General features: G+C 42.3%; 53 protein-coding genes, 6 tRNA genes, 1 pseudogene and 1 riboswitch (2 of these 61 cut by a window edge). Of the genes and pseudogenes, 27 read left to right on the top strand and 33 right to left on the bottom strand.

The genetic code is table 11. The annotated features are described in order from the left end of the window. From dksA to FTU77_RS07650, 5 genes are all read right to left on the bottom strand, one after another. Positions 1 to 3, bottom strand: the 5' end (the start) of a protein-coding gene (gene dksA / locus FTU77_RS07670) for an RNA polymerase-binding protein DksA (protein ID WP_078189438.1). 525 nt of this gene lie to the left of the window's left edge; the window shows 3 of its 528 coding nt (coding positions 1-3); the start codon lies at positions 1 to 3; its stop codon lies off the left edge, out of view. A gap of 209 nt (positions 4 to 212) precedes the next feature. Further along, on the bottom strand, positions 213 to 1016 hold the full coding sequence (gene cpdA, locus FTU77_RS07665; protein ID WP_180055462.1) for a 3',5'-cyclic-AMP phosphodiesterase: 804 nt from the start codon (positions 1014 to 1016) through the stop codon (positions 213 to 215). 10 nt (positions 1017 to 1026) lie between these two features. After that, the gene (locus tag FTU77_RS07660) at positions 1027 to 1647 is read right to left on the bottom strand and encodes an NUDIX domain-containing protein (protein WP_180055461.1); all 621 of its coding nucleotides are present in this window, start codon (positions 1645 to 1647) and stop codon (positions 1027 to 1029) included. A 76-nt stretch (positions 1648 to 1723) separates the two neighbouring features. Then, positions 1724 to 3619, bottom strand: coding sequence for a phosphomethylpyrimidine synthase ThiC (thiC, locus tag FTU77_RS07655; RefSeq protein WP_180039954.1), 1896 nt, complete (start codon positions 3617 to 3619; stop codon positions 1724 to 1726). Positions 3620 to 3735: 116 nt separating this feature from the next. Beyond that, positions 3736 to 3862: riboswitch (TPP riboswitch) on the bottom strand. A gap of 102 nt (positions 3863 to 3964) precedes the next feature. Beyond that, positions 3965 to 4951 carry a hypothetical protein gene (locus tag FTU77_RS07650; RefSeq protein ID WP_180004716.1) on the bottom strand — a complete coding sequence of 329 codons (987 nt, stop codon included), beginning with the start codon at positions 4949 to 4951 and terminating at the stop codon, positions 3965 to 3967. Positions 4952 to 5265: 314 nt separating this feature from the next. On the opposite strand from FTU77_RS07650, the gene FTU77_RS07645 reads away from it, so the two are divergent. Next, entirely contained in the window at positions 5266 to 6621 is a 1356-nt protein-coding gene (locus FTU77_RS07645) for a TolC family outer membrane protein (protein ID WP_168378215.1), read from the top strand. Positions 6622 to 6704: 83 nt separating this feature from the next. Beyond that, a complete protein-coding gene (gene phoU, locus FTU77_RS07640) occupies positions 6705 to 7421 on the top strand; it encodes a phosphate signaling complex protein PhoU (protein ID WP_078189433.1) in 717 nt (238 codons plus the stop codon). A gap of 58 nt (positions 7422 to 7479) precedes the next feature. On the opposite strand, the gene FTU77_RS07635 is transcribed toward phoU, so the two are convergent. Beyond that, positions 7480 to 9276 carry an ABC transporter ATP-binding protein gene (locus FTU77_RS07635; RefSeq protein WP_078189432.1) on the bottom strand — a complete coding sequence of 599 codons (1797 nt, stop codon included), beginning with the start codon at positions 9274 to 9276 and terminating at the stop codon, positions 7480 to 7482. Between the two features lie 171 nt (positions 9277 to 9447). On the opposite strand from FTU77_RS07635, the gene FTU77_RS07630 reads away from it, so the two are divergent. Next, a complete protein-coding gene (locus tag FTU77_RS07630; RefSeq protein ID WP_180055460.1) occupies positions 9448 to 10074 on the top strand; it encodes an alpha-ketoglutarate-dependent dioxygenase AlkB in 627 nt (208 codons plus the stop codon). A gap of 230 nt (positions 10075 to 10304) precedes the next feature. On the opposite strand, the gene FTU77_RS07625 is transcribed toward FTU77_RS07630, so the two are convergent. Beyond that, positions 10305 to 11081, bottom strand: coding sequence for an IclR family transcriptional regulator (locus tag FTU77_RS07625; RefSeq protein WP_168378212.1), 777 nt, complete (start codon positions 11079 to 11081; stop codon positions 10305 to 10307). Between the two features lie 464 nt (positions 11082 to 11545). On the opposite strand from FTU77_RS07625, the gene FTU77_RS07620 reads away from it, so the two are divergent. Genes FTU77_RS07620 through FTU77_RS07610 form a run of 3 tightly spaced genes read left to right on the top strand, consistent with a single transcriptional unit; the run spans position 11546 to position 14882 of the window. Next, on the top strand, positions 11546 to 13645 hold the full coding sequence (locus FTU77_RS07620; protein ID WP_180055459.1) for an FUSC family protein: 2100 nt from the start codon (positions 11546 to 11548) through the stop codon (positions 13643 to 13645). Beyond that, the gene (locus FTU77_RS07615; protein ID WP_180022052.1) at positions 13638 to 13844 is read left to right on the top strand and encodes a DUF1656 domain-containing protein; all 207 of its coding nucleotides are present in this window, start codon (positions 13638 to 13640) and stop codon (positions 13842 to 13844) included. The genes FTU77_RS07620 and FTU77_RS07615 overlap by 8 nt, the downstream gene beginning before the upstream one ends. A gap of 33 nt (positions 13845 to 13877) precedes the next feature. Next, the gene (locus tag FTU77_RS07610) at positions 13878 to 14882 is read left to right on the top strand and encodes an HlyD family secretion protein (protein WP_180055458.1); all 1005 of its coding nucleotides are present in this window, start codon (positions 13878 to 13880) and stop codon (positions 14880 to 14882) included. Between the two features lie 105 nt (positions 14883 to 14987). Here the strand turns inward: FTU77_RS07610 and ruvX are convergent, their stop codons facing one another. Beyond that, positions 14988 to 15431, bottom strand: a complete 444-nt coding sequence (gene ruvX, locus FTU77_RS07605) for a Holliday junction resolvase RuvX (RefSeq protein WP_078192570.1) — start codon at positions 15429 to 15431, stop codon at positions 14988 to 14990. Then, entirely contained in the window at positions 15424 to 15978 is a 555-nt protein-coding gene (locus FTU77_RS07600) for a YqgE/AlgH family protein (protein WP_078189425.1), read from the bottom strand. Before FTU77_RS07600 ends, ruvX begins: the two co-directional genes overlap by 8 nt. 308 nt (positions 15979 to 16286) lie before the next feature. Here FTU77_RS07600 and FTU77_RS07595 point away from each other — a divergent pair, with 308 nt between their 5' ends. Continuing rightward, a complete protein-coding gene (locus FTU77_RS07595) occupies positions 16287 to 17012 on the top strand; it encodes a hypothetical protein (RefSeq protein WP_180055457.1) in 726 nt (241 codons plus the stop codon). A gap of 61 nt (positions 17013 to 17073) precedes the next feature. Here FTU77_RS07595 and recN read toward each other — a convergent pair whose 3' ends face one another. Beyond that, positions 17074 to 18735: a DNA repair protein RecN gene (gene recN / locus FTU77_RS07590; protein ID WP_078192568.1), complete on the bottom strand. Its 1662-nt coding sequence runs from the start codon at positions 18733 to 18735 to the stop codon at positions 17074 to 17076. Between the two features lie 597 nt (positions 18736 to 19332). Here recN and FTU77_RS07585 point away from each other — a divergent pair. From FTU77_RS07585 to FTU77_RS07575, 3 genes are all read left to right on the top strand, one after another. After that, the gene (locus FTU77_RS07585; protein ID WP_067763086.1) at positions 19333 to 19656 is read left to right on the top strand and encodes a pyrimidine/purine nucleoside phosphorylase; all 324 of its coding nucleotides are present in this window, start codon (positions 19333 to 19335) and stop codon (positions 19654 to 19656) included. Between the two features lie 177 nt (positions 19657 to 19833). Next, the gene (rlmB, locus tag FTU77_RS07580) at positions 19834 to 20592 is read left to right on the top strand and encodes a 23S rRNA (guanosine(2251)-2'-O)-methyltransferase RlmB (protein ID WP_168378207.1); all 759 of its coding nucleotides are present in this window, start codon (positions 19834 to 19836) and stop codon (positions 20590 to 20592) included. 8 nt (positions 20593 to 20600) lie between these two features. After that, positions 20601 to 21521 (top strand): DMT family transporter, encoded by a 921-nt coding sequence (locus tag FTU77_RS07575; RefSeq protein ID WP_373685817.1) that lies wholly within the window; start codon positions 20601 to 20603, stop codon positions 21519 to 21521. Between the two features lie 14 nt (positions 21522 to 21535). On the opposite strand, the gene coaE is transcribed toward FTU77_RS07575, so the two are convergent. From coaE to pilB, 4 genes are all read right to left on the bottom strand, one after another. Next, positions 21536 to 22138: a dephospho-CoA kinase gene (coaE, locus tag FTU77_RS07570; RefSeq protein WP_168378206.1), complete on the bottom strand. Its 603-nt coding sequence runs from the start codon at positions 22136 to 22138 to the stop codon at positions 21536 to 21538. A gap of 9 nt (positions 22139 to 22147) precedes the next feature. Then, on the bottom strand, positions 22148 to 22966 hold the full coding sequence (locus FTU77_RS07565; RefSeq protein ID WP_180055490.1) for an A24 family peptidase: 819 nt from the start codon (positions 22964 to 22966) through the stop codon (positions 22148 to 22150). Positions 22967 to 23031: 65 nt separating this feature from the next. After that, complete coding sequence (locus tag FTU77_RS07560; protein ID WP_180055455.1) at positions 23032 to 24261, bottom strand: type II secretion system F family protein; 1230 nt, start codon at positions 24259 to 24261, stop codon at positions 23032 to 23034. Between the two features lie 32 nt (positions 24262 to 24293). Continuing rightward, positions 24294 to 26003 (bottom strand): type IV-A pilus assembly ATPase PilB, encoded by a 1710-nt coding sequence (gene pilB / locus FTU77_RS07555; RefSeq protein ID WP_180055454.1) that lies wholly within the window; start codon positions 26001 to 26003, stop codon positions 24294 to 24296. Between the two features lie 275 nt (positions 26004 to 26278). Here pilB and tpiA point away from each other — a divergent pair, with 275 nt between their 5' ends. The 13 genes from tpiA to FTU77_RS07490 all read left to right on the top strand — a co-directional run bounded on the left by tpiA (position 26279) and on the right by FTU77_RS07490 (position 34505). Next, positions 26279 to 27070 (top strand): triose-phosphate isomerase, encoded by a 792-nt coding sequence (gene tpiA / locus FTU77_RS07550; protein ID WP_180004673.1) that lies wholly within the window; start codon positions 26279 to 26281, stop codon positions 27068 to 27070. A gap of 13 nt (positions 27071 to 27083) precedes the next feature. Beyond that, entirely contained in the window at positions 27084 to 27413 is a 330-nt protein-coding gene (gene secG / locus FTU77_RS07545; protein ID WP_078189417.1) for a preprotein translocase subunit SecG, read from the top strand. A gap of 52 nt (positions 27414 to 27465) precedes the next feature. After that, a tRNA-Leu gene (locus tag FTU77_RS07540) sits at positions 27466 to 27550 on the top strand. A gap of 48 nt (positions 27551 to 27598) precedes the next feature. Beyond that, positions 27599 to 27675, top strand: a tRNA-Met gene (locus tag FTU77_RS07535). 73 nt (positions 27676 to 27748) lie between these two features. Next, positions 27749 to 27825 (top strand) — tRNA-Met (locus FTU77_RS07530). A 58-nt stretch (positions 27826 to 27883) separates the two neighbouring features. Further along, positions 27884 to 27960 (top strand) — tRNA-Met (locus tag FTU77_RS07525). A 90-nt stretch (positions 27961 to 28050) separates the two neighbouring features. Next, positions 28051 to 28127, top strand: a tRNA-Met gene (locus FTU77_RS07520). Positions 28128 to 28343: 216 nt separating this feature from the next. Next, positions 28344 to 28868: a ribosome maturation factor RimP gene (rimP, locus tag FTU77_RS07515; RefSeq protein ID WP_078189416.1), complete on the top strand. Its 525-nt coding sequence runs from the start codon at positions 28344 to 28346 to the stop codon at positions 28866 to 28868. 35 nt (positions 28869 to 28903) lie between these two features. Further along, complete coding sequence (nusA, locus tag FTU77_RS07510) at positions 28904 to 30388, top strand: transcription termination factor NusA (protein WP_078192558.1); 1485 nt, start codon at positions 28904 to 28906, stop codon at positions 30386 to 30388. Positions 30389 to 30398: 10 nt separating this feature from the next. Continuing rightward, positions 30399 to 33092 carry a translation initiation factor IF-2 gene (gene infB, locus FTU77_RS07505; protein ID WP_180004671.1) on the top strand — a complete coding sequence of 898 codons (2694 nt, stop codon included), beginning with the start codon at positions 30399 to 30401 and terminating at the stop codon, positions 33090 to 33092. Beyond that, positions 33092 to 33499: a ribosome-binding factor A gene (locus tag FTU77_RS07500; RefSeq protein WP_078189413.1), complete on the top strand. Its 408-nt coding sequence runs from the start codon at positions 33092 to 33094 to the stop codon at positions 33497 to 33499. The genes infB and FTU77_RS07500 overlap by 1 nt, the downstream gene beginning before the upstream one ends. Before the next feature lie 169 nt (positions 33500 to 33668). Continuing rightward, positions 33669 to 34055, top strand: coding sequence for a type IV pilus biogenesis/stability protein PilW (locus FTU77_RS07495; RefSeq protein ID WP_180055453.1), 387 nt, complete (start codon positions 33669 to 33671; stop codon positions 34053 to 34055). Between the two features lie 66 nt (positions 34056 to 34121). Beyond that, positions 34122 to 34505: a hypothetical protein gene (locus FTU77_RS07490; protein WP_180055452.1), complete on the top strand. Its 384-nt coding sequence runs from the start codon at positions 34122 to 34124 to the stop codon at positions 34503 to 34505. An 18-nt stretch (positions 34506 to 34523) separates the two neighbouring features. Here FTU77_RS07490 and FTU77_RS07485 read toward each other — a convergent pair whose 3' ends face one another. The 11 genes from FTU77_RS07485 to tnpA form a co-directional block, all read right to left on the bottom strand. Further along, entirely contained in the window at positions 34524 to 34925 is a 402-nt protein-coding gene (locus FTU77_RS07485) for a Na+/H+ antiporter subunit G (RefSeq protein ID WP_168378199.1), read from the bottom strand. Positions 34926 to 34937: 12 nt separating this feature from the next. Further along, entirely contained in the window at positions 34938 to 35213 is a 276-nt protein-coding gene (locus FTU77_RS07480) for a monovalent cation/H+ antiporter subunit F (protein WP_078189410.1), read from the bottom strand. Next, positions 35210 to 35731 carry a Na+/H+ antiporter subunit E gene (locus FTU77_RS07475; protein WP_168378198.1) on the bottom strand — a complete coding sequence of 174 codons (522 nt, stop codon included), beginning with the start codon at positions 35729 to 35731 and terminating at the stop codon, positions 35210 to 35212. The genes FTU77_RS07480 and FTU77_RS07475 overlap by 4 nt, the downstream gene beginning before the upstream one ends. Position 35732: 1 nt before the next feature. Then, the gene (locus FTU77_RS07470) at positions 35733 to 37541 is read right to left on the bottom strand and encodes a monovalent cation/H+ antiporter subunit D (protein WP_180055451.1); all 1809 of its coding nucleotides are present in this window, start codon (positions 37539 to 37541) and stop codon (positions 35733 to 35735) included. Next, entirely contained in the window at positions 37541 to 37906 is a 366-nt protein-coding gene (locus FTU77_RS07465; protein ID WP_078189407.1) for a Na+/H+ antiporter subunit C, read from the bottom strand. The genes FTU77_RS07470 and FTU77_RS07465 overlap by 1 nt, the downstream gene beginning before the upstream one ends. A 1-nt stretch (position 37907) precedes the next feature. Next, positions 37908 to 40748 (bottom strand): monovalent cation/H+ antiporter subunit A, encoded by a 2841-nt coding sequence (locus tag FTU77_RS07460; protein WP_180055489.1) that lies wholly within the window; start codon positions 40746 to 40748, stop codon positions 37908 to 37910. A 342-nt stretch (positions 40749 to 41090) separates the two neighbouring features. After that, entirely contained in the window at positions 41091 to 42494 is a 1404-nt protein-coding gene (locus FTU77_RS07455; RefSeq protein ID WP_180055450.1) for an AAA family ATPase, read from the bottom strand. Positions 42495 to 42540: 46 nt separating this feature from the next. After that, positions 42541 to 44043, bottom strand: coding sequence for a UvrD-helicase domain-containing protein (locus FTU77_RS07450; protein WP_180055449.1), 1503 nt, complete (start codon positions 44041 to 44043; stop codon positions 42541 to 42543). 11 nt (positions 44044 to 44054) lie between these two features. Beyond that, a complete protein-coding gene (gene hisIE, locus FTU77_RS07445) occupies positions 44055 to 44837 on the bottom strand; it encodes a bifunctional phosphoribosyl-AMP cyclohydrolase/phosphoribosyl-ATP diphosphatase HisIE (RefSeq protein ID WP_180055448.1) in 783 nt (260 codons plus the stop codon). Between the two features lie 96 nt (positions 44838 to 44933). Beyond that, on the bottom strand, positions 44934 to 45482 hold the full coding sequence (locus FTU77_RS07440; protein ID WP_180055447.1) for an FAD-dependent monooxygenase: 549 nt from the start codon (positions 45480 to 45482) through the stop codon (positions 44934 to 44936). Positions 45483 to 45575: 93 nt separating this feature from the next. Next, complete coding sequence (gene tnpA, locus FTU77_RS16155) at positions 45576 to 45974, bottom strand: IS200/IS605 family transposase (RefSeq protein ID WP_152873595.1); 399 nt, start codon at positions 45972 to 45974, stop codon at positions 45576 to 45578. A 39-nt stretch (positions 45975 to 46013) separates the two neighbouring features. Between tnpA and FTU77_RS07430 the strand changes: the two genes are divergently transcribed. Further along, complete coding sequence (locus FTU77_RS07430) at positions 46014 to 47231, top strand: RNA-guided endonuclease TnpB family protein (RefSeq protein ID WP_180055446.1); 1218 nt, start codon at positions 46014 to 46016, stop codon at positions 47229 to 47231. Positions 47232 to 47350: 119 nt separating this feature from the next. Here FTU77_RS07430 and FTU77_RS07425 read toward each other — a convergent pair. The 3 genes and pseudogenes from FTU77_RS07425 to FTU77_RS07415 all read right to left on the bottom strand — a co-directional run. Next, positions 47351 to 48076, bottom strand: a pseudogene (locus FTU77_RS07425) (FAD-dependent oxidoreductase); the annotation flags it as partial. A 102-nt stretch (positions 48077 to 48178) separates the two neighbouring features. Beyond that, positions 48179 to 49066 (bottom strand): SDR family NAD(P)-dependent oxidoreductase, encoded by an 888-nt coding sequence (locus FTU77_RS07420; RefSeq protein WP_078189400.1) that lies wholly within the window; start codon positions 49064 to 49066, stop codon positions 48179 to 48181. A 401-nt stretch (positions 49067 to 49467) separates the two neighbouring features. After that, the gene (locus FTU77_RS07415; RefSeq protein ID WP_180055444.1) at positions 49468 to 50745 is read right to left on the bottom strand and encodes an O-acetylhomoserine aminocarboxypropyltransferase/cysteine synthase family protein; all 1278 of its coding nucleotides are present in this window, start codon (positions 50743 to 50745) and stop codon (positions 49468 to 49470) included. Positions 50746 to 51064: 319 nt separating this feature from the next. Between FTU77_RS07415 and ettA the strand changes: the two genes are divergently transcribed. Beyond that, complete coding sequence (gene ettA, locus FTU77_RS07410) at positions 51065 to 52726, top strand: energy-dependent translational throttle protein EttA (protein WP_180055443.1); 1662 nt, start codon at positions 51065 to 51067, stop codon at positions 52724 to 52726. 63 nt (positions 52727 to 52789) lie between these two features. Here the strand turns inward: ettA and FTU77_RS07405 are convergent, their stop codons facing one another. Beyond that, a complete protein-coding gene (locus tag FTU77_RS07405) occupies positions 52790 to 53200 on the bottom strand; it encodes an SEL1-like repeat protein (RefSeq protein ID WP_180055442.1) in 411 nt (136 codons plus the stop codon). 354 nt (positions 53201 to 53554) lie between these two features. On the opposite strand from FTU77_RS07405, the gene FTU77_RS07400 reads away from it, so the two are divergent. Further along, entirely contained in the window at positions 53555 to 54526 is a 972-nt protein-coding gene (locus tag FTU77_RS07400) for a zinc transporter (protein WP_180042170.1), read from the top strand. A 25-nt stretch (positions 54527 to 54551) separates the two neighbouring features. Here FTU77_RS07400 and FTU77_RS07395 read toward each other — a convergent pair whose 3' ends face one another. The 4 genes from FTU77_RS07395 to FTU77_RS07380 form a co-directional block, all read right to left on the bottom strand. After that, a complete protein-coding gene (locus FTU77_RS07395) occupies positions 54552 to 54893 on the bottom strand; it encodes a hypothetical protein (RefSeq protein ID WP_180042168.1) in 342 nt (113 codons plus the stop codon). Positions 54894 to 55047: 154 nt separating this feature from the next. Next, positions 55048 to 55123: transfer RNA gene (locus FTU77_RS07390), tRNA-Glu, on the bottom strand. A 91-nt stretch (positions 55124 to 55214) separates the two neighbouring features. Next, positions 55215 to 56723 (bottom strand): glutamate--tRNA ligase, encoded by a 1509-nt coding sequence (gene gltX / locus FTU77_RS07385; protein ID WP_168378189.1) that lies wholly within the window; start codon positions 56721 to 56723, stop codon positions 55215 to 55217. Positions 56724 to 56892: 169 nt separating this feature from the next. Next, entirely contained in the window at positions 56893 to 57186 is a 294-nt protein-coding gene (locus FTU77_RS07380; RefSeq protein WP_078192541.1) for a hypothetical protein, read from the bottom strand. 381 nt (positions 57187 to 57567) lie between these two features. Here FTU77_RS07380 and FTU77_RS07375 point away from each other — a divergent pair, with 381 nt between their 5' ends. Continuing rightward, positions 57568 to 57671, top strand: partial view of a sulfate ABC transporter substrate-binding protein gene (locus FTU77_RS07375; RefSeq protein ID WP_078189392.1) — the 5' end (the start) only. It continues 904 nt past the right edge of the window; 104 of the gene's 1008 nt are visible here — the first part of the coding sequence; the start codon lies at positions 57568 to 57570; its stop codon lies off the right edge, out of view.

Below are 57671 nucleotides of genomic sequence, written 5' to 3'. Positions count from 1 at the left end.
CATGTAGGGCATTCCTCATCATATGCATATATCTATACGCAAAAAATATGGTGATATGCAAGTTTTTTATCCACCCAACACAGAGTTTCCTTCTGTGGGGGTCGTCATCATATAGACTTTTTCTGCTTATTGATAGTCTTTGATGTTTGGATTCTAACTATCACTTTTCCTTTAGAAGCCATAAAGTAAAGCAAAAAAATCAAATTGAAAAGTTAATAACCTGAAATTTCAACATTAATTTGAGGTTGTTTCAATTTGACCCGAACAACTTCAGTTTTAAATTCACCATTATCATTCAGATAGAGTGCACGATACCCTGGTAAAGCCTCATCTAAGGCAAAATTTTCACTATGCGGTTTGAACTGAACACTGGTCGAAGGCGTCGATAAAAACTGAATATTGCGCCATTGATTAGACGAGTCTTGATGTACGTGTCCGCATAGTACAATTTTGACATTGTCATGGCGTGAAAGCACATCTATGAGATGTTCAGCGTTCTTTAGTTTATGCTGATCTATCCAATGCGATTGCATGGCAAAAGGGTGGTGGTGGCATGCCACAATGATGTGTTGCTGTGAGTGTGCTGTGAGTAACTGATCTAATTGTTCCAACTGCTGTTGTGATACCCAACCATCCACTTTTCCTTTAACCGCACTGTTCAGTAAAATCAGACACCAATTGCCTAATGCGATGCAGTGAGCACGATCTTCCTGTTGATGAAATGGGAAGCAAGACGCTTCGTCATGGTTCCCTGGAATCTGATAAAACGGAAACGGCTGCTGTTGCATATATTCGAGATAACGCGCATAGGTACGCTCTACCGGCACTTGTGCAAGATCGCCAGTATGGACAAGCGTATCGATGTGATGATGGTTCAACTGAATTTGTTGAATCACATCGTGAAAACTCTGCTCTGGATTCATGCGGACAAATTCAAGATCTTCCTGATCCATTAAATGTGTGTCCGAGATCTGGATCAGTGTCCAGTCGTATTGTGGTGTATCCCTTAAAGTCATGTCCTTCCCCTTAGACATTCCTTGTAGTATGTATTTGTTGTTGTAACCATTGCAAGGCCATAATGACAGGTGCGTTTTTTAGCCGACCATTGGTTAATAATTCAGGAATATCAGCATAGTTTAAGATATGCAATTGAATATTTTCTCCTTCATCAGGCATGCCAAAGACTCCTCCATGTTCGGGAAGTTCAGATTCAGCACTATAAAGGTGGAATAATTCCGCGCAGGCACCCGCAGAGGGATAAAAACTAAATAAATGCTGTAGTGCATCTAATTCACAGCCTGATTCTTCCAAACTTTCACGGCGGATGCAGCTTTCAGCAGATTCATCACCATCGAGCACGCCGGCAATAATCTCTAGTTGCCATGGCGAAGTTTCATCATCAATCGCCCCAATGCGGAATTGTTCAATTAAGGCAAATTTTTGTTGTTGATGACTATAGATCAGCACACCTGCTGCTTCAGGACGATGAATCAATTCACGCTGAATGGTTGGAATCATGCTGTCTTGATGGAATAAGCGGTGTCGAAGCTGAACTTTTTCAACTTGAATAAAGCCTTTATAAAGATGTTCACGCCCTTCAATGCTGTAATCTTTTTTGTTATATGTGGCCTGTTTAATAATATTCATAAGCGCTAATTAGGATGAAATCTTCCATTTCATCCTAACCGAGATTTTGTTGAATACAAAAGATTTTTTTTAAGCTTTACACTTTATGGTACAACTTTTGACCATGTTCATGATAGGCCGCTTTCATGCTTTGTAAACCTGTCTCAATTTCAGGATTAGATTCTGAAGAAAGCTGCATATCTTGCTGATTTTTTGCATAATCTCTCACATTTTGTGTGATTTTCATCGAGCAAAATTTAGGTCCACACATGGAACAAAAATGGGCCGATTTATGTGCTTCTCTCGGCATAGTTTCATCATGCATGCTGCGTGCTGTATCAGGGTCTAAGCTCAGATTAAATTGGTCTTCCCAGCGGAATTCAAAGCGTGCTTTGGATAATGCATTATCACGGGCCTGCGCACCGGGATGACCTTTGGCAAGGTCTGCGGCATGGGCTGCAATTTTGTAGGTGATAATGCCATCTTTGACGTCTTTTTTATCTGGTAGACCAAGGTGCTCTTTCGGGGTCACATAACACAGCATCGCGGTGCCGTACCAACCAATCATTGCCGCACCAATCGCAGAGGTAATGTGGTCATAGCCCGGGGCAATATCGGTGGTGAGCGGCCCAAGGGTATAAAAAGGTGCTTCTTTGCAAACCTCGAGTTGTAGATCCATATTTTCTTTGATCATGTGCATTGGGACATGGCCTGGGCCTTCAATCATGACTTGTACATCATGCTCCCATGCACGGTGAGTCAATTCACCTAAGGTGCGTAATTCACTAAATTGGGCTTCATCGTTGGCATCTTGAATACACCCCGGACGTAAACCATCACCTAAACTAAATGACACGTCATAGGCTTTCATGATTTCGCAGATTTCATCAAAATGCGTATACAGGAAGTTTTCTTCATGATGCGCTAAGCACCACTGCGCCATGATGGATCCGCCACGTGACACAATCCCTGTTAAACGGTTGGCTGTGAGTGGGACATAACGAAGCAGCACACCTGCATGGATGGTAAAGTAATCGACACCTTGTTCGGCTTGTTCAATCAGTGTGTCTTTGAAAATTTCCCAGGTTAAGTCTTCTGCGACACCGTCAACTTTTTCTAAAGCTTGGTAAATCGGTACGGTGCCAATCGGTACAGGTGAGTTGCGAATAATCCATTCGCGGGTCTCATGGATATTTTTACCTGTCGATAAATCCATAATGGTGTCAGCGCCCCAACGAGTTGCCCAAGTCATTTTTGCCACTTCTTCATCAATGCTTGAGCCGAGCGCTGAGTTACCAATGTTGGCATTGATTTTCACCAAGAAGTTACGTCCAATAATCATCGGTTCACATTCAGGGTGGTTAATGTTGGCAGGGATAATCGCACGACCTTCAGCCACTTCTTGACGTACAAATTCTGGGGTGATTTCAGTTAAATTACGTGCGCCAAAATTTTGACCGGCATGTTGGCGCATATCGACACCTTCACGCTGCCGCTGATTTTCACGAATCGCAATGTATTCCATTTCAGGGGTGATGATGCCTTGTTTGGCATAGTGCATTTGAGAGACATTGTGTCCACGACGAGCGCGACGCGGTTTTGAAATATGTGCAAAACGAATCTCTGCAGTACGGATGTCTCGAAGACGCTCTTGCCCAAATTTTGAAGTTAGGGTATCGAGTATTTCCGTATCATTTCGTGACTCAATCCAAGATTCACGGACATTGGGTAGACCTTGATTTAGGTCAATTTGAATATTGGGGTCAGTATAAGCACCAGAGGTGTCATAGACCATGATCGGCAGATTTTTTTCTCCACCCAGACCTGTAGGCGTATCTGTAAGGCTGATCTCACGCATTGGTACGCGAATATCTGGACGTGAGCCTTGGATATAGACTTTCTTTGACGCGGGGAGAATACGAGTGAGATCTTTAGCATCTTGTTCATGTTGAGCAGCGCGATCTGAAGCGGTGAGATTCGTTAATTGGTTCATTGCGATGATCCTTATGAATGACATCAACGAATCAAGCACGACCAAAAACGTGGCAGTTTATCTGATGGATTCACCTGAAAATAAAGGCGTAAAACCAAGAGATAAGAAGGGCTTAAGTTTTTAGATGGCTTGATTCCTACGCAGGTATTAACCTGATCAGGTTCAACGGTACTCATCCTTAAATTTAGCGAACTAAATTTAGATGATCTCAGCAGGAAATTACCTGCGCTCCGTCAAGCTTTGTGCGGATATTAGCATGAAGGCTGTTTTAAAACAGTGTTATTTTTCATCGATTTTGCAGTGCAGAATTTTGGCTAGGCACATGTGCAATTGAACTTGCATTGGCTAAGTAGAGGACTGATTTACACAGATGGCGTCACTAAAACAGTCTTTCTTATAATGCGGATCAGGATTGCGGACACCAATTAAATTCAACAGCTGCGCTTCTGATCGCTGATTAGATGCAGCAGTATTTTGATCTAATAATTTTAAAAATAAACGCGCCTGATCTGCCAATTTGGAGTTTTTTAATTGAGCCAAGCGTTCAATTTCTTCTAAAGAACTGGCTTGAATACTGAGGCGGTCTGAAAAGTCATTGGAAACTGGACTATGTGCCGAACCAATAAATAACAACTGGCTATATTGATATAGTAATTGTTGTGCATCTTTTTTGTAGGGGCTATCTGGATATTGTTTGAGATAGTCTTCCCAAAAAATTGCACGTGTCGCAATCTCTTGTGGCTCAATGGCTAAACTTTGTTGCAGCAAGGCAGGTTGTGCATTTTGTTCAGCCAGTTTTTCAATAAAGACTTGCTCAGATTCTTCCATATAAGGCGCAAAAATTTTGGCTAAATATTCAGGACTGCGGCGATAGCGTAATTGTCCTTCACCTGCATCGAACAACTCCACATAAGCTTGGCCTTTATGTTTCAGTAAATACTGATCTCGGGCAGTGAGCTGCTCATAATGATTTTGTTGAATGGTGGGATGCTGAGCCATATCAAAGGCAAATTGTTCGAACGCCATTTGCTGTTGAGCCGTACGTTCAACATGTAAAAAGTTGCGATACATTTGATTGGACAAGCGCAGTAATTTTTTTTGTTCGTCCGCTTTTAACAGCGGTAAGCAGACTTTGAGATCTTGGTTGATTTGTTCTAAAGCGAAAGTTGTGCGTTGATCATCAATTTCCAGCATGTTTTTTTCCAGTTTTTTGCACAGCAAAGACAAATCGACTGCTTCTTTTTGAACAGTCTTATTGTTGGGAAACTCTGGTGCAGGTTGTGGTTCAGGCTGTTGTTGGCATCCATTCAACATACTGAAACATAAAAACATTGCACTAAACTTTGCAGGCAGCTGAAAAAATTTTGACACAGGAACTCGATGCGCTATAGAAGTGGTATTGTCCGATGGAATGTTGACTATTTTATAGATGAAACACGTGCAATATGTGTACTATTGTACAGTTCTTTGTTATAGCGTTGTGAGTAGTGTCTGAAAACGACTGAAATTATCCGGTTTTGTCGCATTTGATATAAAAAATTAATAAAAATCATACGGAAATTTGCAAGGATATGATTAGTATCTGCTTAGTTTTAGGCTTGAATATTCAATCTCGGGTATTTGAATATTAGGAATTTACAAAAAAAATGAACAAAAAAGTTGTGGTGGGTCTTTGTTTGCTTTTCACGAGTCAATGGGCGTGTGCGCTAGATCTTGTGCAAGCTTATGAACGTGCAAAACAAGAAGACCCCAATTGGCAAGCCAATAAACTACAATATGAAGCGGATAAATTGAATTTGGGGATTGCCAATGGGAACTTACTCCCGACGGTAACAATCTCCGGAAATGTGACCCGAAAAAATCAAAATTCCAACCAAAGCGGCGCTCAAGCCGGGCTGATCATGCCAGACAGCACCACAACAAGACAAATTGCGCTCACTGCCCGTCAGCCCATTTTTCGTTGGGATGCATGGGAAGGGCTGAAGCAAGTCAAGACCTCAATTAACTTAAGTGAAATCAATCTGCGGATTCAAAAACAAGATCATATTTTAAATGTCTCTGAAGCTTATTTTAATGTCCTACGTCAGCAAGCATTGACGGTTGCCAACTTACAAGAAGAACAGGCGCTATCTGAACAGCTGCGCATGATGAATGCTAAATTAAAAGAAGGCTTGGTGGCAAAAAGTGACGTCAGCGAAGCCAATGCTCAATATCAAAATGCGCGGGCCAACCGTATGGCGACCAATGTTCAATTGGTTTTGGCGCAGGAACAATTACAGCAATTGATTGGGCCATATCGAGAAAATCTGGCGGTGTTACGTGAAGATTTTCAGTTTGAAAAACCGATTCCAAACAATGTGCAAGCGTGGGAAGAACTGGCTCAGGGGCAGAATCTAGGTATTTTACAAGCGCGTATGCAACAACGTTATGCGGAAGATGGTAAACGCGTTGAAAAGGCCGCCTTATATCCTCAGATTGAAGCGGTAGGGACCTATGGGTATAACAAGCAAAGTCCACAATCCATCATGTCGCAAGATGGTCAATTTGATCAGGTGGGGATTGAAATGAACTGGAATGTGTTTAATGGTGGACGGACACAGAAATCCATTAAGCAAGCAGCGATCAATGTTGAAAAAAGCCAAGCACAGGTGGATGCAGCGATTCGAAAAGCACAAACCGATGTAAAAAAATCTTATATGCAAGTCGAAACGGATCAAAGTAAATTACAGGCACGTAAAGCCGCAATGGATTCTTCCGCGCAAGTGTCTTTGGCTTCACAAGCCCAGTACCAAGAAGGTCTGAAAACTATGGTTGATGTGCTACTGGCACAGCGTAATGCTTTTTCAGCCCGTCAAGATTATTTAAATTCCAAGTACGATTATTTAATTCATGTTCTACAACTTAAAGCCTCCGTTGGGAAATTAACGGAAGCTGATTTAGTGGAAATGAATGCGTGGTTGGTCGATCAGAAAAATCAGCCATCGATCCTATTAAAGAAATAAGCCATGGTCATAAAAGTTTCACAATCAATATGCTTTAATATGGCACTAAAATCTGCCGATTCACGTTGTAGTGGAGACTCGCTTTGCCTAATAATCCTGTTTTAAACCATCATATTTCTTCGCAATTCAATGAAGAGTTGCAGGATGTGCATACCAAATTTATGACCATGGGTGGTTTGGTGGAGCAGCAGGTTGCAAATGCCATTCATGCCTTATTGGATACGGATGCAACGATGGCGATAGATGTTCAATTTCAAGACAATACGGTGAACCGTATGGAAACTGAAATTGATGAAGCGCTTACTCTGATTTTGGCGCGTCGTCATCCTGCTGCAATTGATCTACGCATGGTGATTGCGATGTCGAAAGCCAACACTGATTTAGAACGGATTGGTGATGAAGCGGCAAAAATTGCTCGTATTGCACAAAGCTTGTGTGAAGAGGGTGGTTCACCGCGTGGCTATATGGAAACACGTCATATTGGCAACCAAGTCCGCGTGATGATTCATGATGCGCTCGATGCCTTTGCACGTTTGGATGTAGATCAGGCTTTACGTGTCCTTTTGGCCGATGCCGATATTGACCGTGAGTACCAATCGGCAACCCGTACCCTCATGACGTATATGATAGAAGATCCACGCCACATTACTCGGGTGATGAATGTACTTTGGGTACTGCGTTCACTTGAACGTATTGGTGACCATGCTCGAAATATCTCTGAACAAGTGATTTATATGGTGAAAGGTCTAGATGTCCGTCACACCAGTGTTGAAGAAATTGAGCAAAAAGTTCAGCGTTAATTGATTAACATCAAGAGGAACGAAGCCCATCAAACGATGGGCTTTTTTCGGTCTAAAATTAACTATGTGTTTCTTCGTCTTCCTCAAAAGTCCGGGCAATTTTGTCAATATTTAAACTTTTCGCCATCGCATCGAAGATTTGCTTATAGGCACCTTCTTGATGGTACAAATCATGATGCTCCCCGTGTTCTACGATTTGTCCATCTTTCATGACGTAGGTGTAATCGGCATCGATAATTTGCGACAAACTATGCGAAATCATGATGACGGTACGACCTTGCTTAATTTGATCCAAACTATTTTTAATTTGTTCAGCAGCGATAGCATCTAAACTTGCAGTCGGTTCATCCAAGAAAATAATCGGCGGATTTTTCAAGAACATGCGTGCCAAGGCAATGCGCTGTTGCTGTCCACCTGAGAGCAGTAAAGCATCGGCTTCATAGGCATGCGGAAGTTTTAAGATCTGATCATGGATCGAGGCTTTCCGTGCTGCATCGAAGACTTCTTGCTCTGTAGCTGTACTTTTGCCATAGCGAATATTTTCAAAAATTGAACCTGGGAAAATATGATTTTTTTGCAATACCAAACCAATATTTTCACGTAAATACTGTGTATCAATCTGTTCTAAATCGATGCCATCGAGTTTGATATTGCCCGCTTGAGGATGATAAAACTTATCCAGTAAGCTAATTAATGTCGATTTACCAGCGCCAGATAAACCAACCAAGGCGGTAATTTTATTTGGTTGGATGGTCATATTGATACGGTGTAATGCCTGAAAACCATTGGGATAACTAAAGTCGACATTGCTCAATTCAAATTGACCTTGAATCGGAGGTTGGGCAGTACCACTGGTTTCAATTTCATGATCCGCTTCTAAGATGTTAAAGAAGCTTTCTGAATAAATCATCGCAGAGTTAATTTCATCATAGATACGATGTAACGAGCGAATCGGGGCAGAGACATTATTAAATAACAACACGTGATACATAATCATCCCGATACTCATTTGCCCATCCAAAACAAAATAGGCCGTCAGAATGATGATCAGCACTACACCGACCTGTTCAATAAAGGTTTTGAGTCCGTCAAAGATATAACTGGTTTGCCGTGTCTGCATCTGGTTTTCAGTCAGTGACTTTTGCAGATTTAATTGCTTTTTCGATTCGACGGCTTCTTTGTTAAAAGATTTAATGACCGTTATCGAGTTGATAATACTCAGAATACCCTGATTTTTCTTTTCAAAATTATCGCGTAGGGCACGGCGTTTGCCTGCCAGTTTTTGTGATTGTTTAAAGGTCAGCCAAAAATAAATCGGCACAATAATTGTGGCCACCACACCTACCCAAACATTGGCATAATACATTAAGCCCAGTGCAATAATCGCACTGGTAAAAAGCGGTAAAATATCAATAAAAAAGATTTGAACCAATCGTGTGAGCGAGCTGACACCCCGATCAATTCGAGTTTGGAGCTTACCTGCTTGGTTGTCTTGTTGATCGAAGAATGCCAATCGATAGGTGATAAATTTTTCAATAATGCCTTGGGACAAATCCTGAGAAATTAAAATACGTAATTTTTCACCAAACGATTTTTGTCCAAATTGCACGATGGCATTGATGACTTCTTTTCCCAGTAAGACTACGGTGATGGTGATTAATATATGCCAACCATTGGCTAGACCGAGACCTTGTTGCAAAAGCTGATTGATGCTGTCTACGGCATATTTGAGTGTCAGGGCATTCACCTGTGCCGTGAGTGAGCCAATTAAGGTCAAGATCAGCGTCACGACCACCAGCCAGCGGTATGGCTGTACGAATGGGCGTAATTTTTGGAAAAGTTGCCACAGATTCATAAGCAATTATTTTTATTGTGAATATGAGCTTTAGTCTAAGACTGAAAATTCAATGCGACAAGCGATGACAATGTTTTGATTTGTGACGAGAGTTTTTCAGCTAAGATATTTTTAAATGTGCTCACGACCTCAGCATCACGGTGCTGCGCCTAACAGTGTTGAGTTGAACCGATGAATTTTGAATTATTTGCGCCTGAACCGCATGCAAACCTGCTGCCCTATGATGGTGAAGTTGAAGATTATGGACTGATCTTCAATGCTGAAGACAGTGAAAAATATTTACGCTATTTCCTCACGCAGTTGGCTTGGCAGCATGATGAAGTCATTTTGCATGGACAGTATTATCAAACGGAGCGAAAAGTGGTTTGGTATGGAGATGCCCATTATGAGTATCACTATTCAGGCATGCAAAAGCAGGCATTGATCTGGAATCCAGCTTTACTACGCTTAAAGCAACATATTGAGCAACGGGTGGGTCAGGCGTTTAATTCCTGTTTGGCCAATTTATACGAAAATGGTACGCAAGCGGTAGGGTGGCATAGTGATGATGAGCCGTCTTTACTTTCACCCACACAGCAGGTGGTGATCGCATCTTTAAGTTTTGGCGCAAGCCGAAAGTTTTGCTTTAAACATAAAAGCACCCAAGAGAAAGTACAGCTTTTACTGCAAAGTGGACAGTTGATCGTGATGCGTGGGCAAACCCAACGGTATTGGAAGCATGCCCTAATGAAGTCGATGAACGTGACCGAGCCGAGGGTGAATTTAACCTTTCGTTATTTCTATGATCAACAGCCATAAAAAAAGCCCATATCTAGATGAGCTTTTTTCTTTCTCTGAGGAAGAGTATAGCGACAATCAACTGAAATCATGGAACACATGATTGAGATGACTGCTAAAGAACAATAATCATATTATGATAATATATCTGGAATTTATAATTAATAAATTCAATTAACAACATGGATTTATCAGATTAATTAAATAGCATCTTTACAATATTGCATCAGTTATGCGCAAACAGATCAGGCTTAAATGGCGTCCGATTCTTCCATCATACTGCTGTATTTTTTCTCAATACGCGCTGTACAGTCTTGCAGCATTTCTACAACTTTCTGAAAATTCATAAAATCAAAACGATTTTTAGACGCCAATAGGGTCAAAGCAAGTGGGGGTTCTTTACTGGAGAATTTAATCGGAATCGATAGGCTCGACATATTCGGGTCAACTTCACCATTGGAAAAATAATAACCCTGCTTTTTAATCTTTTTCATTTGCAGCATAAATTCTTCTTCATTATGCGCAAAACCAACTTGAGATAATTCATCTGCAAAACGGTGGTAATAATCTAAAATCCGTTGCTTGGGTAACTGGGACAAAATCACTTTAGATGATGAGCCTTTATACATCGGACGCGGGCTACCTCGACCATAAGCCAAGGCAGTATAGTCTTTGTAAAGTTCATGATGCACATCAATACAAGAGTCGATATTCAGATGCGTCAATAAGCAACAAGACTCTGTGCGTTCCACAATTTCTTTCATGAAGGGAATGCTAATTTGCACCAATGGATCGGTGGTGCGAGAAATAAAATCAAGCACAGCAATTTTTGAACCCAGTGTGTAATCGCCAGAAGTCCCACTGAGGCGCTGCAATAATTCAGCAGAAACCAGTTCTTTTAAATAGCGATAGCTCGTTGGTTTAGATAAGCCTAATTCTTCACTAATAATGTCGACATTGATGATGGGACGAGCAACTGAAAATAAGTCGAGTACGGTGAGAATTTTACCAAAACTGGAAAGCGCCATAAGAACCTGCTTGGTCACAATAAAAAATGAATCGTTAAGTTACTTTATAACAAATTGCTCGGCCTGATGTTGCGATTTTCTACACTGGAAATGAAACAAATCTGAAATATCACAGGGTTTCTTGGGTCATCCTGATAAAAGCATAGTAAAAACCTGAAATACTCATTTAAAACATAGTTGAATTATCAAAATAAGATATTTTTATTGACTTTGGTTTGTTTTTTTAGCAAAATTTCTATGAAAATATCCTATATTGAATAAATATTGCCCATCTGTTCGATGCGCAGGCAATGTTGCACATTACTTTTTGTATTCAAATGGTTTGAAATACGATTTGAATCGCTTCTTTACTTATTGAAATTTCTAGTCATTCCTGTGCCGTGATACAGGTTGTGCTGTCGAATGTTTAAGCATTCGATACGAGGTCGTTTTCACTAAAAAAAAGCAAACCACCGAGATCCATCATGCTGCTGACGAAACAAATACTCGCTTTTCGGCCCAATAAAATGGACTGGATTTTTGCGACCAAAACGTTCATCGCGGGCATGTTGGCATTGTATGTGGCCTTTGTACTGAATTTGGCTTATCCGATTTGGGCGATTGGCACCGTTTTCGTGATCGCGAATCCATATTCAGGGATGACGTCTTCAAAAAGTTTGTATCGTGTATTAGGGACGTTCTTAGGGGCGGCCGTGTCGGTGGTGGCACTGCCACATCTCATTCACATGCCTGTACTGTTTACGGTGTTTTTAGCGGTTTGGGTTGGGTTTTGCCTGTATTTGTCACTGCTAGACCGTACGCCTCGTAGTTATGTTTCCATGTTGGCGGGTTATACCACGGTCATTATCTGTTTTAACGTCGTGTATTTTATTGATACCGCTTCGATCTTCGATATGGCCTTGGGGCGTTTTCTCGAAATTACGGTGGGTGTGGTATGTAGTGCCATCGTGACCACGACATTATTTCCAATGCATATTGGCCCTGCAGTCGAAACACGCGTGAGCAAAACCTTTGCCGATACCAAAGAAATATTTGATCAGATTTTATTAGAGCCTGCCGAACTAGAAAATTATTCAAAAAACCTCGGCAATATTGCGCGAGATATCGCGGATATACATGTCATGGCGGTGCATTTGTCATATGAAAAATCCACCTTAAAAGGCATGACACGTCCATTGCAGGAAATCTTGCATCAGTTGAGTTTGTTGGTCAGTAACTTGGTGGCCATGTCTGAACGGATGAAACAATTAGATGGTCTGGACACACATTATCGGACGGCACTCAAGCAAGCCCATGAACATATTGCCGCGTTTTTATTAGATCAACATCAGATTGAGGAAAGTGAACTTAATCAATTGCCTGAACAGTTTGAGCAAGATTTTCAACACATTCAGGCACAGGCATTGCCATCACAACAGGTGATTTTAGGTAGTCTAAAAATGGATATTCGGCATTTTATTCAGAATATTCATGCGATTCGCTTGCTTTGGCAGCGGGTACAGCAAGGCGACTCCACTTTACCTGCCACACTGACCGCCTTGGGCAATAGTCATTATCCGACTTTGCACCGAGATGCGGGGGTTGCTATTCGTGGCGGGGTGTCTGCATGTTTGATTATTTTAATTTCTACGGGTTTTTGGATCGTTAGTGGTTGGAAAGCTGGATTTATGATGGCCGAAATGGCTGCAATCAGTGCTTGTATTTTAACTGCAATGGATAACCCTGTTCCTGCATTGAAAATGTTTATTCGCGCCAATATGTATGCGGCTTTCATGGTGTTCATCTACGCCAATGGCATTTTCCCGCATGTGACCGCTTTTTGGCAGTTGATCGTGGTGTTAGCACCGTTTGTGATGTTCTGTCTGATGCTATTTTTACATCCGCCTTTGGTCGGGATCAGCTTGCCGCTTTTGATGGGCACCATCATGGGACTGAATTTTCAAAACCGCTTTAGCCTCGATCAGGTGTTTTTCTTTGATGCATCGATTGGGACGGTTTTGGGACCCATTATCTCGGTATTTATTATTCATTTAGTACGAGCAATGTCACCGGATATGACGGCCCAACGCATACTTTCACAGCACTACAAAGCACTGCGTCAGGCTTTATATCTGCCGTACGGCTTACCGTTTCGGGTGCATTTACGCAGTATGTTGGACCGAATCGGCATACTAAACAGCAAAATGGTGCAATCAGGGAATTTGAAACAACAGATCGAGTGGGCTTTGGTGGAAGCCAGTGCCGTGATTGATTTGACCCGCTTGCAAGAACTCATGAATAAACTCGATCCGAATGATGCACTGGTCAGTGAACTTGAAGAGTTACAACAAGATTTAGATGACTATTTTCGTGCCATGGAACAAGGGCAAAAGAATGTGTATATGAGTTTGAAACAGCAAATTGTAGAGCGAATTCAACGATTGAATCAGGCCGTTCAGGGTCTTGAAAACGACGATGTTATGCATCGAATTCAGTATTCACTGAACAATATTCAAAGCAGTTTGTGTCATGTCCTAACACAGCAAACACCAGATAATTTACAGGTCGAGGCACAACATGGGTGAGCTAAATGTGTATGGCGTCTATGTGCCCATTCTATTGATTCAAGCGGTATTGGCCTATCTGTTATTGCGGGTCATCATGAGTTTGCTTGACCGATGGATGGCGCCAGATTGGGTGCCGATGCCCAATATTTTTTATTTGGGTGTATTTGTGATGTTGCTTTGGCTGGTGCATGAAATCTTTATTTTCTGCCAGTTCTAAGCCCCTAAAAAATGAAATGATTGAGGTAATCGTATGACCAATTTGAATGTCCGAAAATATGTTCGGCCTGTATTGTTGATAATCGTGCTATGTGGCGCATTAATTGCGCTGAAACATATTTGGGACTACTACAATTCGGAACCATGGACGCGTGATGGACGGGTACGTGGTGACGTGATTCAAGTGTCATCGGATGTTTCAGGTTTGGTCACAGACGTTTTAGTTCAAGACAACCAACAAGTGAAAAAAGGCCAAGTGCTGTTTCGTATAGATGTGGCACGTCAAGCTTTGGATGTTGAGCAAGCCAAATCTGACCTGGCGAAAGCCAAAGCAGGACTGGCAGGGGCTGAAGCGCAGCTTGCTGAAGCCAAAGCCAATCTAGTGAAGTCACAAGCCAATATTAATCTTGCAGATAAAAATGCAAATCGTTATGCAAGTTTGATGGACGGTGCGATTTCAAAACAAGAACAAGATCAAATGTTTGCAGTACGTGATCAATCACATGCAGAGCATGAACAAACTCAGGCAGCGATTGAACAAGCCAAAGCCAGTGTGGTGCAGCAAAAAGCCCTGATTGAAGCGGCCAATAGCAGTTTGCATTTGGCAGAATTGAATTTAAAACGTTCGGAAGTGGTTGCACCAACAGATGGAACATTGTCTAACTTTGAACTCAAAGCAGGGAATTACGTCAAAGTCGGACAAGCCGTAGCGGCCTTAATTGACCGTCAACAGTTATATGTTGTGGGATATTTTGAAGAAACCAAACTGGATAAAATCTATGTTGGCGCTCCAGCAACAATCCAACTGATGGGAAGTTCTGAAGTTTATAAAGGCCATGTACAAGGCGTTGCAACAGGGATTGAAGACCGTGAACGTACCTCGACTGATGGTTTACTGGCTAATGTCAATCCAACCTTTAGTTGGGTCCGTTTGGCACAGCGTGTACCAGTGAAAATTGTACTGGATGAAGTGCCGCATGATCAGTTGGCTTTTGTCGCGGGTCGAACCACCACGATTCATATTGTGGATAAAAACTAAGTTATCCCCAATCATTTCATTTGCGTAGCATTGAGTGATCAATTTTACGCATAAAAAAGCATCCTTTTTCGGATGCTTTTTTATTTGCCTGTTTGTTGAAAGCGCTTAAGGCTTTAGTCCCACTGGGTTTCGATACCAACTTTCAATAAACAATGCTGCAGCAAGGCTGTCGGCAGAAAGATTCTTCGCACGGCCTTGGGCTTGATAATGATCTAATTCATCGCGCGCTTCACGTGTCGTTAAGCGTTCATCGACCATCAAGGTTTCAATATTGGTTTGGTGGCGAAGACGTCGTGCAAATTTACGCGCACGTGTGGAGAGTTCAGATTCGCTATCATCCATATTGAGCGGTAGACCCACGATAAACAAATCCGGCTGATACTGTTTCACAATCTTGAGTAGATTATCCCAATTGGGAATGCCATCTTTCATGGGAAAGAGTGGTAGGGGATTTGCACTTTCAATCAGGGCTTGTCCCACAGCCATTCCTGTTTTTTGTGTGCCAAAGTCAAAGGCCATAATCATTTGATATTGTGGTAAATCAGGCATGTCCAATCTCAGATGATAACCACATGCGGTCTACGCCCATTTTTTTATAGGCAGCGTCCCAGCGGTCGTCATAAGGTAAGTTAAATATTAAATCCATGTCTGAGTCACAAATGAGCCAATCACCCCGAGCAATTTCTTCTTCTAATTGGCTTTTACCCCAACTGGCATATCCTAGAGCCACCTGATAACGACCCACACCTTCATTGTGCGCAATCGCATCTAAAATATCTTTAGACGTGGTAATACAGACATTTTCACCTACAGCAATAGACGAATGCCATGTTGGTTGACCGGTATGAAGAACAAAACCTGCCTCTGGGCGCAAAGGTCCACCTTGCAACACTTCGTGAGGATGCACATTATCTGCCTCAATTTCCAAATCATTCAAGAGTTCTTTGATCTGTAAACCTGAAGGACGATTAATAATGATGCCTTGAGCGCCATCTTCATCATGTCGAGCCAAATAAATCACCGTATTGGCAAAGAATTCATCGTTCATTTCGGGTGGAGCAATCAGGCAGCGGTGTGTGAGGTATTGTTTAGTCACCTAATGGCTTCTCCTTATTGGGGTAAGTTTCATTCTTGGGGTGAATTGCATTCGAATAACGTTGTATTTATCAACATACTAGACTCACAAGTTTTCAACAATGAGTTTTTCTGCAAATTCAATATTTGTCATGCTCGACCTGTGAGGGACATGATAACAATCTTCATCGTGCAGGCAGGTCTATAATACGGTGAATCGTGAAGAAATTAATTAAGATTTGAACAACAGCACTACAAAAGCGAGGAGAAGTTATACGTGCTTGATGACCGAGATTGCTTAAAATAGCAGGATAAACTGAGGGTAAAACAATGACACATTTTTCAAAAATAATAGGGATGGCACTCTGTGCAAGCCTGCCTATTTCGGGCTTTGCAGGAAGCGCTGACTTACAAAAACATGAATCTCAGGTGATTAAAAAATATAAAAACTTAAATTTTTATGAGGTTAATCAAGCGATTGAACGTGAAATTGTGGATGTCATTGCGGCAGATCCGAGTAGTTTTCACTACGGATTTACGCAACTGGAAAAGCAAGGTTTTGTTCATGTTCAATATTCACCAGATAAAAAACTTAAATTTTATAGTTTTGATGTGTCTGGCGGAGGCACCATGGGGGAGTGGAGCAGCTATGTGCAATATGCAACGGGAAAAACGCAACATTTAGATCAATTTGACTCAGGCTATATCAATCAAATTTTGCCGGTCAACATCCAAAATAAAACCGTATATTTGGTGAAGAGTTATTATAAAGGTGATAATTGCAGTGGATTACATCATCTAAGGGCCGTTGAAGTTGGGCCAAAACAGTTACTTAAATCTTATGTATTTCAAACTAAGCAAAAGAAACTAGATCAAATCTCGGTAGATTATGACTGCCATTATGAAACCGATCGTCGTAGCGGTAATGAATATCTGAAAATCAGTCCGAAACACGTGGATGTAATGTTACTCAATCAACAACATCAGCCGCAGTATAAATATTTACGCTATAGCTTAGGCTCGAAAGCCTTTGTGTATCAGGGGATTGTCAAATAGTATGCTTTAAAAAAAGCCTGTGTAGTTTTTAATCCACAGGCTTTTTTGAAAGCATCAAAAATTAACTATGTTGAAATTTTAATTGTCGCAACTGTTTTGCGTGTTGTAAGGTCGTTTGACTAATCTCCACACCACCGGTCATTCGAGCCAGCTCTTGAATCCGATCATCTTCTTCTAATTCGATAATGGTACTGCTTGCAGGATCCGTTTGACGTTTTTTCACCAACAAGTGCTGATCGGATTGTGCTGCAACTTGCGCTTGATGCGTGATACATAAAATTTGAACATGCTGCGCCAAATCAGCCAACAAACGTCCGACAATTTCTGCCGTTCCGCCACTGATCCCGACATCAATTTCATCAAAGACTAACACTTCGGATTCGGTTTTTTCAGCATTCATCACTTGCATGACTAATGCAATACGTGACAATTCACCCCCCGATGCCACGCGTGCTAAAGGCTGAGCAGGAATCCCTTTGTTTGCGGTGAACAGAAGTTGAATAAAGCTTAAACCTTCACTTGAAGCTTGTTCTAGAGGCTCAAATTTAAATTCAAAATGAGCCTCTGGGAGCGCGAGCTGCTTGACTTGTTCAGTCAACTGCTTCGCCAATGGGGTAGACGCTTCACGACGAATATCATCCAAATGCTGTGCTTTGGTTAAAAAGTCTTGATGAGACACTTCCACTTGTTCTGCCAACGTTTCAGGATCTTCCAGCTGATGCAGTTGCTCTAACTCAAGTTGCCATGCTTCGTATTCTTGTTTTAAATCTTCAGGCTGAGTACGATATTTACGCGCTAAGCGATGAAAAACTTCCAGTTTGGTATTTAATTCGTCCATACGTTCAGGATCAAAACTTTGACGATCAATAAACTGACGTAAATTTGCGGTGGCATCTTCAATTTCACTTTGAGCGTTCAGTAGCGACGTATAAATTTCAGAAAGTTGTTCACTACGTCCTGCATGCGATTCAATCCGACGAATGATCGCGCCCATTTCTTGATTGATATTTTGCTCGGCGTCATCGAGGGCATTTAGACCATAGCTACAATCCTGCATGATATGTTCATGATGACTGAGACGGTCAAATTCTTGCTCGATTTCTTTGTAGTCCGTTTGCACAAGGTCTTCAAGTTCTTCTAATTGAAGTTCAAGCGTTTCTATCCGTTGCTTACGTGTTGCTTGGGCGTCGAGTGCTGCTTGGTGCTGACGAATGTCCTTTTGCCATTTGCTATAGGCATCACGCACGGCTTGAGCAGGCTGATAAAAATTGTAATAGCGATCTAGCCAATGTTTTGGGTAGGGCGGTTCTAAGAGTTGTTGTTGGCTGTGTTGGCTATAGAGTTGTACCAATAAGCGGCCAATTTCTTTTAACTCGGACAAGCTGCTCGGACGTCCATTTATCCATGCCTTGCTGCGACCTGTTGCAAAAATCACGCGACGTAAATGGATTTCGCCAGACTCATCATCTAGTTCGTGTTCTTTGAGCCAAAGCGCTTCAGGGCTGTGCTCTTGATAGCTAAAGGTCGCTGTCACATCGGCTTTGTCTGATCCATAGCGCACGTAGTTGGTGTCTGTACGTTCACCTAAGCAAGCTGATAATGCGTCTAGAAGTAAAGATTTACCTGCACCCGTTTCACCCGTCAGGACATTAAAGCCTTGTTCAATGTCGATGGCTAAATGGTCGGCTAATGCAAAATTGATCAGAGTTAAATGTGTCAGCATAAACGCATCCGAGCTGCGAAAAGTTCTAGTTAAAGATAATTAAGTTTTGTTTTGGTCACAAGACAAGTTTTATTTTAAGATGACGAAAAACCTCATAATTCTATCCTAAATTTCAGTTTAATAAGAAATTAGTTTCGTATCTGCCGTAAGCACGCAGTGTAGTGATGCAAAGAGTAAATGATCTTGCATAACGTGAGCTTAAACCACCAACGTCCTGCCAAGTCCTCACAAAACACGTTTGTGTATGTATTCTTGTATTTAATCTAGCGTGTTATTGCCATAAAACGTCATGATTTGGTCATTCAAATCCACCAATATGATTCATCACGCTGCTATTTTTTTGAAATGAGTTTGCAGCGTTTCGATCAACCCTAACTAGGACTTTAGTGGATGAAACAAAAAAGTATTTTGTACAACGGCACAGCTTGTTTTAGACTCTAAATGTTGAGGTGGTGGGATGAAATAGGGGCACATCCAGTACTCAGATTTTTGTAATTATCTATCGCACAGTTTTCAACACAGATTGATTAGTTTTTGCAGCACAATTAAACTACATCGATCAAAATATTATAAATATGCTTTATCTGGAGAAAACGCATGTCAGCACAGTTTGATCATGTATCGGTAATCAAAAAATCAAATGTTTATTTTGGCGGTCTATGCATCAGCCATACTGTGCAATTTGAAGATGGAACAAAGAAAACACTGGGTGTGTTGCTTCCAACTGAACAAGCGCTGACTTTTGAAACTCATGTACCTGAACGTATGGAAATTATTTCAGGTGAATGTCGTGTTCAAATTGCAGATAGCGAAGAAAGCGAATTATTCCGTGCGGGCCAATCGTTCTACGTGCCAGGTAATAGCCGTTTTAAAATTGAAACAGACGAAGTCTTGGATTATGTGTGCCACTTAGAAGGCTAACGATTCAATCAATTTAGGCACAGTTTTTTAACCTCAAATCGGTTAAACTATGTGTCATAGCATAAATCCTGTAAAGCTTGCTTTGCAGGATTTTTCTTTTTGGCAGCCTAAGCTGTGCTCTAGGGGTGTCATACCCTGTTCAAAAGTTTATCGAAGTTTGCAAATTAGAGGTCGTTCATGGCGAAACCGGAATATTATTATGGCGTTCATTCAGTGGAGTCATTACTGGAACTTGAGCCAGAACGCGTTTTAACTTTATTTGCGTTAAAAGGACGTGATGATCAGCGTTTAAAACGTATTTTTGAGTTGGCAGAACCGTTTGGTGTCAGCATTCAAAAAGCTAGCCGTGATAGTTTGGAAAAACTTGCGGGACAACCGTTCCATCAAGGTGTGGTCGCAGCTGTACGCCCACATCCAGTCTTGAACGAAAAAGATTTAGAGGCTTTATTACAAGCCAATCCAAATGCGTTGCTATTGGCATTAGATCATATTACAGATCCACATAACCTTGGTGCATGCATTCGTACAGCGGCAGCCATGGGTGTTGAAGCCGTGATTGCACCGCGTGATCGTTCAGCGACACTTACCCCAACAGCCCGTAAAGTTGCTGCTGGTGGTGCTGAAAAAGTGAAGTTTATTCAGGTGACCAACTTGGCACGTACATTGGCTCAAATCAAAGAAGATTTTAACGTGCGTGTGGTCGGCACCATGCTAGATGAAAAAGCGTTGCCGATTCAAAATTTTGACTTCACAGGTACGGGTGTATGTGTGGTGATGGGCGCTGAAGATACAGGTTTACGTCCTATTACGCAGGCGCAATGTGATCAAACTGTTTACATTCCAATGGCTGGTAATTTGCAAAGCTTAAATGTCAGTGTCGCGACAGGTATGGCATTGTATGAAGCATGCCGTCAACGTAATAATGAATTGAAATAGCAGTGATGATGTCTCCTCAAAAGCAAGGTTATTTATATGTGTTCATTACCATGTGTATTTGGGGTGGATTTACCTTAACGGCGCGTTTAAGCGCCAATTGGGGAATCAGTGCTTGGGATATCACGGCGCTCAGGTTTGCTTTGGCATTTTGCATCTTAATGCCAATTTTGATTTATAAAAAAGATACGGCTTTTTTATGGAAAAAAGAGCCTTTTATCCTTGCTATGCTCGGTGGGGTGACCTATTGTTTAACGGCCTATAGCGCATTTCATTATGCTCCTGCGGCCCATGCTGCAATTTTCCTCAATGGTTGTATTCCCTTATGTACGGCCATAGCCGCATTTCTGATCTTCAAACAGCCGCTCGATAAGCATACCTGGATCAGTGTGGTCATTATGGTTTCTGCTATTAGCTTAATGAGCTATCTGATGTATGTGGAAACCGGTGTAGCGTTTGGTTTGGGTGATTTGCTGTTTTTTATCAGTGCCATTTGGTGGGGGATATTTACGGTATTGCTTAAGCAATGGAAGCTCTCTGCTTGGCATGCCATGGCGGGGGTTGCGATTTGGTCTGCCGTGGTATTTGTACCAATTTACCTACTATTTTTCCCTAAACATTGGTCCGATCCTGAGCCGCTGCAGCTCATTGGGCAAGTCATCTTTCACGGTATTTTTGTGGTGATTATTGCGACTTTAACGTATGTAGAGGCGATCAAGCGCTTAGGTACATTTAAAGCCGGAAGTATCGTAACTTTGGCACCTTTTATTGCTGCGATTTTAGCGGTGCCGCTGCTAAATGAACCCTTAAGTTTTGCAATTGTGTGCGGATTGGTCGGGATGGGGATTGGAGCGATTCAACCGTGGAAATGGTTGGGACGAAAGGATAGTCTAGAGCAGCAACTCGAACAACAAAAAAAGCAGTCTGAGTAAGACTGCTTTTTTCTTTAGCTTTTTTCAGCGTGCGCTAAGTACTTGAGATGTAAGGGTCGAAGCTGCGCATAAAGATGATCTAAATGACCATCATTCAGCACGATATCATCTGCAATTTTTTGCTTTTCCTGACGTGACATTTGAACTTGAATAATTTTTTGGATTTGCTCGATATTTTGACCATCACGCTGTGATGCACGCTGAATTTGCAATTGTTCTGTGGCATCAATCAGCAAGGTGTGATTGGCCAATTCATGTTGATTGGTTTCAAATAATAACGGCGAAACCAAGATGACATAGGGGCTAGTGGCTTCGTTTAATTGTTGGATAATGGACTGGCGTATTGCTGGATGGGTAATGGCTTCAAGTGCTTGACGTGCTGTAGGATCTTTAAAGATATGCTCGCGTAATGCACGCCGATTTAACTCACCATTTGCAAGTAAAACCCAATCACCAAATTGTTGCTGAATTTGATTCAGTGCGGGTTGACCAGGTTCGACAACTTCCCGTGCAACGATATCAGCATCGACGACTTGAATGCCTTGGAGTTCAAACCAATTGCTTGCAGCAGATTTACCGCTACCAATACCACCTGTTAAACCCAAGACAAATGTCATACAACGACCTTACTGACCCAAATAAATTTTCATAATTTGATCACCCCATAAAAAGGCGATCCATCCGGCGATGGCAATATAGGGACCAAATGCAAAAGGTTGGTTATCTTTACGAACTTTGAGCAAAATAATGCCAATGATTGCACCCACTAGTGAAGAGAGTAATACAATCAGTGGAAGCAGGAAAGGGCCCATCCATGCACCCAAGGCAGCTAAAAGCTTAAAGTCACCATAGCCCATGCCTTCTTTGCCAGTGATAATTTTAAATAAATAGTAAACGATCCATAGGCATAAGAAGCCGATGATATATCCCCAAATGGCTGAGGTTGCAGAGGTATAAATGGCATAGCTATTCACGCCAAGTCCGAGTGCAGCCAAAGGAAGGGTATAACGGTCAGGTAAAAGTTGGGTGTCAAAGTCAATAAATGTTAAGGCAATCAATACATAAGTCAGCACCAAACCAAACAGCATCTGGATGGTTGGACCAAAAACTGCAACAACAATCAGCGCACAGACCATGGTGAGTAGCTCGATCAGTGGATAACGGCTACTGATCGGGTTTTGGCAACTTCCACATTTTCCACGTAACACAATCCAACTGATGACAGGAATGTTTTGATACCAACGAATGGGCGTTTTACATTTTGGACAGGTTGAAGCAGGGGTACTCAGGGTAATCTTGGTTTCATCAATAATCGGTTGGTCTGGATGCAAAAATAGTTGGCAATCTGTGCGCCATTCTTGTTCCATCATCTTCGGCGTGCGGTAAATCACCACATTCAAAAAACTACCGATGCAAAGACTAAAAATCCCAACTGCGATATACATCGCAGTTAGGTTGTTGATTAAGTAGCTAAAATAATCAGTAAACAAAATATTTCCTTTTCTTGGTTTTAACCAACCACTGAACCCATTTGGAAGATTGGAAGGTACATTGCGACAACAAGCCCCCCTACTAAAATCCCGAGAATAGCCATAATTAAGGGTTCCATCATAGAGGTTAAACCATCTACAGCATTATCTACTTCATTCTCATAATGTGTCGCCACTTTATCTAGCATGGCATCTAAAGCACCAGACTCTTCACCAATAGCGACCATTTGGACTGCCATAGGTGGAAATTTATCGGTAACACGCATGGCGAATTGCAATTGCTGGCCGGTCGCCACATCTTCACGAATTTTTAACACAGCTGTTTCATATACCACGTTGTTGGTTGCACCTGCAGTTGATTCTAGCGCATCGATTAAAGGTACACCTGCGGCAAAGGTGGTTGCCAAGGTACGGCTATAGCGGGCAATAATCGCTTTATAAACCAAATCACCAAAAATTGGTGCTTTTAGTGCAGCTTTGTCTAAGAAGTCTCGGAAAGCTTTGCTACGTTTTTTTGCTTCTAGAAACCCACCAATTAATATTGCAATAACCACGAGCATGATAAACCAATAATCTTTAGTCCAATTTGACATATTGACAACCATCTTAGTAAAAGCTGGCAGTTCTGCACCAAATGAACTGAAAAGGCCTTCAAATACGGGTACAACTTTCACCATCAAAATAATGGTCACAATTATCGCGACCACAATAACTGTGGCTGGGTATTTCATGGCCTTTTTGATTTTTTGCTTAAGCAATTCACTTTTTTCTTTGTAAATGGCAACACGGTCTAGCATGGTTTCCAATGCACCCGACTGTTCACCTGATTCAACCAAGGAGCAAAATAGGTTATCGAAATACTGCGGATATTTGCGCAGCGCACCAGCAAAGGTATTACCGCCTTCAACTTCACCTTTGATCCCCAAGACCACTTCACGCATGGCTGGGTTTTCTAGGCCTTCCGCCACGATTTCAAAACCCTGAACGAGCGGTACACCGGCTTTCATCATGGTTGCAAGTTGGCGCGTGAATACCGTGATATCCAAAGTGGATACTTTCTTTTTCATCAAGCCTTCGAGAATATTTTTGCGTTTTTCTCGAATGGTTTTAATGGTGATGCCTTGCTTACGTAAAGTGACTTTGGCTAAAGCCATATTACGCGAAGGCATTTCCCCTTTGATTTTCGCCCCTTTGCGATCCACGCCTTCATAACTGAAGGTTGGCATCATCTGCGCTTTTTTTACAGCCATGAATTTATCCTTATTTTTAAATACTAATTCACTTACTCACTGGTCACACGATTGACTTCTTGAAGTGAAGTCACCCCCTGCATGACCTTAATTAAGCCTGAACGGCGTAAATTGTTAAAACCTGCTTGATTTGAAGCTTCGGCAATTTGTAAGGCATTGCCATCTTCCATAATAATTCTTGAAATTTCAGGTGTCACTTTCATGACTTCATATATACCGACACGACCTTTATAGCCTTCACGGCATTCGGCACAACCAACAGGTTGGTATATTTGAAATTCTGGTGTATTTAAATCGTCTTCAGTAAAACCAAGTTCCAGTAGACTTTGTTTTGGTACCTCTACTGTTTCTTTACATTGTGAACATAGGCGACGCGCAAGTCGCTGCGCAATGACAAGGTTCACGGATGTCGCAATGTTAAATGAGGGCACGCCCATATTGCGTAAGCGTGTCAATGTTTCAGGTGCACTATTGGTATGTAGTGTAGACATCACCATATGACCCGTTTGAGCTGCTTTAATGGCAATTTCAGCCGTTTCTAAATCTCGAATCTCACCGACCATCACAATATCAGGGTCTTGACGTAAGAATGACTTCAATGCTGCAGAGAAGGTGAGGCCGACTTTATTATTTACGTTGACCTGATTGATCCCTTCTAAGTTAATTTCCACAGGGTCTTCGGCCGTTGAAATGTTGGTATCTTCACGGTTAAGAATGTTTAGACCTGTATATAAAGATACGGTTTTACCGGAACCCGTTGGACCGGTAATGAGCAACATGCCTTGCGGTTTTTCTAAAGCCTGCATGAACAGTTCTTTTTGATCCGGTTCATAACCCAACGCATCAATCCCTAACATCGCACTAGAAGGGTCAAGGATACGCAGTACAAGTTTTTCACCAAACAAGGTCGGCAAAGAGTTCACACGGAAGTCGATGGCTTTGTTCTTTGACAGCTTTAACTTAATACGACCGTCTTGAGGTATACGTTTTTCAGAGATGTCCATTTGTGACATGACTTTTAAACGCGAAGCAAGTCGAGTAGCGAGCTGCAAGGGCGGATTGGTAATTGTTCTTAATACGCCATCGACACGGTAGCGGACGCGGTAAGACTTTTCATAGGGTTCGAAATGTAAGTCGGATGCACCCATGCGAATGGCGTCGACTAGTAGTTTATTGATGTACTTAACAATCGGTGCTTCATCACCCGTTGCTTCATCTTCATCTTCTTGAGATGGATCGGGTGTTTCACTATCTAAATCAAGATCAAAGTCATCATCAAAGTCAAAAGTACTTTCTTCAGCGAAGTTCTGTTCAATTAACTTTTCAAGTTTGTCATGTTCAACAATAATGGTTTCGGTATTGAGCTTACTACCAAATCGGATAGCATCTACAGCTTCAATATTGGTGGGATTACTGATCGCAACGAATAACAAATTGCCATGTTTAAAAATGGGCAAAATACGATGCTTGGTAATTAACTTATCTTCAAACTCATCACGAATGATTAAAGACGTGTCATAAGTTGAAATATCAAAAACCGGTTCACCGAACTCTATCGAGATGGTTTCTGCAATCAGGCGTGCTGAAAGTTGATATTCCTGAATCAAATGCGGCACGATATCTTGATGAGCCTTTTTTGAATTTTGCAGCGCTGTTTGCATTTTTTCGGCAGACAGATGCCCTTCGTCAACTAAGCGACGAATAAACCCCGTAAATCTTGAAGAACCTTGAACTGCTGTCATGCTTTTACTTGCCTATGCTTCAGTCTGTTTATAATTGGTATAGCAAAATTATACTTTTGTTGCACAAAAATACCATATCTTAAAGTGTTGTCACTAGCTAAGAATTGGTAAAAAGCATGAACCAGTCCTTAAATCTGCTTAATTTTTTTACAGAAAAGTGAAGATCTTGGAATGACTAGAGTCATTCGAACACGCAAATGTGTTGAAATTTATCTTCAAAATTATGAATTACGTGTAGAATGTGCCCGATTTCATCTTTGTCATGTGGGATAAATATGTCGGGTTCGACGATTACGCCTTGGGTAGTGGGTAACTGGAAAATGAACCCATTGCAAGCCGATGCTGGCGCACTTCTTAAGAATTTTAAGCAATTATTAGATGAACAAAATATTGCTGAAGCGGCATGCCATATTGGGGTTGCACCAACAGCTATTGCTCTGACCACGGTGCAAAATGAATTAGCACAGGCTAGCCGTCATATTATGACTGTTGCACAAGATGTTTCTCGCGTCGCAGGTACAGGTGCATATACGGGTGAGCTCAGTGCTGAGCTATTAAAAGATTATGGTGTTGAATTTGTACTGATTGGTCATTCAGAACGCCGTGAAATTTTTGCTGATCAACCGCATATCATTAATGAAAAAGTAAAAAATGCATTAAACGCGGGTTTGACTGTGATTTATTGCGTGGGTGAAAGCTTAGAACAACGTGAAAGCGGCCAAGCAGAACAAGTTGTGTTACAACAAATATGTGATATTGCTGCTGTCGTACAAGCAGAGCAGTGGAAACAAATTGTGGTGGCTTATGAGCCAATTTGGGCCATTGGCACAGGGAAAACAGCGTCACCTGAAGATGCACAAGCGATGCATGCTAAAATTCGTGAAGGTTTAAGCCAAATCACCCCAATGGGACTTCATACTGCAATTCTTTATGGTGGTAGTGTAAAACCTGAAAATGCAGTAGAGTTGGCAGCCTGTCCAGATATCAATGGTGCGCTCGTCGGTGGTGCATCATTAAATGCAGAGTCGTTTTATAAAATTGCTCAAGCATTTGCAAATACAAAATAATTAGGAGTTCAGCATGCATACGTTTGTGCTGGTGGTACATATTATCTTAGCGATTTTAATGATCGTGCTGATTTTAGTTCAGCATGGTAAAGGCGCAGATGCGGGTGCATCTTTTGGTGGCGGCGGTGCTGCAACTGTATTTGGTGCATCTGGTTCGGGTAACTTTATGACCCGTTTGACTGCGATTTTAACGGCTTTGTTCTTTGTTACGAGCTTGACACTTGCTGTGTTTGCAAAGAAACAAACGACAGATGCTTATAGTCTGAATGCGATTTCTTCAGTACCGACTGCGCCAGCAAAATCGGCTGAAACTTCGCCAACTGCACCAAAAAGCTCTGAATAATTTATTTAACGCTTTCTTTTTTGATGTGTTGCGACTAGAATGCGTCACAGCTGCGGTGGTGGTGGAATTGGTAGACACGCTACCTTGAGGTGGTAGTGCTTTCGGGCGTGGGGGTTCAAGTCCCCCCTTCCGCACCAACTTATAATCCAGAACATAAGTTGGTGTATGCAGCAAAACTCTGTTGATGCGGGATGGAGCAGTCTGGTAGCTCGTCGGGCTCATAACCCGAAGGTCGTTGGTTCAAATCCAGCTCCCGCTACCAATCAATTCTATTTTTAAGATGCAAACTTTTAAATGGACAGCTTTTAAAGCTGAGAGAACTATTTGCATATTGATGCGGGGTGGAGCAGTCTGGTAGCTCGTCGGGCTCATAACCCGAAGGTCGTTGGTTCAAATCCAGCCCCCGCTACCAATCTTATATAGCACACAATCTATATAAGCAGTTTATCTGAAAGCCATTGTGATGTTGATGCGGGATGGAGCAGTCTGGTAGCTCGTCGGGCTCATAACCCGAAGGTCGTTGGTTCAAATCCAGCTCCCGCTACCAATCCTCTGAGATGCAACTCAGTAGGGCAATTCTTCAGGTTGTTTTAGATTGAAAATGACCAAGAAATTGTATATAATTTTTGCATGTTGATGCGGGATGGAGCAGTCTGGTAGCTCGTCGGGCTCATAACCCGAAGGTCGTTGGTTCAAATCCAGCTCCCGCTACCAAGTTTCTAAAAGAGGCTCACAACTAGGTGGGCCTTTTTGCACAGTGGACTATGGTTTTCTGTGTAATAATGGGGCGATTTACGCCCTTTTTTATTGGCTATCGTGTAGTGTCGACAGTATTTTGGTCAAACCGTCATGTTTCACTACTACTATAGTTTTGCATTGGTCTGTAGTGGTCATTTCGACCATCGAATCGCACAAATTTGACGAGAGTAAATGAAGCTATCAAATAAAACTCAAGCACTTCAGGACTTAATTGCCCCAGCGGTGCAAGCATGTGATGTAGAACTTTGGGGGATTGATTTCCAACCTCAAGGAAAACGTTCACTGTTACGTATTTATATCGACCGTGAAGTTGATGAAAATGCAGAACCTGTCATCAATGAAGATGGTGAAGTTGAGCAAGGCCGTGGTATCGGCGTGCAGGACTGTGTTCGTGTCACTCAGCAAGTGGGTGCGATGTTGGATGTACATGATCCAATTTCAGGCGAATATGCATTGGAAGTGTCATCTCCAGGTTGGGATCGTCAGTTCTTTAAATTGGAACAAATGACGGCATACATTGGTCAGCAAGTCGCTTTGCGTTTGATCAGTGCTGTGGATAATCGTCGTAAATTCCAAGCCAAACTTGTAAGCGTAGACCTTGAAAGCGAAATGATTCAGGTTGAAGTTGAAAAGCAACAAGTGTTGGATATTGACAGCCACAATATTGATAAAGCAAATCTGGTTTTCCAAGATTAATTTAATAAATAAGAATCTGAACGAATAGGTGACTTATGGCTCGTGAAATTCTTACCGTAGTAGAAACGGTTAGTAACGAAAAAGGTGTAAGTCGTGATGCAATTTTTGAAGCGCTTGAACAAGCTTTAGTTGCAGCGACTAAGAAGAAATTCTACGAGGGAACTCACTCGGAAGAAGCTCGTCTACGTGTAGAAATCGACCGTCGTACTGGTGATTACCGTACTTTCCGTCAATGGGAAGTGGTTGCCGACGAAGATCACGAAATGCCAGCATGCCAAGATGCGATCTCTGATGTAGATCCTGCAAAATGGGCAATTGGTGATATTCGTGAACTTGAAGTTGAATCGATTGATTTCGGTCGTATTGCGGCACAAATTGCGAAACAAGTGATTGTTCAAAAAATTCGTGAAGCAGAACGTGCATTAATTGCAGATGCTTACGAGTCTAAAGTTGGTGAACTCATCTACGGTGAAGTGAAAAAACAAACCAAAGATGGCTTTATCATTGATTTAGGTGACAATGCAGAAGCATATCTTGCGCGTGAAGAAATGATCGCTAAAGAAATTCTACGTCCTAAACAACGTGTAAACGCGATTTTGTTTAACGTAAACCGTGAAGGCCGTGGTGCTCAGTTATTACTTTCTCGTTCTAAACCAGAAATGCTCATCGCATTGATGAAGAAAGAAATTCCTGAAATTGCTGAAGAAATCATTGAGATTAAGGCAGCTGCACGCCAACCTGGCGTTCGTGCTAAAATCGCTGTGAAAACAAACGATCACCGTATTGATCCTGTAGGTGCATGTATTGGTATGCGTGGTACACGTATCCAAGCGGTTCAGTCAGAGTTAAATGGTGAGCGTATTGATGTAGTCGTTTGGTCGGATGACGCGGCACAGTACATTGCAAGTGCTTTAGAGCCTGCTGATGTATCAGGTATCGTGATTGATGAAGAAGAACGTACTGCAGATATTATTTTTGCAACGAGTGATCAGTTAGCGCGTGCAATTGGCTCTCAAGGTCAAAACGTACGCTTAGCATCTGAATTGACTGGTTACAAGCTCAATATGATGCTTGAAGAAGAATATCACGCACGCCAACAAAACGAAGCGCAACAATATTTAGATATGTTTGTTACACGTCTAGATATTGATGAAGACTTAGCGATGGCGTTAGTTGAAATGGGTTTCACATCATTAGAAGAAATCGCGTATGTTCCTGCGGAAACATTCGATGAGATCGAACTTGATGCTGAAACTGTTGAAATGCTGCAAGGTCGTGCAAAAGAAATTGCATTGGCTGATGCATTGAAGCAACAAGAAAACATCCAAGAGCCAAGCGAAGAGCTTGCTGCAATGGAAGGCGTGACTAAAGAAATCGCATATGCGCTTGCCGCTCGCGGTGTGGTAACTGTAGATGATCTTGCAGATCAAGCCACTGACGATATCTCTGATATCGAAGGTTTAGGTGCTGAAAAAGCAGGTCAACTTATTATGAAAGCGCGCGAATCATGGTTTAACTAGGAGGTAATATATGACGGACAAGTCGATTAAGGAGTTAGCTCTCAACGTGGGTCGTCCAGTTGAGAAGCTACTGGAACAGGTTCGTGATGCGGGTTTACCACAAACTAAACCTGACGATATTATCTCCACTGAACAACAAAATGCCCTCGTTAACCATTTGAAAAAAGTTCATGGTCAGGATGCGGGCAATGCAGGACAAATCACGTTGAAACGTAAAACTACCAGTACTGCTAAAGTGGCGAGTACATCGGGCAAGGCAAAAACGATTAATGTAGAAGTTCGTAAGAAACATACATTTGTTAAACCGGATCCTGAGCAAATTAAAGCTGAAGCATTAGCGAAAGCACAAGCTGACCAACAAGCACGTAAACAGGAACCTAAGGTTGAAGCGAAAGCTGAAGAACCGAAGCAACAACCAGTATCTAAAGCGAAACAAGCTTTAGAAGCAATGCGCGCTGCTGCGAAGCAAGAACATGCGAAGCAAGAAACACCGAAAGCTGCGGTTGTTGTAAAACGTAAGTCAAACAACAAGCCAATTACAAAACCTGTTGAAACTCTAGAACAGAAAAAAGCACGTGAAGCTCAAGCAGCACAATTGAAAGCTGTAGAAGAAGCGGCGCGTCGTAAAGCCGCTGAAGAAGCGCAACAACGTACGCTTGAGCAAATGCGTCAAATGGCGTCTAAGTATTCTAACGAAGACACTACTGCGACCATTCGTGTTGTAGATGATTCTCCGCTTGCTGCCGGCCTTGTAGGTCAGGCATATGAAGATTCATTTGCGAAAGAAGACCGTGAAATTAAACGTGGTACCAATACCAACAATTCACGTTCACCTAAAAAAGGTGGTCGTCGTGGCGAAGAGCAATCTTTCCGTGATAACTCACATAAACGTGGTTTAAAAACAAGTCAAGCGAACAAGCATGGCTTTGAAAAACCAGTTAAAAAACAAGTTTATGATGTTGAAATTGGTGAAACAATTGTTGTTGCTGACTTGGCTGCGAAAATGGCGGTTAAAGTTCGCGAAGTTATCAAATCACTCATGAAAATGGGCGAATTGGTTACTCAAAACCAAGCGATTGATCAAGAAATTGCAGCACTTGTTGTTGAAGAAATGGGTCATAACCCAGTATTGGTTTCTGATACTCAAGCAGAAGACAACTTACTTGAAGCAGCTGAAGAAGCGCGTGGTGTCCAAACCACTCGTCCGCCAGTTGTGACAATTATGGGTCACGTTGACCATGGTAAAACATCACTTCTTGACCGTATTCGTCGCTCTAAAGTGGCTGCAGGTGAAGCAGGTGGTATCACACAGCATATTGGTGCTTACCATGTGAAAACTGAAAAAGGTATTATTACTTTCTTAGATACACCGGGACACGCAGCATTTACTGCAATGCGTTCACGTGGTGCGAAATCTACAGATATCGTAGTGTTGGTTGTTGCAGCAGATGATGGTGTTATGCCACAAACTGCGGAAGCGATTGACCATGCACGTGCAGCAGGTACGCCAATTATTGTTGCTATCAACAAAATGGATAAAGAGTCTGCTGATCCAGATCGCGTATTGAATGAGTTGACGACGAAAGAAATCGTACCTGAGCAATGGGGCGGTGACGTTCCAGTGGCAATGGTTTCTGCGCACAGCGGTGCAGGTATCGACGAACTTCTTGACTTGATCTCAATTCAAGCCGAACTTCTTGAGCTTAAAGCATCTGAAGAGGGTGCAGCACAAGGTGTTGTAATTGAAGCACGTGTAGACAAAGGGCGTGGTGCGGTAACATCGATTCTTGTTCAAAACGGTACATTGAAAGTGGGTGACCTTGTTCTTGCAGGTTCGTCATACGGTCGTGTACGTGCGATGACAGATGAAAATGGTCAACGTATTAAATCTGCTGGTCCTTCGATTCCTGTGGAAATCTTGGGTCTACCAGAAGCGCCAATGGCAGGTGATGAAGTTCTTGTTGTAAATGACGAGAAAAAAGCACGTGAAGTTGCTGATGCGCGTATGGATCGTGAACGTCAAAAACGTCTTGAACGTCAATCTGCGATGCGTCTTGAAAATATCATGGCGTCTATGGGTAAGAAAGATGTGCCTATTGTCAACGTGGTATTGAAAACAGACGTACGTGGTACTTTAGAAGCATTACACGTTGCACTTGCTGAACTTGCAACTGATGAAGTGAAAGTACGTATTATTGGTTCAGGTGTTGGTGCGATCACTGAGTCTGACGTAACACTTGCTGAATCTTCAGAAGCGGTTCTTCTCGGCTTTAACGTACGTGCTGATAATACTGCACGTCAAAAAGCTGATGCTGATGGTATCGACATTCGTTACTACTCGATCATCTATCAATTAATTGATGATGTGAAAGATGCGATGAGCGGTAAATTGGCGCCTGAACACCGTGAAACAATTCTGGGTGTGGCTGAAGTACGTGAAGTGTTCCACTCAAGTAAATTCGGTGCTGCTGCAGGTTGTATGGTACTTGAAGGTACATTACACCGTAATAAACCGATTCGCGTATTACGTGATGACGTGGTGGTATTCCAAGGTGAGCTTGAATCTCTTCGTCGCTACAAAGATGTGGTTGAAGAAGTTCGTGCCGGTATGGAATGTGGTCTTGCGGTGAAAGGCTATAAAGACATCAAAGCACAAGATAAGATTGAAGTGTACGATGTTCAATTAATTAAACGGAGTCTTTAATGGCGGGTAGTCAACGTCTGAAGCGTATGGCGGATACAGTACAACGTGAGTTGTCAGAACTGATCCGTCAGGAGCTGAAAGATCCACGCTTAGGTGGTCTCGTGACCATCTCTGCCGTGAAGGTGAGCCCAGACTTAGGATATGCCGAAGTTTATGTGACTGTAATGGGTCGTGAGCTAGGCGATGAGCAAAGTGAAGCTGCAAATAAAGAAACTTTAGATGTTTTAAATAAAGCATCTGGCTTCTTGCGTCATGAACTGAGTCGTCGTATCAAAACACGTATTACGCCACGTTTGCGTTTCCATTACGACAAAACAAATGCTTATGGCAACTATATGTTTGGTCTAATTGCGGAAGCGGTCAAGGACTTACCTCCTACTGACGAAGCAAAAAAAGATGATGAATAATTCAGTTCGCTGAATGAAAAAAGCCACCTTCGGGTGGCTTTTTTATGTTTGAATAGTCATCACGTTAAAAATACCCAATAACACACATAATTATAACTAGATGATAAAACTCAGGTTGAAAATGACATTGGATAGTCCAGTCTGTACAAACAATATAATGAAAAAAATCATGTTATTGAGCAGCATATTACTCATCACTATGCCAAGTTGGGCATGTCTAAATACCTATGTAGAAGATTTTTATACATTTGATTCAGAAAAAGAAAATCAACGCGAAGAACATCATGACGAAAATTTGAAGAACTTTGTCTCAAGGCATCCTAGCCCAATAGACTATCAGGCAGAAAATGATTATGCCGTACATCAGATCTACGCAGGCCGTTATGATTTAGCCATTAAGGTTTTACGTGCAATTGAAAATGAGCATCCAGGTTTACCGAAGACGGCAGTGAATTTAGGCACCGCTTATGAGTTGATCGGCAATATTTCACAGGCCAAAAAATGGATTGCTGAAGGTATGAAGCGTGATCCATCGATACATCTTGGCAGTGAATAGATTCATCTGAATATTTTAACAGTCAAAGAAAAACGTGCGACGGCAAAATATTTTCATGAATATCTATTGTTGAATGTACATTATGGAACAGGTTATGTACCTGATGCGCACTGGAAGAATGAGCAAAAACTCACAACAGCAGAATATGATGCTATACGAGAGCAGGCCAGTTTACAGATTAATGAGCGGAAAAATTTTGTTTCAAGACAGGATGCCGTGATGGCGCAGTTGTTTTATGAATTGGCGAATCTTGAGATGAGTCAATATCAGCCTAATTGGTCTGATCATTTTCAAAGTCGTTATGAAACAAATATACTGATTGATTTAGCAGAAAAATATGGATTAAAGACGACGCCATATAACCAAAAGCGTTTGCAATATATGGCTCAAAGCAGCGTATTTGAAAAAATGTGGATGCGAATCAAAGATTTTTTTAGCTCGAAGGCATAATCAAAACTAGATCTGGATTTAATCCAGATCTTCCGGTTTTGAATGGACTTTAGAGTGAAAGGCACGGCGGCGAGTTCGTTGCCAAGGAAGAGGGCGATTGAGCGCTTCTGGTGCATCACCACTCATCGAGCGAAGTCTTAAATGTAAGGCTGCTTGCGCCATAAGGTTTGCAGAAACCGGTGCTGTAATAAAGGCAAAGAGCGTGATCAAGATCTCTGCAAAACCAAAACGGCCTTGAAATGCCGCATAAATAATTGCAGCGATTAGAAAACTTCCTAATCCTAAGGTGCTCGATTTGGTCGGTGCGTGCAGACGCATAAATAAGTCGGGTAGGCGAACCATGCCAATACCGCCGACCAACATGAAAAAAGCGCCAATAACCAAAAAAATCGAGACCAAAATTTCCATGACTAATTGCATATTAATGGACTCCTAGTCGATCACGTGGCCAGTGGTGAAATAGCGTGCTAAAGCGGCTGTAGACACAAACCCAAGCATGGCAACCAATAATGCCCCTTCAAACATTGATGTACTTGCCCAATAAATACCTAAAATGACAATTAAACAGGTAGCATTTAAGAATAAGGTATCTAAAGCAAGTAGCCGGTCTACGATTGAGGGTCCCATCACCAAGCGGATGAGGCACAGTAACATCGAGATCGTCACAGCAACTAAACAGATGCCAAGCGCATACGGTAAAATTGTCATGCGGATTCTCCTGTATCAGCGCCAAAAATGAGGATGAGAGGGCGTTCATAGCGCTCTTTAATGGTTTGAATTTCCGCTTCAGGATCATCCGTGCTCAGCGCATGGACCAAAATATCACCACGATCTTGGTCAATCCCGGCAGACACCGTACCGGGTGTGGTGGTGATGATCATCGCAAGTAAAGAATTGACTTCCTCATGCTGTGTATCGAGAGGGACACGGAACCATTTCGGGTGCAGTTTATGTGTCGGACCAAGGACGAGTTTTGCAACATGGATATTACTGACAATAATATCCCATAACACCACAAAGAATAATTTACATGCTGCCAGCCAGTTGATATTCGGCGTTCGGTCAATAAAAGGGCGAACCAATCGCGGAATAACAATGGCTAAAACCAAGGCCATGCAGAGTGTGGCCGCATCTAGACTGTGCGCTAACATGACCCAGCTCAGGCCAACCATGACTGAAACCAATGGATGCGGAAACCAGCGATTTAATACAGATGTTTTCGCCATGTTAAGGTGCCTCCATCGGTTTTAGTTGGGTCTCTTCAGGTAGTTTTTCTTCTTGTTGCTGTCCCTGAATTTGGCGTTGCTTGTACTCAGAAATATGCTCGCCATGTAGAGTTTCAGGTGCGATCAATGCAGGAATGAGGTGTGCATTTGGATCGGCTGATTCACCACCATATTTGGTTTCAGGTAAATTTTCAGGATCATAAGGTTGAACACTGATGATTTGGCCTTCTTCATCCTTTTTCAGTAGCAACGATTCATATAATGGATTGTCTTGAATTTGCTGTGCAGTTTTGTAGGTATAGTCATAGATCGGCGCAGCAAAAACCATATATCCCACAAGCGCTGTTAACAGCAGATAAATGGTTTTGTCATTACGAAGCGGTGCCTTATTCGGCAAAGCCTGATAACGCTGATATTCTTCAGTATCAATATCATCTTCTGGGCGAGATGAACGCCAGAAAAACACAAAACCAACTCGGGTGAATGCGATAATACTGAGTAAACTCACCAACAATACAATCAAAATAATCATGATTTGGTAAGGTGAGTTGGCCGTTGCTTGTAAGAGAAATACTTTACCTAAAAAGCCGCTAAAGGGCGGTAGACCAGCCATCATCAACGCAATGATGAAATAGCAAACAGCAACGGTATTATGCTGTTTCATACGGGGCGCAATTTTAAAATGATCTTTAAATTCGCCACGTTGTGAGGTAATCCAACCCGAGAGAATATAAAAAGCTGCACCAATGATGGTACTGTGAATCAGGTAATAAAGTCCCGCAGCCCATGCATCCGTATTAAAGAGTGAAATCGCAACCAATATTGTCCCGATAGAAGACAAAATCATAAAACCGACAAAACGACGTAAACGATCCGTTCCGATTGCGCCATAAGCACCATAGAGCGAGGTTACTAAGCCAATCGGTAACAGCCACTGTTGTAAGATTTCACGGCTAATCCCATCGTCAAACACAGTGCCATTGACACGGAGAATGGCATAGATGCCGACCTTGGTCATGATGGTGAATAAGGCTGCGACAGGCGTGGTTGCCACAGCATAGGTCTTCGGTAACCAGAACCCTACAGGCAGCATTGCAGCTTTGATGCCAAAGACAGTGAATAGTAACAATGCACCAGCCACAGCAATACGATGTTGATCCGCTTCAAGCAAAGGCATAAGTCGTGCAACATCTGCCATATTTAAGCTACCTACACTGCCATAAATCATCCCGAGTCCAATCAGGAAGAGGGCAGAGGCAAATAGGTTAATGGTGACGTAATGAATACCCAATTGAAAACGTGCTTTGCCTTGGCCGTGTAAGAGCAAAACGTACGATGCCATCAACAGGATTTCAAAGAAGACAAATAGGTTAAATAAATCGCCTGTTAGGAACGCACCACACAAACCCATCAGTAAGAAATGGCACATGGCATGGAAATAACGACCACGTTCATCCCATTCTTTGCTGGCAAACCACATCACAGGCACAGCAAGACCATAAGTCAGTACCAACATGAATGCTGAGAGTCGATCTAGAACTAAGACGATACCAAACGGTGCGGCCCATTCACTCAGGTTATAAACCAAGACTTGGCCAGAGCTGGCGATCATCAAATAACTGATAGATGTGATCAGCCCAAGGATGCCAGAAACATAGCTGATTCCACGACGCCAAGGTTGTCGCCAGTCATGCGCCAACGAGCCAGAACCGGGGTTGCCCAGCAGGACTAAAATAAATGCAGTAATTGCAGGAATTAAAATACTGAAAATCGGGCTATGCGTAGTCCAAAATTGGATGAAGTCATGCATTATGGCTCATCCTCCCGCGGGTCAATTTGCGGTATTTCTTCTTTGGAGTCCACATGATCTGTTCCAGTTTCATAGCGGCTACGCAGAGCCAATTGTACGATAAACGCAGTGGTCGCAAAGCCAATCACAATGGCGGTCAGGACCAAGGCTTGCGGTAAAGGATCGGTCGCTTTGGTTGTTTCCGTTAACACAGCTGGTGCGTTGACATGAATACGCCCCATGACAAATAAAAATAAGTTCACAGCATAGCCAATCATGGCTAAACCCAGCACGACAGGAAAGGTACGTGCCCGCAAAATCAGGTATACCCCTGTTGCGGTCAGTAAGCCAATGGCTGAAGCGAGTAAAAATTCTAAACTAATCATCTTATTCGCCTCTTGGAACTGGACCAGACATACTCGAGTGACGCGAGTCGCCTAAGACGGAAATCATTAACATCGTCGCGCCCACAACGGTGATGTAGACACCTGTGTCGAAAAGGGCAGCGGAGGCAAGGTGCATTTCACCTAAAATGGGTGGCGATACATAGATATGAGCACTGGTCAGGAATGGACGCCCCCATAGCCAAGCCGCGATACCTGTCAGCCCCGCAATGGTTAAACCAATACCAATCCAAACTTCATATAAGCGACCTGATTTTGCACCAATCAGTTGTTCAGCACGGTCTTGGCCGAGCGCAATATATTGAATCACTAAGGCTAAAGAGGTAATTAAGCCTGCAATAAAGCCACCGCCTGGTAAATTATGACCCCGTAGGAAAATATATAAGCTGATGACGAGTGCTAAAGGCAAAATCCATGATGATGTAATACGGAACATCAGTGGTGACGGATTAAAACGATAGGTCAGACCTTGCGTAATGGTGGTACCATGAGCACGCATACCATCCATCATGCACAGCGTACCAATTGCGGCAATTCCCAGTACGGTAATTTCACCAAAGGTATCGAAGCCACGGAAGTCGACCAAGATCACGTTGACCACATTGGTACCACCACCAAGTGGGATGGATTGCTGCATAAAGAACCATGAGATGGAATTATGATCGCGGGTCATGATCAGCCATGAAATCCATGCGATCCCTAAACCTGCAATAATCGCAATTATTGCATCTCGCCAACGACGAGACACACTCGACTCATAAGGTGTGAGCTGTGGTAATAATGATAAGCTCATGAGTAAGAGCACGGTGGTCACCACGTCAACAGTAATCTGCGTGAGCGCCAAATCTGGAGCGGAGAAACAGATAAACACCATAGTCACAACCAGACCGACTGCACCACTGATGAGGACGGCTTTAATCCGTTCATGGTGGAACCAAAGCATCATCCAACATGCAGAGAATAATAATAGCCACAGAACGATTGCGATGATTGGTGCATGTATCAGTTCACGGCTGCCTGTGCCGATACCTTGCAGCCAAAATGGAACGATGACGATGGCCACACTAAAGATCAAAATCCATAATAAATAGCTTTGTAATTTGCCATTTTCAGTAAAGCGACGGAACTTTCTTGAGCTGAGTAATAGATGCTTTAAAAATAAGTCGAACAGCACTTTACCTTGTAATCGACCCAAAAGTGGATCTAAGTCGATCCGGCGTAATTTGCCGCCCTTCGCCAATGCGAAATAGAAAACTAAACCACCCAAGAGTGCAATCACGCTCATCAAAAGGGGGGCATTTAAGCCATGCCAAATCGCTAAATGTGTACCTTCAAACGTAGGGTTTTGAATACTCGCACGTGCTGTGCTGTTGACTATATGCTCAACCAATAATGCAGGGAAGAGTCCAACTAAAATACATAGAGCAGCCAGTAAGGTCGCAGGAGCACGCATGCCAAACGGTGGTTCATGCGCTTCTTTATTGGGAACTTCTTTCCCTAATGGACCATCAAAAAATACCCCATGAACCAAACGTACCGAATACGCGACAGCAAAGATACCGGCAAAGGTGGCAATGATGGCTGACACGATCATCACTGGCCCAGTCAGGTTGGCTAATAGTTCAGTAAAGAACATCTCTTTAGAAAGGAAACCATTGGTTAATGGGACGCCTGCCATAGAGGCCGCAGTGATCATGGTCAGCGTTGCTGTAAACGGAAGTAATTGCCATAAACCAGAGAGTTTTCGTAAATCACGTGTGCCTGATTCGTGGTCAATAATCCCTGCGATCATAAACAAGGCTGCTTTGAAGGTCGCATGGTTAATGATATGGAAAATGGCAGCGGAAACTGCGAGGGGAGAGCCGATCCCGAGTAAGCAAACAATCAGACCTAAATGACTGATGGTGGAATAGGCTAACAGCCCTTTTAAATCTTCTTTGAAAATGGCAAAGAAGGCCGCCATACATAAGGTAAATAAGCCAATAAAGGTGACCAAGTTGTGGTACAACGCCGCGCCTGCAAAGATCGGCAATAAGCGCGCAAGCAGGAAAATTCCGGCTTTCACCATCGTGGCAGAGTGAAGATAAGCCGAGACGGGGGTCGGTGCTGCCATGGCATTTGGCAACCAAAAATGGAAAGGGAACTGCGCACTTTTGGTAAATGCCCCCATTAAAATTAATAGCAGTGTTGGCACAAAAAGCGGATGCTGCTGAATTTGGCTACTCATCGTCAGGATTTGGTCAATCTGATAGGTGCCCGTGATTTGCGCCAACAGAACAAAACCACCCAACATACATAGACCACCCATGCCTGTAATGGTTAAAGCCATTCGAGAGCCACGCTGAGCAGCATCGTAATTACTCCAATAACCGACCAACAGGAAGGATGAAATACTGGTGAGTTCCCAGAAAATGAGTAATAAAATTAAATTATTAGACAATGAAATGCCGAGCATGGCAGCCATGAACAGCATCAATAAAACATACAGTTTACTGAGCGAGTTCTTTGGACTTAAATAATAGTAGGCATAGATATAAATTAAGGTGCCGATCCCCGTAATGAGCAGGGAAAACAACAAGCCCAGTGCATCGAGACGGAAACTGAAATCAATGCCAACTTGAGTGAGCCACGGCCAAGTTTGAATGATGGTTTTGCCATTAAAGACATCTGGGGCCTGACTCAATAATAAAACTAAACTGCTGAGGCTGACGCCAATCGCCCCTAAAGCTGTTACCCCGCGAGAGAATTGCTTCAACCACGAGACAAGTGTTGTGCCTAGTATTAACGGTAACAATATAATAATCGGTAGCACACTCGTATCCATTGTCATGATTAGGCGGTGAAACCTAGGTGTATTTCATCTTTCAAGGATTACAGGACAGCAAAGAGCAGTCCAAAAATTCAATCTTGAAAGCCATGTGTGTCAAAAAAATTAAAAACAAGCTGTGTTGCGCAACTCGTAAAGCGATAGCAATTTCCGATGTTACTATGAAAATTGCAAATAAAACCGATCATATTACATGCGTAAAACAACATCAATCTTTTTTATGAACCACTTACACATTATACGCCTGACGAAACTGTCTAGACATCTATTGCGGCCTTGTTGCTGAATATTTAAACATCGAGGCTATGGATTACGCTCACTTAATCAGCCTCAGTTTTTTTAACTTAGCGGTTGGATCGTAACGTCCTGATCACCCCGCTGTGATAAAGCCCTAACCAATTCTTGTTGCTGTTGCTCGGTCAGTTGCGTCTGGATTAATTGCAACATGTGCTGGATCGTATCTGGGCTGTTCAGTGGCTCATTTAATTCAGTCTCTTCAGTTTTGGCTGGAAGCGATACCTTTGATCCGAGTTGCAACTGCTGATAAATCTGATCATAAGTTTCTTGTAGTTTTTCAGGCTGAATCTCACTGAGCTTTTTATTCTGTAGTTGTAAGCACTGAAAACGAGAAGCCTGTTCCAGCAGTTCAGGACGGTTGCCGCTGGCAATGATTTGGAGTCGTGGAAACGCTTGATTTAAACGGGTCAAAATCACTTGAGTCATGTTTTGATCGAGTTGGTGGTCTATGGCGTCGATCAATAAAATACCGTCACCTTCTTGGCACGGATATAAGCTGTGAGGATTGAGTAGACAAAGGCGACGCACAATATCACCAATTAAGGCCACAAGGTTGCGGACACTATTCGACAACTGTTGAAACAACATGTCTTTGCCTTGATAGCAGACCATTAACTGTAATCTAGGGTGATATTGCAGATAAATATTGGTCACATCGGGCAACACGGTCTCTAAGGCTTGTTTTAATGATCTGAGTGACGGCGCGTGTAGATCGGCCTGAGCTTGCGCCAGTTTTTGTCCAAAAAGTGGCGTGTCAGATGTGTTGGATGAGTCAGTTGGGTTTTTTGGATGTAATAAATTTTGAATTAATTCGGCACTTTGTGCATTTTCTATATCGGATATTTCTCGAAACCACTCAAAAAAACGAATAAACGTGGTAAAGGGAATGGCCGAGATTTCATAGGCATGTGAAGGCTGAAAAATAGCAGGATTATTTTTATTGAGAATATTCACATCGTTGACGAAACGTTCAGCAGGGTAATAGGCAATGAGTGGCAACCCTTGTAACGGATCGGCTTTGAGGGCTTTTTGATACAGCGCAACCATCGATTCTAATTGCTGTGTTTCGGCCTTACTGAGGCCGACGCCTTGACTGTTTAAGGTTTTGTACAATTGCCATGAACAACATTGTGGGTCTTGGTCTTGCTGATCACTTGAAAGCTGAAATGCGCCAATGTCTTCGGGAAAACTGACCTGAATATCAAGTTTCGACTGTAAGCGATTTAACATGATGTCTTGATCGAGCATCACCACGCCTGCAGTACGCAAATCTTTATAGCGTGCAGCGAACCAAGTGAGGGCCTGGTAACTAAAGCGCAGTAGGGAGGTTTTTCCAGAACTTTGATCACCCAAAATTAAGGTGATCGGCAGATCGTGGTAATTAAAATTGAGGGTGATATCAGTAAAATGAAGGGTGTGCTTGAGTTGGATCGATTGTAATTTCATGGTGCACCTTTTACTGATTTATTGTTTATTCACCTTTTTCATCATACTAGCTGACCGCTTGCGCCAAAGATTTGGGCATTTGACGTTTTAAGTGCTGCATCAAGTCATAAATATGATGGATATTTAAACTTACTTTAGCACGTGTGCAGGCCACGTAAAGTAACCGTAACTCTTCGTCACTAATTTTATAATCTTTATCGTTGAGCTTAAATTGGTAGTCATCTTCAATATGTACCCGATCCCATTCTAAACCTTTGGCTTTATGGGCGGTCGAGATGATGTAGTCGGCTTGATCAATCGGGGTGATTTTCGCCAGTGCCTTTTTCAGTGGGTCAGTACCGTGGTCATCGACCAACTTCACCAGCGGTTTAATATCGCTGCCGTCATTGGTCTCGCAATATTCATGTACATCATGCCATGAGTTAAACCATGCAAGCTCTGGGACATCGACCACGCGTTTACCTTGCTTGAGCATGGCTGCAGCATCGACAAAACGATTGAGTCGTGCATGATCTGCTTGCAGGCTGACTTTTTCACCTTTGACCAAACCTGCCAATAACAGTTCCATCGCACGTGCATTGGTACGACATAAAATGGCATCGCGCATCTTGGTATGCGGTTTATTGACCACTTTAGAGTTGAGCTGCGGATTACCCAATAACGGTACGGTTTCATTCAATGCGCCCAGCAGAGCATTGGCGTTCAAGGCAATGTCTTCACCAAAACGGAACGACGTGGTTAAACGTGATTCAGGTAATGGGAGTTGCTGCATGGCATTGACTGCGCCACGCCATGCATATATTTGCTGATGCGCATCGCCCACATAGATGACTTGAGTATTCCGCTGTTTCAGTAAAATCCCCAGCATTAGCGGGTCAGCATCTTGAGCTTCATCGAACAGCACATAATCCGCAGGAATATTGGGTTCAGACAAAGCCCAAAGTTTTAAATAAATATCGTGTCCAATCCCTGCAGCATGGTTCGGATCAATCGACTCTAACCAACGACGCTCAATGGCAGGATACAAATGCTTTTGTAAGCTTTCGATATCGTCAGGATGCAGCCAACTCGGTGCTTGTAGATGTCTTGGGGCAGGGTACTGTGAACTGGTCGAACAGAAATAACTAACAGCATTTGCTACTAGACTCGCCAAGCGCGAAGGCATGAGCACATATTTTTCATAACGACCGCCCATCATACGACGTAAGGTGATCGGTTCTAGTCGATACTCTTTGGCAATAAAACTCGGACTTAAACGCGGTAGACGCAGTTTGTCAGTCACTCCACGTGGAACACTACGATAAGCCAATGAGTGGAAGGTGCGACAGTCAACATTTTGATGAAAACGATTCTGTGCTTCAGTCGCAATGGCTTTGTTAAAGGCCAAGTACATGCCACGCCGCTGAGGCATGGCATCACTGATCATTTGGAGTGTGGTGGTTTTACCTGTGCCAGCATAGGCAATCACTTTAAATGATTTGCCAAGACGTGCGTTATCTATGGCAGTGGCCTGCTCATAGGTCGCGGTCGGTTTTTTAAGATCTGGCACGGTTGCGACTTTTAGTGCTGACGGTTGGCTTTTTCAACCAAACCAGAAAGGCCTTGGCGACGAGCGAGTTCGTTGAGTACCAATTGTGGATCAATATCGAAATAACCCAACATCACAATGGTATGGAACCAAAGGTCTGCCACTTCGTAAATTAAATCGTTTTTGTTGTCTTCATTGGCTTCGATTTTAAAATCTTTAGCGGCAATGATGGTTTCAACACTTTCTTCACCGATTTTTTCTAAAATTTTGTTGAGGCCTTTATGGTAAAGCTTCGCCACATAAGAGGATTCAGGATCAGCTTGTTTGCGTTCAGCCATCATTTTACCTAAGTAGTCGAGTACATCGACTTGCTCAGACTGTGCATTGGACGCATTCATCGCAAGGGTATGCGGATTTGCTGATTTTGCACCATAAATTGCAGCCGGATCTTTTAATTGCGCATCGACAATTTCCCAGCCATTGGCAGTAAGTTTACGGTAGAAACACGACTCACGGCCAGTATGGCAGGCAATGCCGCCATGTTGTTCAATTTGTAGCACAATCACGTCAGCATCACAGTCCAAACGGATTTCATGCACGGTTTGGAAATGGCCAGATTCTTCACCTTTATGCCATAACTTATTGCGTGAACGTGAAAAGTATACCGCTTGATTTTTTTCTGCAGTTTGCGCCAATGCTTCACGGTTCATCCATGCCACCATCAATACGCGCCCGCTTTGATGATGCTGTGCAATAGCAGGCACTAAGCCTTGTTCGTTAAATTTTACTTCATCGAGCCATTGCAGGTTGTTCATGAGGATTTCACCAATTCAAAAATCAAAAAATAAATGCCGCAGCATTTGAGCAGCACTATAGTGTAAGCCATCAAGAGAATGATGGGGAGTTAATTCTTAATCAAATTTTAAATTGCGCAGTTCAGCCGCAGAATCATCTGCAGGCTTTCGGGCAATGTCAGCATAATTCATGTGCCCAAATGCACCTGTTTTTAAGCCGGAAATCGTAATCGCCATTTCTTTGCGGAAAAAAGGCAGCTGATACATAGCACGAAATGAAAAATCACGGAGCGGCGCTGTCCAGCGATGATGTGATTGATAAAAAGGAGTCAGCAAGCGACTAAAAAATTGGTAAAATCGTACGGAGGACAACCGTAGCTGATGATACTCCTGCCAGAGGTTTTCCAGTGAGGAGTCCTGTTGATATTGGAGCAGGGCCTGACTGATGGCCCATGCATCGAGCAAAGCCATGTTGGCGCCTTGTCCAAGCTGTGGACTCATGGCATGAGCCGCATCTCCTAAGATACCGATACGACCTTCACCAAGTTTGCTCAGCACCACATCACGATAGTTGGCAGACAGCCATTGCTGCGGATCATCTGGATGTGGAATCACATGCGCTAACCATTCTGCAACACTCAGCCAGCGTTTCGAAACTTCAAGCAACCATTGCTGCTGTGCGCTTTTGGTTTTTAACTAAATGTGCGGAATTCTCCATCTATAATCTGTGATTTAGATGGAGATGGATAGCACGCCTTTTCAGTCGGGTCTCTCTTGGTTTTGGATGTATTCTCGAATTACATCAATTGTCGCTCCACCTGTTGTAAGTAGACAGTATGCCCTCGTCCAAAGCACAGGTTTCCAATAATAAGGTTTTAGTTCTTCACCGAACTCCTTGCGTATCAGTCTGCTTGATACAGTTTTTAGATTATTGATGAATTTACTTGGCATGATGTTCGGGTGCATATCTAACAATAAGTGAATATGATCAGCTTCACCATTGAACTCAATCAAGTCAATCTCCCAATCAGCACAGTTCTTTTTTACAATTTCTTCAAGCCGATTGATCATCTCATTTGAAAGGCATTTCTTGCGATATTTTGTTACCAACACTAAATGATATGTAAGTTTATAAACACAGTGATAATGTGACTTCATTACATTTACACTAAGCAATTAATTTGCTAAATTATAACCATGAAACAACCTTTTTTGAAAACGTATAAATATCGCATCTATCCTACTTCTGAGCAGAAAGTGCAATTTGAAAAGCACTTCGGATGCACTCGCTTTATTTTCAATTGGGCTTTAGCACTTCAAACTAAAGCTCATTCTGAAACTCAAAAATTATTATCAAAAAAGGATATTCAAGACCAATTAGTTGCCATGAAAAAACAACCTGAATTCGAATGGTTGAACGAGGTGAATAGTCAATCACTTCTTAGTGGGTTACTTCACCTACACACTGCTTACAACAACTTTTTTCAGCGATTAAAGAAAGGCAAGGTTGAATTCAGAAAGATCAAAGGATATAAACCAAATCCTGATGAAAAACGCCCATTAAGTCATCTTGTCGGCTACCCACGGTTCAAATCCAAGAAAATACCGCAACGGTCTTATCAATGCCCTCAGCACGCAACAGTGAGCTTTGAGAACGGATTACTTCATCTACCTAAAATTAAAGGGATAAAAACTGTATTTAGTCGGGTATTTAATGGGAAAATCAAAACTGTCACCATTAGCAAAACAGCGACAGGTAAGTATTATGCTTCGATTTTGGTCGAGTCAGAGTTAGAACTTGTTGCATCAACAACAATTCAAGCTGATCAAACCATCGGAATTGATATGGGTTTGAATCACATGCTCATTCAATCCGATGGTAATAAGGTTGAAAATCCAAAATACTTGCGACAGGCTCAAAACCGACTATCCATACAGCAGAAGATATTTGCTCGAAAGAAGAAAGAATCAAAGAATTATCAACGTCAAAAATTAAGTGTTGCATTCATCCATGAAAAAGTGCGCCTGCAACGCTTAGACCTACATCACAAACTCACGCATTACTTGATCTGTGAAAACCAAGCGACCACGTATGCTGTAGAAGATTTAGGGATAAAAAACATGGTAAGAAATCGAAAATTAGCCAAGTCCATTTCGGATGTGGCTTGGGGTCAATTTCTTACGATATTGCAATACAAGGCAAAATGGTTCGGTAAGAATGTGCTACAAATTGGAAGATTCGTTCCAAGTTCTAAAGCATGTTCATGTTGTGGTTATACTATGACAAAATTGCCACTAAGCATAAGAGAATGGCAATGTCCTGACTGTGAAACAGTGCATGATCGTGATTTGAATGCAAGCTTGAATATACGCAATTTCGCTTTAGCTGATGCACTAGGACATAGTACTGTATAAAGAGTTCCTGTACCGCCATACTGTCAGCGCAGTGCGGTATCGAAAGGTGCAATCTCTAAGATTGCATGGGTCGCAAAGATTCCCCCACCATAGCTCTTAGCTTGGTGGTGGGAGTATGTCAAGAATCCTTCTAAATCTTCTGTAGGTAGACTCCAGAAAATGCTCGAAAGGCGCTGTTCAGGCTGTGTTGGAATTGCTCCCGTTGGCATCACACCCATCATGATATTGGAACGGTCATAGAACTGATGCAAGATCTGCGGATTCAGCACTTCGCATTCAGGCACGATGATCCACTTCGCCCCCCAAGGATAAGCTTGGTTGAGCTTTTCCCACGCTTTAGGACGTAAATGGCTGCGTGCACCATTGGCAATCAGCACGAGATCAAACTGACGTTGAAAAGATTGATCTGCGAACTGCCCAATTACGTTTATACCCTCACTGGATTCTTGAAGTTCATGCACTTCATGCGCCATGCACCATTCAACGTGTTGAGGATATTCACCGACTTTGGATGCGAGGGCATGACAGAGTGTGGCACGGTGAATGCCGAGCCCATATGAACGGTCATCGGCTTGTCGATAATGACTGTTTATCAGCAAGTCGCCGCCAGCCAGTTGACCTTCAAGACCAGTTACCACAGCGCCAAGGCTTAAGGCATGTTCCAAAATGCCTAAATGTTCGAAAACTGCCAGTCCGGCAGGTTGTAATAATAATCCTGCACCCACAGGTTCAAGTTGTGAGACTTTTTCATATAAGCAGATCTGATGGCCTTGAGCAGCAAGCATTGCTGCAGCAGCTAATCCTGCTGTACCTGCACCGATGATGGCAATATTTTGAGTTTTCATTATTATAAAAGTTGATTTTATCTCACCCCAATGTAGCAAAGTTGTCGTATAAAACCCAATAAAAAAGCCCTCATAAGGGCTTTTTTAGGGATGCATCAGGTCTTACCAATGTTCACCAGGGAATAGGCGAGCATATGCTTTTTGTACCCAATTGAGTTTTTCTTGCTTACCAATAGACGCTGAAGAGCTTGGGAACAGGTTATAACCAATCGACATGAGTTTGTTGTTAATGTCAGGAGCAATGGAGTAAGTGATCGAAGCCAAACGGCCCAAATTGGTCGCCACTTTCTTCGGACGTTTCACGATGGCATAGGCAATCAGGTCGGTTGCTTGTTCTGGAGAAAGGGTTGGTACGTATTTATAAATTTTGGTTGGGGCGATCATTGGCGTGCGCACCAATGGCATGTAGACCGACGTGATGGCAATATTATGCGAGTGAACTTCAGCGCTCAGGCAACGGCTAAAAGCATCTAATGCGGCTTTAGACGCAACATAGGCAGAGAAGCGTGTTGCATTGGCCAATACACCAATCGAACTGATGTTGATGATATGACCTTCACGACGAATCATCATTTTCGGCAGTAAATTCATCACCAAACGTACCGCGCCAAAATAGTTCAACTGCATAGTACGTTCAAAATCATGGAAACGATCGGTTGATTCATGTACGGCACGACGAATAGAACGGCCAGCGTTATTAATTAAGATATCAATATGATCGACGGAAGCGAGGATTTGTTGTGCCACAGCATCAATGGAGTCCATATCATTGAGGTCACATGGGAAAACATCGGCTTTACCGCCAGTGGCTTCAATTTCAGCTTTTACGGCATCAAGAGTTTCTTTGGTACGTGCAACCAGTAGAACATGTGCGCCTGCGTTGGCAAGGCGATGCGCTGTGGTTAAACCGATACCACTTGATGCACCGGTGATTAAAATGGTCTTACCGTTGACACGGTCAACGAAACGTTTCTCAAGTCTTGAATTCACGATGAGGTTCCCTGTTAAATCAGTTTTATTGTATTCATTTATCGGCCCGACAACGCTATGTGCAGGGCTGTTTTAAGTCAGCGGTATGATAGCGTTTTATTCAAAAAAAGCCATATGATAAGTAATTGATAATAAAATAATATTTAGAGTTTTTACTCTAAATTAAAATCCCTATTTACTCAATTTTTAACACATAAATATGTGAAAGAGAAGTGCTTTTATCAACATCGTTGCAACCTAAAAAAGTCGATTTTCAAGATAAATAAAATTGTAAATAAATATAGAAGCAGGGCCATAGATGCCCAAAGTTGGAAGGCGGATTATGTGGGAGTGGTTATTTAAATGAAATGGAAATAAAAACAGGCCTTAAAAATAAGACCTGTGGATTGTGCAATTATGGTTTAAACAGCAGCTAAGGCTTGATCTAAGTCGGCAATCAAGTCATCTGCATGTTCGATCCCAATCGATAAACGAACCATATCAATGCTGACACCGGCGGCTTTGAGTTCATCTTCATTGAGCTGACGATGTGTCGTGGTCGCGGGATGGCAGGCTAAACTTTTGGCATCACCAATATTCACCAGGCGAGTAAACAACTGCAAGGCATCGATGAAACGTGTGCCACCTGCAAGGCCGTCTTGAACCCCAAAGGAAAGAATTGCCGACGGTTTTCCTTTGACATATTTTTGCGCCAAAGCATGCTGTGGATGGTCTTTTAAGCCAGCGTAGTTGACCCATTTTACTTTTGGATGCGCTTGTAAATATTCAGCCACTTTTTGCGCATTTTCGGTATGACGTTCCATGCGCAGGCTTAAGGTTTCCAAACCTTGTAAGATCAAAAACACATTGTGTGGGCTGATCGCAGCGCCTGTATTACGTAGTGGTACCACGCGCGCACGGGCAATGTAGGCGGCTTCACCTAAAGCTTCGACATAATTCACCCCGTGGTAGCTTGGATCAGGGGTATTGAGTGATTTAAAGCGTTCAGGGTATTTGCCCCATGGGAACTTGCCGCTGTCGACGATGATGCCGCCTATCGAATTACCATGACCGCCAATATATTTTGTGAGTGAATGCACCACAATGTCGGCACCAAATTCAAAAGATTTTTGCAGGACAGGGGTGGCCACAGTATTGTCCACCACCACAGGTATGCCATATTCATGCGCAATTTTCGAAATTGCTTCGAGGTCAATAATATTGCCCAATGGGTTACCAATAGATTCGACAAAGACCAGCTTGGTTTTGTCATCGATGAGGCTACGCAGCGCTTCAGGGTTCTGATAATCAAAGAAGCGAACTTCAATGCCTTGTTTCGGCAGAGTGTGGGCAAACAGGTTATATGTGCCGCCGTACAGGGTCGAAACTGAAGCGATATTGTCGCCTGCTTCAGCAATGGTTTGAATCGCATATGTAATGGCCGCCATACCTGATGCCAACGCCAGTGCGCCTATACCGCCTTCGAGTGCTGCAACACGCTGTTCAAGTACCGCCGTGGTTGGATTCATAATGCGGGTATAAATATTACCCTGAACTTTTAAGTCAAATAAATCAGCACCATGCTGTGTGTTATCAAAGGAATATGAGGTGGTTTGATAAATCGGCACCGCAACCGCTTTGGTGGTTGGCTCCGGGGTATACCCCGCGTGAATTGCTAAAGTTTCGTCTTTATAGGTCATGATTACATCATCTAAGTGAGCTAATTTTTTAAACAGTCTATCACTTATATATATGAATAAAAGTGCTTTATTTATAAAACTAATATCATAATTATTCATATTATTGAAAAATTTTCAGCTAAAGATGAGCGAAATTATGCTTAAAAACGCATGTTTAAATTTTGTTCGCCATTAAACTTGTAACAATGCATTGAAGGCGTGTGCGAAACCTTATTTTTTCACGACTTTATGCGTATAATAGCCGATTATTTTTTCGCTCAATTGAGCAGGGGCAACTTTGTGTTGCTCCGTATATGTTTTGACTATTGAGGAGTCCTAAGTGGCCCAATATATTTACACGATGAACCGTGTGTCGAAGATGGTTCCGCCTAAGCGCGAAATCCTGAAAGACATCTCTTTATCATTTTTCCCAGGCGCAAAAATTGGTGTGCTTGGTCTAAACGGTGCAGGTAAATCTACCTTGCTTCGTATTATGGCGGGCGTAGATAAAGATTTCTCAGGTGAAGCACGTGCTCAACCGGGTATCAAAATTGGTTACCTTGAACAAGAGCCGCCATTGGATGAAAGCAAAGACGTTCGTGGTAACGTTGAAGACGGTTTACGTGAACCGTTGGATGCTTTGGCGCGTCTTGATGAAGTATTTGCAGAATATGCAGCAGAAGATGCTGACTTTGATGCACTTGCAAAAGAACAAGAGAAGTTAGAAGCAGTTATCCATTCATGGGATGCACATAACATTGTCAACCAAATGGATCAGGCTGCTGCTGCGTTGAACCTTCCAGCTTGGGATGCAGATGTATCTAAGTTGTCTGGTGGTGAGCGCCGTCGTGTTGCACTTTGCCGTTTGTTATTGTCTAAACCAGACATGCTGCTTCTAGACGAACCGACGAACCATTTGGATGCTTCATCAGTCTCTTGGTTAGAACGTTTCTTGAAAGACTTCCCAGGCACCATCGTTGCGATTACCCATGACCGTTACTTCTTGGATAACGTGGCAGAGTGGATTCTTGAGCTTGACCGCGGCATGGGTATTCCATACCAAGGCAACTACTCTTCTTGGTTAGAGCAGAAAAATGCCCGTTTAGAGCAAGAGCAGAAGCAAGAAGAATCTTTTGCTAAAGCATTGAAAAAAGAACTTGAATGGGTTCGTTCAAATGCTAAAGGTCAGCAAAAGAAAAACAAAGCGCGTATGGAGCGTTTTGAAGAGCTTAACTCACGCGAATTCCAACAGCGTAACGAAACGTCTGAAATCTATATTCCACCTGGTCCACGTCTAGGTAATAAAGTTGTAGAAGTTGAAGGTATTAGTAAATCCTTTGGTGACCGTACACTTTATAAAGATTTATCGTTCGTTGTACCACCTGCTGCAATTGTAGGTATCGTGGGCGAAAACGGTGCGGGTAAAACCACATTATTCCGTATGATGACAGGCGAACAACAACCAGATACAGGTACAGTTACACTGGGTGAGTCTGTTAAAGTGGCTTATGTTGGTCAGATTCGTGACACCTTAGATGACAACAAAACTGTTTGGGAAGAAGTTTCTGGCGGTTTAGATATCTTGAAAATTGGTGAATACGAAATCGCATCTCGTGCGTATATCGGTCGCTTTAACTTCAAAGGTCAAGATCAGCAAAAACGTGTAGGTCAATTGTCAGGTGGTGAACGAAACCGTTTACAACTTGCGAAAATCCTGCAAATGGGTGCAAACGTCATCTTACTCGATGAACCGTCAAACGACTTGGATATTGAAACTTTACGTGCGCTTGAAGATGCTATTCTGGTATTCCCAGGTACTGTCATGGTGATCTCGCATGACCGTTGGTTCCTCGACCGTATTGCAACGCACATCTTGTCATTTGAAGGTGAAACCCCTGAATTCTTCACAGGTAACTACCATGAATTTGAAGAATATCGTCGTAAACGTGATGGTGATGACCTTGTTGCAAAGCGTCAAAAATACCGCAAAATTGGTAACTAAGTTCCAGTTTTAAAATAAAAAACCAGCCTGCGGGCTGGTTTTTTATTGCTTAGGGTGTGATGACTATACGACAATGTCTTCATAGGCATGATGTAAGACGTAGTCTGCATGTTCATGGCCTTGTGCAGCAGCTTTACTGAGCCAAATTTCTGCAAGTTCATAATTACGGTCCAAGCCGAGTTCTCCACGTAAATAACCAAGACCTAAGCGATATTGGGCATCTTTATGACCTTTTAATGCGGCACTTAAAAAATTCCACATGGCATTGCGATAGTCAGTAGGGGATTGGTCTGCTGAATCTATAGTATGGTGACTGAGAAAGTCTTGATGGTGTTGAGCCGCAAGACTTTCAAAATAAGTCCCTTGGGCGTAATCACCTTCGGCTTCTGGAATCGAAAGATGCATTCCTTGCAACTTTGGATTCATCTGTTGTGACAACAGTGCATAGATTTTTTCCAGAGCTTGTATCATCATTGTTAAACTCCTTGTTTCTAAATATAACCACTTGATTAATAAAAATATTAATTGCAGTCATTCGTGCGCTGCGATGAATGATTTAATTGTTTTAAACAGATCACACTTAAGATGAAAATTAGCATGCTTGTCATGATATGTGAATAGGTATTGAAAAATATTTATAAGTGATTTCAGTCATCTAGATCGCGAAAAATTATTTTTAATAAATTGAAAGTAGATGCTGAAAAAAGCAGTTTTAAAGTTTGAAGGTAAAACGTAGTACTGAAGGTTGAATAATGTAATTTTATTACGTTTACTGCACCTGTTAAGCTCAAGACTGAAGAATATATAATTTATAAAGGTCAGAAAATAATGAGTGAGCATCATGGGCATGACCACAGCCATGCCGTTGTGACGGAAGGGAATGTCAAAAAATTAAGTTTTGCCTTAGCACTGACCACGACGTTTTTGATTATTGAAGTCATTGCAGGATTTATGACGCAAAGTTTGGCGCTATTGTCAGATGCGGCACATATGTTCACCGATGCCGCAGCCCTTGCCATAGCATTGGTCGCGATCAAAATTGGCAAGCTTCCTGCTGACAACAAACGCACCTTTGGCTATCAGCGTTTTGAAATTTTGGCAGCCTTGTTTAATGCCTTGATGCTATTTGTGGTGGCGATTTATATTTTGTATGAGGCCTATCAGCGCTTTTCAACACCGCCAGAAATTCAAAGTATGGGCATGATGATGGTCGCCGTTATTGGTTTGATCATTAACTTAATCTCGATGCGTATTTTATTTTCCAGTTCACAAGAAAGCTTGAATGTGAAGGGGGCGTATCTAGAAGTGTTGAGTGATGCCCTAGGTTCGGTTGGTGTAATTATTGGTGCAGCGATTATTTATTTTACGGGCTGGATGTGGGTCGATACACTAATTGCGGTGCTCATTGGCTTTTGGGTTTTACCAAGGACTTGGATTTTACTCAAACAAAGTATCAATATTTTATTAGAAGGCGTGCCTGAAGAAATTGACATAGAAAAGTTACGCAATGATTTATTGGCACTCAATGGGGTAGAGAGTATTCACCAGTTAAAGGTCTGGGCAATAACATCAAAGAATGTGCATTTGACAGTTCATCTCTTTGCACCTGAAGCCGATCGTAATGCCTTATATTTTGAGGCGATTGAAATGTTGCAACATGAACATGGAATCACGGAGATGACATTACAAATCGAAGAAGATGAATGTGTGGTACACCAACATACCCAAAAGTCTGATCATGCACATGGGCATCATCAAGATGATCACGCGCATTCTCATGATGAATCACATCAGCACTAATGCTGATGTAATTTAAATGGCCGGCTTAGATTTCCCACTCATGATTACATTCGCGGCATTTCCATTTTTTCTGTGATTGCATAAAACCTTGCATTGAGATTTTAAAATCTGGCAGGTCGCGATAGAACATGAAGCCAGCAATCAAGCAAGCAATAAATACAACAACAGTCGCAGTTTGTAATGTAGCACCTGCACCGTCACCAAAAATCCACATTGCGATGCTGATAATCACCAATAGTAAAAGAATAAATACCGCAGGGATGAGGATAATCAGGCTTTTAGGCACGACAGGACGAGCAACAGGCTGGCCTGCTTGCGCAAGAGGCATAATTTTAGGGCTTTGACATTTAGGGCAACGGTATTGCATTGCAACTCCATAATTTTAATCTATGGTTTATTTTAATCAGAATGACGCAGAAAGCAAAAATACCGTAAATTTAAATCAGATAAAATTTAGGCAATAAAAAACCCAAGTCATAATGCTTGGGTTTTTTATAAGATGATTTGCATCACCTTGAATATGGCGTCCCTACGGGGATTCGAACCCCGGTTACCGCCGTGAAAGGGCGATGTCCTAGGCCTCTAGACGATAGGGACAATTTGAGGCAACTTAGAGTTGGTTGACACCATCTCTCGGTATGGGCGCTATATTAGGGGGATAACGCCCATCCGTCAACTAAAAAATCAATTAAGCTTCATCAACTGCATCATTTTTCGGCAGTTTTAGGCTTTCATTGAGTTTTTCCCATGCTTTTGTTTCTTTTTTACTCGGACCGCCCACAATTTCAAGCGCATGACGTAAGCGAGCAAAGGTTAAATCAGGACCAATGGTTACCATCGATTGCATAACCGGTGTCGAAGATGTTGAACCTGCAATAGCAATAAAGAAGGTTGGCATGAAGTCACGAAGTTTAATATCCATTTGGTTCGCCAAATCCATAAGCGTTTGGCTGACAGTATCATTGTTCCAAGTGAACATGCTTTCTAGACGCCAAATGGCAAATTGAAGGCTTTGACGAACTTGTTCTTCGGTCAATTTTTTGCTTTCAAACTGTTCTTTGCTGAGTGTTGGGAATTGGTTGAAATAAAAACCTGCCCAATTCACTGCTTCAGACAATAAATTAATACGCGGTTGAATCGCAGCGGCGATTTCTTCCAAGGTATTACGATCTGATTTCCAAGCCAGTAGGGTATCGAGCAATTGACCCGGTGTTAAACCTTTAATCCATTGACCATTTAACCAGTTTAGCTTTTCAACATCAAAGATCGGACCGCCTAGTGATACACGTTGAATGTCAAAGTGTTCAATCATCTCAGCCAAAGTGAATTTTTCACTTTCATCTGGCATTGACCAGCCCATACGGCCTAAATAGTTCAATAATGCTTCTGGTAAAACGCCGATGTCTTTGTAGTAGTTAATTGAGGTTGGGTTTTTACGTTTAGACAGTTTTGATTTATCTGGGTTACGTAACAGTGGCATGTGGCAAAGCACAGGCATGTCCCAACCAAAATATTTGTACAATAATTGGTGTTTAGGCGCAGATGGAATCCATTCTTCACCACGAATCACGTGAGTGATTTCCATTAAATGGTCATCAACCACGTTTGCCAAGTGATACGTCGGTAAACCATCGGTTTTCAGTAGAATCTGCATGTCGACTTGCGCCCAAGGAATTTCGACTTCACCACGTAGTAAGTCGTTAAATTTACAAATTCCTTCTTCAGGCACTTTCATACGAATGACATGCGGTTCACCAGCAGCCAAACGCTGTGCCACTTCTTCTGCAGTGTGTTTTAAGCCACGACCGTCATAACGCGGTGATTCACCACGTGCTTGTTGTTCCGCACGCATTTGATCGAGTTCTTCTGCTGTTGCAAAGCAGTAGAATGCATGGCCTTTTTCAACCAGTTCCAAAGCATATTGTTTATAAATGTCCATACGTTCAGATTGGCGGTATGGTGCATGAGGACCACCCACATCTGGACCTTCTGACCAGTTCAAACCTAACCAACGCAATGAATCTAAAATCATTTTTTCAGATTCTGGCGTAGAGCGCAGTTGGTCTGTATCTTCAATGCGAAGAATAAATTCACCGCCATGTTGCTTCGCAAAACATAAGTTAAATAATGCAATATAAGCAGTCCCAACATGCGGGAAACCAGTAGGAGAAGGTGCGATACGAGTACGAACAGTCATAATCAGCTTTTAATCAGAATGTAAATTGGGATCTATTATAACGAAAAAGCCTGATCACTTAATGCTTAATTCAACATTGAATGATCAGGCGTTTTTTAGTATTTTTTAGACGACAGTAGGGGAACTCGTCTAAAACAATAGCTTGGACAGCATCAGTATGCTGATGTCGTTATGAGTTGCTACCAGAAAAAATGGCTTGAACAAAACGAGAAAAACTTTGGTTTTGTGATGCAAAGAAACTTTGAGTCGGTGCTGCTTTAATAGACGTAAGTACTTTTAAATTATCGTCTGTACGGCCTTTACCTTCAGATTTTTGTTGATTAATCGCTTTTTCGATCAATGAGGTACGTTCAGCAGGCATCGTAAGTTTGTTATTCGATGCGGTGCTGGTTGCAGCACAAAATCCAGTCTGTGCAGTCACGCTTAAACTTAAGCCTAGGCATAGCGCGTATGAAAATTTCATGTCCAAATCTCCCCCTAGTTTTGGTGATGGAACTTTTTATTTGCAAAATAGTTTTAATATTTAGACTACGATTTAACCATCTTTCGTAATTAAAAAGTAGAACTACGTCACAATTTTTACAAAAAAACTAAAAAAGTCTGTACTGGGATTACCTAAATAGACTGTTTTCTCCAGATTTTCGGATGTTTTAGCAAACAACTATGAAGATAGCATGGAGATCGCTTCTGATTGTTGCTGCATTAGCAGAATTAAAGCTTTAAATACGTTATTTTTAGATATCTTTAAAACAGAAATAGATTTGAATTTATATTATAGATAGCTGATTGTTAAAGTTATTTTTGATTTATATAGTGCTCTCAAGATCAATTTGAGTTTGAGCAGATGAAAAAAATAATAGCATCGGGCATTTTCGCATTGTTGGGTGGGGTGGCGGTACAGGTGTATGCCGCAAAAGATTTCTTAAATGTCTCATATGATCCAACACG

The organism is Acinetobacter sp. YH12142 (assembly GCF_013418435.1).
GTDB classification, from domain to species: Bacteria; Pseudomonadota; Gammaproteobacteria; order Pseudomonadales; family Moraxellaceae; genus Acinetobacter; species Acinetobacter amyesii.
The sequence above is the reverse complement of the archived record's forward strand: the minus strand, read 5'-3'. Positions and strand labels throughout refer to the sequence as shown.

What these genes read in the sequence shown, in the direction of transcription:
- cpdA (WP_180055462.1), bottom strand. Translation starts at nt 1,016, where the DNA reads ATGACTTTAAGGGATACACCACAATACGACTGGACACTGATCCAGATC.
- FTU77_RS07660 (WP_180055461.1), bottom strand. Translation starts at nt 1,647, where the DNA reads ATGAATATTATTAAACAGGCCACATATAACAAAAAAGATTACAGCATT.
- thiC (WP_180039954.1), bottom strand. Translation starts at nt 3,619, where the DNA reads ATGAACCAATTAACGAATCTCACCGCTTCAGATCGCGCTGCTCAACAT.
- FTU77_RS07650 (WP_180004716.1), bottom strand. Translation starts at nt 4,951, where the DNA reads ATGTTTTTATGTTTCAGTATGTTGAATGGATGCCAACAACAGCCTGAA.
- FTU77_RS07645 (WP_168378215.1), top strand. Translation starts at nt 5,266, where the DNA reads ATGAACAAAAAAGTTGTGGTGGGTCTTTGTTTGCTTTTCACGAGTCAA.
- FTU77_RS07635 (WP_078189432.1), bottom strand. Translation starts at nt 9,276, where the DNA reads ATGAATCTGTGGCAACTTTTCCAAAAATTACGCCCATTCGTACAGCCA.
- FTU77_RS07630 (WP_180055460.1), top strand. Translation starts at nt 9,448, where the DNA reads ATGAATTTTGAATTATTTGCGCCTGAACCGCATGCAAACCTGCTGCCC.
- FTU77_RS07625 (WP_168378212.1), bottom strand. Translation starts at nt 11,081, where the DNA reads ATGGCGCTTTCCAGTTTTGGTAAAATTCTCACCGTACTCGACTTATTT.
- FTU77_RS07620 (WP_180055459.1), top strand. Translation starts at nt 11,546, where the DNA reads ATGCTGCTGACGAAACAAATACTCGCTTTTCGGCCCAATAAAATGGAC.
- FTU77_RS07615 (WP_180022052.1), top strand. Translation starts at nt 13,638, where the DNA reads ATGGGTGAGCTAAATGTGTATGGCGTCTATGTGCCCATTCTATTGATT.
- FTU77_RS07610 (WP_180055458.1), top strand. Translation starts at nt 13,878, where the DNA reads ATGACCAATTTGAATGTCCGAAAATATGTTCGGCCTGTATTGTTGATA.
- ruvX (WP_078192570.1), bottom strand. Translation starts at nt 15,431, where the DNA reads ATGCCTGATTTACCACAATATCAAATGATTATGGCCTTTGACTTTGGC.
- FTU77_RS07595 (WP_180055457.1), top strand. Translation starts at nt 16,287, where the DNA reads ATGACACATTTTTCAAAAATAATAGGGATGGCACTCTGTGCAAGCCTG.
- recN (WP_078192568.1), bottom strand. Translation starts at nt 18,735, where the DNA reads ATGCTGACACATTTAACTCTGATCAATTTTGCATTAGCCGACCATTTA.
- FTU77_RS07585 (WP_067763086.1), top strand. Translation starts at nt 19,333, where the DNA reads ATGTCAGCACAGTTTGATCATGTATCGGTAATCAAAAAATCAAATGTT.
- rlmB (WP_168378207.1), top strand. Translation starts at nt 19,834, where the DNA reads ATGGCGAAACCGGAATATTATTATGGCGTTCATTCAGTGGAGTCATTA.
- FTU77_RS07575 (WP_373685817.1), top strand. Translation starts at nt 20,601, where the DNA reads ATGTCTCCTCAAAAGCAAGGTTATTTATATGTGTTCATTACCATGTGT.
- coaE (WP_168378206.1), bottom strand. Translation starts at nt 22,138, where the DNA reads ATGACATTTGTCTTGGGTTTAACAGGTGGTATTGGTAGCGGTAAATCT.
- FTU77_RS07565 (WP_180055490.1), bottom strand. Translation starts at nt 22,966, where the DNA reads ATGTATATCGCAGTTGGGATTTTTAGTCTTTGCATCGGTAGTTTTTTG.
- FTU77_RS07560 (WP_180055455.1), bottom strand. Translation starts at nt 24,261, where the DNA reads ATGGCTGTAAAAAAAGCGCAGATGATGCCAACCTTCAGTTATGAAGGC.
- pilB (WP_180055454.1), bottom strand. Translation starts at nt 26,003, where the DNA reads ATGACAGCAGTTCAAGGTTCTTCAAGATTTACGGGGTTTATTCGTCGC.
- tpiA (WP_180004673.1), top strand. Translation starts at nt 26,279, where the DNA reads ATGTCGGGTTCGACGATTACGCCTTGGGTAGTGGGTAACTGGAAAATG.
- secG (WP_078189417.1), top strand. Translation starts at nt 27,084, where the DNA reads ATGCATACGTTTGTGCTGGTGGTACATATTATCTTAGCGATTTTAATG.
- rimP (WP_078189416.1), top strand. Translation starts at nt 28,344, where the DNA reads ATGAAGCTATCAAATAAAACTCAAGCACTTCAGGACTTAATTGCCCCA.
- nusA (WP_078192558.1), top strand. Translation starts at nt 28,904, where the DNA reads ATGGCTCGTGAAATTCTTACCGTAGTAGAAACGGTTAGTAACGAAAAA.
- infB (WP_180004671.1), top strand. Translation starts at nt 30,399, where the DNA reads ATGACGGACAAGTCGATTAAGGAGTTAGCTCTCAACGTGGGTCGTCCA.
- FTU77_RS07500 (WP_078189413.1), top strand. Translation starts at nt 33,092, where the DNA reads ATGGCGGGTAGTCAACGTCTGAAGCGTATGGCGGATACAGTACAACGT.
- FTU77_RS07495 (WP_180055453.1), top strand. Translation starts at nt 33,669, where the DNA reads ATGTTATTGAGCAGCATATTACTCATCACTATGCCAAGTTGGGCATGT.
- FTU77_RS07485 (WP_168378199.1), bottom strand. Translation starts at nt 34,925, where the DNA reads ATGCAATTAGTCATGGAAATTTTGGTCTCGATTTTTTTGGTTATTGGC.
- FTU77_RS07480 (WP_078189410.1), bottom strand. Translation starts at nt 35,213, where the DNA reads ATGACAATTTTACCGTATGCGCTTGGCATCTGTTTAGTTGCTGTGACG.
- FTU77_RS07475 (WP_168378198.1), bottom strand. Translation starts at nt 35,731, where the DNA reads ATGGCGAAAACATCTGTATTAAATCGCTGGTTTCCGCATCCATTGGTT.
- FTU77_RS07470 (WP_180055451.1), bottom strand. Translation starts at nt 37,541, where the DNA reads ATGCATGACTTCATCCAATTTTGGACTACGCATAGCCCGATTTTCAGT.
- FTU77_RS07465 (WP_078189407.1), bottom strand. Translation starts at nt 37,906, where the DNA reads ATGATTAGTTTAGAATTTTTACTCGCTTCAGCCATTGGCTTACTGACC.
- FTU77_RS07460 (WP_180055489.1), bottom strand. Translation starts at nt 40,748, where the DNA reads ATGGATACGAGTGTGCTACCGATTATTATATTGTTACCGTTAATACTA.
- FTU77_RS07455 (WP_180055450.1), bottom strand. Translation starts at nt 42,494, where the DNA reads ATGAAATTACAATCGATCCAACTCAAGCACACCCTTCATTTTACTGAT.
- hisIE (WP_180055448.1), bottom strand. Translation starts at nt 44,837, where the DNA reads ATGAACAACCTGCAATGGCTCGATGAAGTAAAATTTAACGAACAAGGC.
- tnpA (WP_152873595.1), bottom strand. Translation starts at nt 45,974, where the DNA reads ATGAAGTCACATTATCACTGTGTTTATAAACTTACATATCATTTAGTG.
- FTU77_RS07430 (WP_180055446.1), top strand. Translation starts at nt 46,014, where the DNA reads ATGAAACAACCTTTTTTGAAAACGTATAAATATCGCATCTATCCTACT.
- FTU77_RS07415 (WP_180055444.1), bottom strand. Translation starts at nt 50,745, where the DNA reads ATGACCTATAAAGACGAAACTTTAGCAATTCACGCGGGGTATACCCCG.
- FTU77_RS07405 (WP_180055442.1), bottom strand. Translation starts at nt 53,200, where the DNA reads ATGATGATACAAGCTCTGGAAAAAATCTATGCACTGTTGTCACAACAG.
- FTU77_RS07400 (WP_180042170.1), top strand. Translation starts at nt 53,555, where the DNA reads ATGAGTGAGCATCATGGGCATGACCACAGCCATGCCGTTGTGACGGAA.
- FTU77_RS07395 (WP_180042168.1), bottom strand. Translation starts at nt 54,893, where the DNA reads ATGCAATACCGTTGCCCTAAATGTCAAAGCCCTAAAATTATGCCTCTT.
- gltX (WP_168378189.1), bottom strand. Translation starts at nt 56,723, where the DNA reads ATGACTGTTCGTACTCGTATCGCACCTTCTCCTACTGGTTTCCCGCAT.
- FTU77_RS07380 (WP_078192541.1), bottom strand. Translation starts at nt 57,186, where the DNA reads ATGAAATTTTCATACGCGCTATGCCTAGGCTTAAGTTTAAGCGTGACT.